Source organism: Falsiroseomonas sp. (assembly GCF_051859025.1).
Classification (GTDB): Bacteria; Pseudomonadota; Alphaproteobacteria; order Acetobacterales; family Acetobacteraceae; genus Falsiroseomonas.
Genome location: NZ_JBHYGL010000005.1, coordinates 1 through 55,130 on the forward strand (window position 1 = coordinate 1; position 55,130 = coordinate 55,130).

At 70.0% G+C, this 55,130-nt stretch carries 54 protein-coding genes, 1 tRNA gene and 2 other RNA genes (1 of these 57 running past the window's edge); 32 read left to right on the top strand and 25 right to left on the bottom strand.

The genetic code is table 11. From position 1 onward, the window contains the following. The 8 genes from ftsL to ACTIE5_RS07665 all read right to left on the bottom strand — a co-directional run. On the bottom strand, positions 1-427 hold a 427-nt coding region (ftsL, locus tag ACTIE5_RS07630), incomplete at its 3' end, for a cell division protein FtsL (RefSeq protein ID WP_439549099.1). Further along, complete coding sequence (rsmH, locus tag ACTIE5_RS07635; RefSeq protein ID WP_439549100.1) at positions 424-1,371, bottom strand: 16S rRNA (cytosine(1402)-N(4))-methyltransferase RsmH; 948 nt, start codon at positions 1,369-1,371, stop codon at positions 424-426. The genes ftsL and rsmH, both read right to left, overlap by 4 nt. Further along, entirely contained in the window at positions 1,368-1,844 is a 477-nt protein-coding gene (locus tag ACTIE5_RS07640) for a division/cell wall cluster transcriptional repressor MraZ (protein WP_439549101.1), read from the bottom strand. Before ACTIE5_RS07640 ends, rsmH begins: the two co-directional genes overlap by 4 nt. A 356-nt stretch (positions 1,845-2,200) precedes the next feature. After that, positions 2,201-2,626, bottom strand: an RNA gene (rnpB, locus tag ACTIE5_RS07645) — RNase P RNA component class A. A 35-nt stretch (positions 2,627-2,661) separates the two neighbouring features. Next, entirely contained in the window at positions 2,662-3,210 is a 549-nt protein-coding gene (locus ACTIE5_RS07650) for a nucleotidyltransferase family protein (RefSeq protein ID WP_439549102.1), read from the bottom strand. Further along, positions 3,207-3,893: an N-acetylmuramoyl-L-alanine amidase gene (locus tag ACTIE5_RS07655; protein ID WP_439549103.1), complete on the bottom strand. Its 687-nt coding sequence runs from the start codon at positions 3,891-3,893 to the stop codon at positions 3,207-3,209. Before ACTIE5_RS07655 ends, ACTIE5_RS07650 begins: the two co-directional genes overlap by 4 nt. A 3-nt stretch (positions 3,894-3,896) precedes the next feature. Continuing rightward, positions 3,897-4,670 (bottom strand): TerB family tellurite resistance protein, encoded by a 774-nt coding sequence (locus ACTIE5_RS07660; protein WP_439549104.1) that lies wholly within the window; start codon positions 4,668-4,670, stop codon positions 3,897-3,899. A gap of 74 nt (positions 4,671-4,744) precedes the next feature. Next, on the bottom strand, positions 4,745-5,269 hold the full coding sequence (locus tag ACTIE5_RS07665; RefSeq protein WP_439549105.1) for a winged helix DNA-binding protein: 525 nt from the start codon (positions 5,267-5,269) through the stop codon (positions 4,745-4,747). Between the two features lie 134 nt (positions 5,270-5,403). Here ACTIE5_RS07665 and ACTIE5_RS07670 point away from each other — a divergent pair, with 134 nt between their 5' ends. Beyond that, complete coding sequence (locus ACTIE5_RS07670) at positions 5,404-9,027, top strand: hydantoinase B/oxoprolinase family protein (protein WP_439549106.1); 3,624 nt, start codon at positions 5,404-5,406, stop codon at positions 9,025-9,027. Next, a complete protein-coding gene (locus ACTIE5_RS07675) occupies positions 9,024-11,867 on the top strand; it encodes an AsmA family protein (RefSeq protein ID WP_439549107.1) in 2,844 nt (947 codons plus the stop codon). Before ACTIE5_RS07670 ends, ACTIE5_RS07675 begins: the two co-directional genes overlap by 4 nt. A gap of 124 nt (positions 11,868-11,991) precedes the next feature. On the opposite strand, the gene ACTIE5_RS07680 is transcribed toward ACTIE5_RS07675, so the two are convergent. Genes ACTIE5_RS07680 through ACTIE5_RS07695 form a run of 4 tightly spaced genes read right to left on the bottom strand, consistent with a single transcriptional unit; the run spans position 11,992 to position 14,592 of the window. Further along, a complete protein-coding gene (locus tag ACTIE5_RS07680; protein ID WP_439549108.1) occupies positions 11,992-12,288 on the bottom strand; it encodes a ribbon-helix-helix domain-containing protein in 297 nt (98 codons plus the stop codon). After that, complete coding sequence (locus ACTIE5_RS07685) at positions 12,285-13,721, bottom strand: class II fumarate hydratase (RefSeq protein ID WP_439549109.1); 1,437 nt, start codon at positions 13,719-13,721, stop codon at positions 12,285-12,287. The genes ACTIE5_RS07680 and ACTIE5_RS07685 overlap by 4 nt, the downstream gene beginning before the upstream one ends. Before the next feature lie 60 nt (positions 13,722-13,781). Next, complete coding sequence (locus tag ACTIE5_RS07690; protein WP_439549110.1) at positions 13,782-14,192, bottom strand: VOC family protein; 411 nt, start codon at positions 14,190-14,192, stop codon at positions 13,782-13,784. Position 14,193: 1 nt separating this feature from the next. Then, entirely contained in the window at positions 14,194-14,592 is a 399-nt protein-coding gene (locus ACTIE5_RS07695) for a RidA family protein (RefSeq protein WP_439549111.1), read from the bottom strand. 335 nt (positions 14,593-14,927) lie between these two features. On the opposite strand from ACTIE5_RS07695, the gene ACTIE5_RS07700 reads away from it, so the two are divergent. Then, entirely contained in the window at positions 14,928-16,475 is a 1,548-nt protein-coding gene (locus tag ACTIE5_RS07700; protein ID WP_439549112.1) for an ABC transporter substrate-binding protein, read from the top strand. A gap of 156 nt (positions 16,476-16,631) precedes the next feature. Here ACTIE5_RS07700 and ACTIE5_RS07705 read toward each other — a convergent pair whose 3' ends face one another. Together ACTIE5_RS07705 and ACTIE5_RS07710 are read right to left on the bottom strand one after the other, a co-directional pair. Then, positions 16,632-16,886, bottom strand: coding sequence for a DUF1272 domain-containing protein (locus ACTIE5_RS07705; protein ID WP_439549113.1), 255 nt, complete (start codon positions 16,884-16,886; stop codon positions 16,632-16,634). Positions 16,887-16,889: 3 nt separating this feature from the next. Continuing rightward, the gene (locus tag ACTIE5_RS07710) at positions 16,890-18,491 is read right to left on the bottom strand and encodes a fumarate hydratase (protein ID WP_439549235.1); all 1,602 of its coding nucleotides are present in this window, start codon (positions 18,489-18,491) and stop codon (positions 16,890-16,892) included. 309 nt (positions 18,492-18,800) lie between these two features. Here ACTIE5_RS07710 and ACTIE5_RS07715 point away from each other — a divergent pair, with 309 nt between their 5' ends. Next, a complete protein-coding gene (locus tag ACTIE5_RS07715; RefSeq protein WP_439549114.1) occupies positions 18,801-19,439 on the top strand; it encodes a hypothetical protein in 639 nt (212 codons plus the stop codon). A gap of 34 nt (positions 19,440-19,473) precedes the next feature. Here ACTIE5_RS07715 and ACTIE5_RS07720 read toward each other — a convergent pair whose 3' ends face one another. Both ACTIE5_RS07720 and ssrA read right to left on the bottom strand, forming a co-directional pair. After that, positions 19,474-19,986, bottom strand: coding sequence for an SspB family protein (locus ACTIE5_RS07720; RefSeq protein WP_439549115.1), 513 nt, complete (start codon positions 19,984-19,986; stop codon positions 19,474-19,476). Positions 19,987-20,060: 74 nt separating this feature from the next. Then, positions 20,061-20,388, bottom strand: a transfer-messenger RNA (tmRNA) gene (ssrA, locus tag ACTIE5_RS07725). Between the two features lie 61 nt (positions 20,389-20,449). Here ssrA and thyX point away from each other — a divergent pair. From thyX to ACTIE5_RS07745, 4 genes are read left to right on the top strand one after another with little or no spacing between them, the layout of a single operon-like run. After that, positions 20,450-21,388: an FAD-dependent thymidylate synthase gene (thyX, locus tag ACTIE5_RS07730; RefSeq protein WP_439549116.1), complete on the top strand. Its 939-nt coding sequence runs from the start codon at positions 20,450-20,452 to the stop codon at positions 21,386-21,388. Continuing rightward, complete coding sequence (locus tag ACTIE5_RS07735) at positions 21,378-21,605, top strand: hypothetical protein (RefSeq protein ID WP_439549117.1); 228 nt, start codon at positions 21,378-21,380, stop codon at positions 21,603-21,605. Before thyX ends, ACTIE5_RS07735 begins: the two co-directional genes overlap by 11 nt. 45 nt (positions 21,606-21,650) lie before the next feature. Next, positions 21,651-22,247: an HD domain-containing protein gene (locus tag ACTIE5_RS07740; RefSeq protein ID WP_439549118.1), complete on the top strand. Its 597-nt coding sequence runs from the start codon at positions 21,651-21,653 to the stop codon at positions 22,245-22,247. Continuing rightward, positions 22,244-23,137 carry a ribokinase gene (locus ACTIE5_RS07745; RefSeq protein WP_439549119.1) on the top strand — a complete coding sequence of 298 codons (894 nt, stop codon included), beginning with the start codon at positions 22,244-22,246 and terminating at the stop codon, positions 23,135-23,137. Before ACTIE5_RS07740 ends, ACTIE5_RS07745 begins: the two co-directional genes overlap by 4 nt. 18 nt (positions 23,138-23,155) lie before the next feature. On the opposite strand, the gene ACTIE5_RS07750 is transcribed toward ACTIE5_RS07745, so the two are convergent. Beyond that, entirely contained in the window at positions 23,156-24,289 is a 1,134-nt protein-coding gene (locus tag ACTIE5_RS07750; RefSeq protein ID WP_439549120.1) for an Mrp/NBP35 family ATP-binding protein, read from the bottom strand. Positions 24,290-24,683: 394 nt separating this feature from the next. On the opposite strand from ACTIE5_RS07750, the gene hflK reads away from it, so the two are divergent. The 3 genes from hflK to ACTIE5_RS07765 all read left to right on the top strand — a co-directional run bounded on the left by hflK (position 24,684) and on the right by ACTIE5_RS07765 (position 28,411). Continuing rightward, positions 24,684-25,778 (top strand): FtsH protease activity modulator HflK, encoded by a 1,095-nt coding sequence (hflK, locus tag ACTIE5_RS07755; protein WP_439549121.1) that lies wholly within the window; start codon positions 24,684-24,686, stop codon positions 25,776-25,778. Then, positions 25,775-26,674 (top strand): protease modulator HflC, encoded by a 900-nt coding sequence (gene hflC, locus ACTIE5_RS07760; RefSeq protein WP_439549122.1) that lies wholly within the window; start codon positions 25,775-25,777, stop codon positions 26,672-26,674. The genes hflK and hflC overlap by 4 nt, the downstream gene beginning before the upstream one ends. Positions 26,675-26,875: 201 nt before the next feature. After that, entirely contained in the window at positions 26,876-28,411 is a 1,536-nt protein-coding gene (locus ACTIE5_RS07765) for a DegQ family serine endoprotease (RefSeq protein ID WP_439549123.1), read from the top strand. A gap of 81 nt (positions 28,412-28,492) precedes the next feature. On the opposite strand, the gene serB is transcribed toward ACTIE5_RS07765, so the two are convergent. Continuing rightward, on the bottom strand, positions 28,493-29,389 hold the full coding sequence (serB, locus tag ACTIE5_RS07770) for a phosphoserine phosphatase SerB (RefSeq protein ID WP_439549124.1): 897 nt from the start codon (positions 29,387-29,389) through the stop codon (positions 28,493-28,495). Positions 29,390-29,437: 48 nt separating this feature from the next. Here serB and miaA point away from each other — a divergent pair, with 48 nt between their 5' ends. The 9 genes from miaA (at position 29,438) to puuE (ending at position 37,657) form a co-directional block, all read left to right on the top strand. Then, a complete protein-coding gene (gene miaA, locus ACTIE5_RS07775; protein WP_439549125.1) occupies positions 29,438-30,427 on the top strand; it encodes a tRNA (adenosine(37)-N6)-dimethylallyltransferase MiaA in 990 nt (329 codons plus the stop codon). Between the two features lie 65 nt (positions 30,428-30,492). After that, positions 30,493-32,295 carry an acetolactate synthase 3 large subunit gene (locus tag ACTIE5_RS07780; protein ID WP_439549126.1) on the top strand — a complete coding sequence of 601 codons (1,803 nt, stop codon included), beginning with the start codon at positions 30,493-30,495 and terminating at the stop codon, positions 32,293-32,295. A gap of 73 nt (positions 32,296-32,368) precedes the next feature. Beyond that, positions 32,369-32,893, top strand: coding sequence for an acetolactate synthase small subunit (gene ilvN, locus ACTIE5_RS07785; RefSeq protein WP_439549127.1), 525 nt, complete (start codon positions 32,369-32,371; stop codon positions 32,891-32,893). A 55-nt stretch (positions 32,894-32,948) separates the two neighbouring features. Then, the gene (locus ACTIE5_RS07790; RefSeq protein ID WP_439549128.1) at positions 32,949-33,983 is read left to right on the top strand and encodes a zinc-binding metallopeptidase family protein; all 1,035 of its coding nucleotides are present in this window, start codon (positions 32,949-32,951) and stop codon (positions 33,981-33,983) included. 15 nt (positions 33,984-33,998) lie between these two features. After that, a complete protein-coding gene (gene ilvC / locus ACTIE5_RS07795; protein ID WP_439549129.1) occupies positions 33,999-35,015 on the top strand; it encodes a ketol-acid reductoisomerase in 1,017 nt (338 codons plus the stop codon). A 75-nt stretch (positions 35,016-35,090) separates the two neighbouring features. Continuing rightward, entirely contained in the window at positions 35,091-35,714 is a 624-nt protein-coding gene (locus tag ACTIE5_RS07800; RefSeq protein ID WP_439549130.1) for an aspartate/glutamate racemase family protein, read from the top strand. A 52-nt stretch (positions 35,715-35,766) separates the two neighbouring features. Continuing rightward, positions 35,767-36,384, top strand: a complete 618-nt coding sequence (locus ACTIE5_RS07805; RefSeq protein ID WP_439549131.1) for an SOUL family heme-binding protein — start codon at positions 35,767-35,769, stop codon at positions 36,382-36,384. Then, on the top strand, positions 36,381-36,686 hold the full coding sequence (locus ACTIE5_RS07810; protein ID WP_439549132.1) for a hypothetical protein: 306 nt from the start codon (positions 36,381-36,383) through the stop codon (positions 36,684-36,686). Before ACTIE5_RS07805 ends, ACTIE5_RS07810 begins: the two co-directional genes overlap by 4 nt. 32 nt (positions 36,687-36,718) lie before the next feature. Then, positions 36,719-37,657 carry an allantoinase PuuE gene (gene puuE / locus ACTIE5_RS07815; RefSeq protein WP_439549133.1) on the top strand — a complete coding sequence of 313 codons (939 nt, stop codon included), beginning with the start codon at positions 36,719-36,721 and terminating at the stop codon, positions 37,655-37,657. A 7-nt stretch (positions 37,658-37,664) separates the two neighbouring features. Here puuE and ACTIE5_RS07820 read toward each other — a convergent pair whose 3' ends face one another. After that, positions 37,665-38,642 (bottom strand): NAD(P)-dependent oxidoreductase, encoded by a 978-nt coding sequence (locus tag ACTIE5_RS07820; protein ID WP_439549134.1) that lies wholly within the window; start codon positions 38,640-38,642, stop codon positions 37,665-37,667. A 298-nt stretch (positions 38,643-38,940) separates the two neighbouring features. On the opposite strand from ACTIE5_RS07820, the gene ACTIE5_RS07825 reads away from it, so the two are divergent. Continuing rightward, positions 38,941-40,539, top strand: coding sequence for a 2-isopropylmalate synthase (locus ACTIE5_RS07825; RefSeq protein WP_439549135.1), 1,599 nt, complete (start codon positions 38,941-38,943; stop codon positions 40,537-40,539). Here the strand turns inward: ACTIE5_RS07825 and ACTIE5_RS07830 are convergent. From ACTIE5_RS07830 to ACTIE5_RS07845, 4 genes are all read right to left on the bottom strand, one after another. After that, positions 40,508-42,130, bottom strand: a complete 1,623-nt coding sequence (locus tag ACTIE5_RS07830; RefSeq protein ID WP_439549136.1) for a sensor histidine kinase — start codon at positions 42,128-42,130, stop codon at positions 40,508-40,510. The two genes, ACTIE5_RS07825 and ACTIE5_RS07830, sit on opposite strands and share 32 nt — an antisense overlap. A gap of 22 nt (positions 42,131-42,152) precedes the next feature. Then, on the bottom strand, positions 42,153-42,386 hold the full coding sequence (locus tag ACTIE5_RS07835) for a NepR family anti-sigma factor (protein ID WP_439549137.1): 234 nt from the start codon (positions 42,384-42,386) through the stop codon (positions 42,153-42,155). A gap of 63 nt (positions 42,387-42,449) precedes the next feature. After that, positions 42,450-43,034 (bottom strand): sigma-70 family RNA polymerase sigma factor, encoded by a 585-nt coding sequence (locus ACTIE5_RS07840; RefSeq protein WP_439549138.1) that lies wholly within the window; start codon positions 43,032-43,034, stop codon positions 42,450-42,452. 65 nt (positions 43,035-43,099) lie between these two features. Further along, positions 43,100-43,639, bottom strand: a complete 540-nt coding sequence (locus tag ACTIE5_RS07845) for a sigma-70 family RNA polymerase sigma factor (protein ID WP_439549139.1) — start codon at positions 43,637-43,639, stop codon at positions 43,100-43,102. 56 nt (positions 43,640-43,695) lie between these two features. Here ACTIE5_RS07845 and ACTIE5_RS07850 point away from each other — a divergent pair, with 56 nt between their 5' ends. The 4 genes from ACTIE5_RS07850 (at position 43,696) to ACTIE5_RS07865 (ending at position 47,279) form a co-directional block, all read left to right on the top strand. Further along, entirely contained in the window at positions 43,696-44,454 is a 759-nt protein-coding gene (locus tag ACTIE5_RS07850) for a PhyR family response regulator anti-anti-sigma factor (protein ID WP_439549140.1), read from the top strand. A gap of 96 nt (positions 44,455-44,550) precedes the next feature. Then, positions 44,551-44,715 carry a DUF1328 domain-containing protein gene (locus ACTIE5_RS07855; RefSeq protein ID WP_203073768.1) on the top strand — a complete coding sequence of 55 codons (165 nt, stop codon included), beginning with the start codon at positions 44,551-44,553 and terminating at the stop codon, positions 44,713-44,715. Between the two features lie 49 nt (positions 44,716-44,764). Next, positions 44,765-45,415 carry a hypothetical protein gene (locus tag ACTIE5_RS07860; RefSeq protein ID WP_439549141.1) on the top strand — a complete coding sequence of 217 codons (651 nt, stop codon included), beginning with the start codon at positions 44,765-44,767 and terminating at the stop codon, positions 45,413-45,415. A 4-nt stretch (positions 45,416-45,419) separates the two neighbouring features. Next, positions 45,420-47,279 (top strand): ABC transporter ATP-binding protein/permease, encoded by a 1,860-nt coding sequence (locus tag ACTIE5_RS07865; protein ID WP_439549142.1) that lies wholly within the window; start codon positions 45,420-45,422, stop codon positions 47,277-47,279. Here the strand turns inward: ACTIE5_RS07865 and ACTIE5_RS07870 are convergent, their stop codons facing one another. Both ACTIE5_RS07870 and ACTIE5_RS07875 read right to left on the bottom strand, forming a co-directional pair. After that, positions 47,280-47,810: a hypothetical protein gene (locus tag ACTIE5_RS07870; protein WP_439549143.1), complete on the bottom strand. Its 531-nt coding sequence runs from the start codon at positions 47,808-47,810 to the stop codon at positions 47,280-47,282. Positions 47,811-47,977: 167 nt separating this feature from the next. Then, the gene (locus ACTIE5_RS07875) at positions 47,978-48,214 is read right to left on the bottom strand and encodes a YMGG-like glycine zipper-containing protein (RefSeq protein ID WP_439549144.1); all 237 of its coding nucleotides are present in this window, start codon (positions 48,212-48,214) and stop codon (positions 47,978-47,980) included. 260 nt (positions 48,215-48,474) lie between these two features. Between ACTIE5_RS07875 and ACTIE5_RS07880 the strand changes: the two genes are divergently transcribed. The 7 genes from ACTIE5_RS07880 to ACTIE5_RS07910 all read left to right on the top strand — a co-directional run. After that, a complete protein-coding gene (locus ACTIE5_RS07880; RefSeq protein ID WP_439549145.1) occupies positions 48,475-49,518 on the top strand; it encodes a rod shape-determining protein in 1,044 nt (347 codons plus the stop codon). A 31-nt stretch (positions 49,519-49,549) separates the two neighbouring features. Beyond that, a complete protein-coding gene (gene mreC, locus ACTIE5_RS07885) occupies positions 49,550-50,413 on the top strand; it encodes a rod shape-determining protein MreC (RefSeq protein WP_439549146.1) in 864 nt (287 codons plus the stop codon). 11 nt (positions 50,414-50,424) lie between these two features. Next, entirely contained in the window at positions 50,425-50,958 is a 534-nt protein-coding gene (locus tag ACTIE5_RS07890) for a rod shape-determining protein MreD (RefSeq protein WP_439549147.1), read from the top strand. Positions 50,959-51,105: 147 nt separating this feature from the next. Next, positions 51,106-52,998 carry a penicillin-binding protein 2 gene (mrdA, locus tag ACTIE5_RS07895; RefSeq protein WP_439549148.1) on the top strand — a complete coding sequence of 631 codons (1,893 nt, stop codon included), beginning with the start codon at positions 51,106-51,108 and terminating at the stop codon, positions 52,996-52,998. 24 nt (positions 52,999-53,022) lie between these two features. Next, positions 53,023-54,174 carry a rod shape-determining protein RodA gene (rodA, locus tag ACTIE5_RS07900; protein WP_439549149.1) on the top strand — a complete coding sequence of 384 codons (1,152 nt, stop codon included), beginning with the start codon at positions 53,023-53,025 and terminating at the stop codon, positions 54,172-54,174. 84 nt (positions 54,175-54,258) lie between these two features. Continuing rightward, a tRNA-Lys gene (locus ACTIE5_RS07905) sits at positions 54,259-54,334 on the top strand. Between the two features lie 480 nt (positions 54,335-54,814). Further along, on the top strand, positions 54,815-55,130 hold the 5' portion of the coding sequence (locus ACTIE5_RS07910) for an H-NS histone family protein (RefSeq protein ID WP_439549150.1). 65 nt of this gene lie beyond the right edge of the window; the window shows 316 of its 381 coding nt (coding positions 1-316); it begins with the start codon at positions 54,815-54,817; its stop codon lies beyond the right edge, outside the window.

Here is a 55,130-nt window from a genome sequence, read left to right on the forward strand (position 1 = left end):
CGGCGCCAGCAGCGGCGGCAGCGGTGGTGGCAGCGGCGGCGGTGGCGGGCGCCGGCACCTGCGCCGCGGCGACCATCACGTTGCCCGCATGGCGCGGTGCCTCCGGCGGCGCGAAAAGGTTGGGCGGGCCGGCGAAGGCCACGGCCTGCGGCAGGCGGCGCTCCATCTCCGGCAGCCGGGCGAATTGCGTCGGCTGCATCGGCTCCAGCGGCAGGTTGCGCGTCGCCACCTGGCGAAGCCGGTCGGGTTCGTTCAGCAGCGCCCATTCGGCGCGGAGGATGGAGATGCGGTCGCGCGCCTGTTCCGTCTGCCGGCGGATGTCGCGCAAGTCGCGGTCATAGGTCGCGACGTGATGCTTCACCTGGTACAGCCAGGCGCCGGCACCCGCGAAGGCCACGAAGCAGACAAAGGTGAAGGGCCGGATCATGACGGCATTCCCTGCGACGCGACGCGACGTTCGATGGCCCGCAGGCGCGCGGAACGCGCCCGGCTGTTGCTGGCAGTCTCGGCATCACCCGGGCGCAGCGCGCGCTGCGTCAGCAGGGTGAAATCCGCTTCCCCGCGCGGCAGCAGCGAGGCGGGGTCGTGGCGGGACGCATGGCCGCCGCGGCCCGCGGCCGCGACCATGGCGCGCTTGACCAGCCGGTCCTCCAGCGAGTGGAAGGCGACGACCACCAGCCGTCCGCCCGGCGCCAGCATGCCCATGGCCTGCGCGAGCCCGCGCTCGATCTCGCCGAGTTCGTCATTCACCGCGATGCGCAGCGCCTGGAAGGACCGCGTCGCGCCATCGATGCCGGACGGATCGCGCGGTACGGAGGAGCGGACGATTTCCGCCAGTCGTGCGGTCGTGGTGATCGGCTCCACCGCGCGTTCGCGCAGGATGGCGCGGGCGACGCGGCGCGCGTGACGCTCCTCGCCGAATTCCTTGATGATGGTGGTAAGCGCGCCTTCGTCCAGCGTGTTGACCAGATCCGCCGCCGAGGGACCGCTGCGGTCCATCCGCATGTCGAGCGGCCCATCCGCGCGGAAGGAGAAGCCGCGCTCCGCCTGGTCGATCTGGAAGGACGACACGCCAAGATCCATGACGACGCCATCGAGCGTGTCGATGCCCCGTTCCGCCAGCGCGTCCAGCATCTCACCGAAGCGCGCATGCACCAGATGCAAGCGGCCGGGATGCGATGCCGCCAGCGCTGCGCCGCGCGCGATCGCATCCGGATCGCGGTCCAGCGCCCACAAGGTGCAGTCGGCAGCGTTAAGGATTGCACGCGCATAGCCGCCGCCGCCGAAGGTGGCGTCGAGGTATCGGGCACCATCGCGGGGCTGCAGCGTCGCCAGCACTTCCTCCAGCATCACAGGAACGTGGCCCGTCATGGCACGCTCTTCGGATTCGTGTTGAGGGGTGTCGCAGCAATCGTGAGGCGACGTTCGCGCACCAGCGCCTTCGCGGCGGCGACATGCGCGCGTGCCGCGTCGGCATCCCAGATCTCGAAGCGATCGCCCTTGCCGAGGAAGGCGATCTCGCCCTTCAACCCGACCTCGCCGACCATGTCCTCGGGCAGCACCAGACGGCCTTCGCCATCGATGCGCAGCATCATGCTGTCGGCAACGATGCCGGCCTCCAGGGCCTCGCGTTCCTCGGAAAAGTGGTCGAGGCGCAGGATGCTGTCGAGCATTTGCTGGAACACGGCGCGGCTACGGGCCTCGATGCAGGAATGTTGATGGGAAACGCGGAAGACGAGTTGGTTCGTGGCGGCAGCCTCCAGCTCGGCGCGGAAGGGCGCGGGCACGGAAATGCGGCCTTTGGCGTCCCGCTTTCCGAAATGCGTGCCCACGAACTGGGTCATCGCGCTATGCTGCTGCCCCCATCGACAGCCTGCCGGCCGCCGTCCCCCGCTCAGCGGCCGGCGAGGCCCCCCGACCCCGCCGGCTCGCCCGACCATCCCCCTTGAGACCCAAAATGCCCCCCCGAGCCGGGTCCCTCACGGGATGGCTTGGGATAGCACGGGATTTGGCGGGACGACAAGAGGAATTACCGTTAGCGAACCCTAAACAGAACAGAGAAAAGTTAGCATTTACAGCACTATAGCCACCAGTTCTCCGCCAGCGCGAGAGAAGAAAAATGCAATACAGTATACGTTGTATGCATTCGCAATTTGTTCCTTGGCCAACCGTGTTCGGCCTGCGGAAAGCGGGGAAAAGTGGTGCCGGATGGCCTGTAAGCCGGGTTCTGTCCCTGCCCGAGGGCAATGGACGACCATTCCTCTGGAGCCTGTGTCACCACAGGCTTCTCGCGGCCAACCCGGGCGGCGGGGCGGGAACGCCCCTGCATCCGCGGATCGAGGCGAACCTCGCGCCGCACTGCCGGCCACCCCTATTCGGCCTTGCTCCCGGTGGGGTTTACCATGCCACCCACGTTGCCGTGGATGCGGTGGGCTCTTACCCCACCCTTTCACCCTTGCCGCGGGGTGTTTCCACGCCGCGGCGGTTTGCTTTCTGTGGCACTTTCCCTGGGGTTTGACCCCCGCCGGTCGTTGACCGGCACCGTATTCCCGTGGAGCCCGGACTTTCCTCCAGCACCGGACCACCCCGAGGGGCATCCAACGCCAGCGGTCGCCCAGCCAACCGGCACCGCCCCCCACATCGCGCCCCTGGAGGCCGCGGTCAATCGCCCGCCAGGCCGAATACGCGCAATGCCGGCCACCGCCGGGGCCAGGCCTTCGCCCGCAGCCGCGCCCGCACCACCGAAGGTTGTGCCGCATGCGCCGGCCCCGGTCGCACCACCAGGTCCATGAGGTCGTCCAGCCGGAGCGGCGCCAGTACCTCCACCCGTCCCGCCACCAGTCGCGCCGCGACGGCGGTTGCCGTCTCCGGCCAATGCGCCAGCGCGTCCGCGACGTCGCGATAGGGCGCATGGCCATTCGCCGCCGCCATGCCGGCCTGGTGCGTGACGGACCACGGCAGCGCCGGCCGCGCATGCCGCAGCGCGGCTTCGAAGGCCGCATCCGGCGTGGCGTCGTCCCAGTGCACCACATCGATATCGGCAAGTGATGCGGTTTCCGGCGTGCGCCCCGTCAGCGCATCCCACACCGCGTTGCGGACGAAGCCGGCGCCGATCCAGGCGCCGCGTGGGCCGGCCAGCGCCAGGGCCTGCAGCGCATCGCGATGCGCTGGGCTGGCGGTAAGGATCGCGGCGACGCGCGCCGTGCTCATTCCGCCGCTTGGGCCACCGCGGCGGCCACCGCGCGCAGCCGTCGCAGCGTCCCCGCATCCAGCAACCCATCGATGCGGCGGGGGTGCCAGTGCCGCTGGAAGGCGCGCAGCAGCACGGGCAGGGGCAGGTCCGTCCGGTACCCGATGGCCGCCAGCAGATCCAAGGGTTCGCCGTTCATCTTCGGCGCGGCGTTGGCGGGCCAGAGTCCGACACCGTTTGCCGCCAGCCCTTCCCAGTCGAACAACTCGCCCGGGTCATCCTTGCGGTCCGGCGCCACATCCGAATGCGCCACAACGTCCCGCGGTGCGATCGGGTGGCGCGACAGGATATCGAGGCAGAGGTCGCACACCGCCGCCATCTGCAGCGCGGGGAAGGGGCGGTAGCCGAATTCATGGCCGGGATTGACGATCTCGATCCCGATGCTGCGGCCGTTCAGCCCGCTGGCGCCCCGCCAGTGGGAGATGCCGGCATGCCAGGCGCGGCGTTCCTCCTCCACCAGGCGGAAGACGCTGCCATCCTCCTCCACCACATAGTGGGAGGAGACGGCGGCGAGGGGATCGCGCAGCCGGTCTATCGCCGCCTGGCCGCTTTCCATGCCGGTGTAGTGCAGGACCAGCATGTCGATCGCCTGGCCTGCCGGGCGGTCATCCTGGTTGGGGCTCGGCAGGTCGCGGATGCGCATGGCTCACAACCCACGCTGACGCTTGATCTTGTCCCAGGCGGCGTTGATCTCCGCCACTTTTCGCGTCGCGCGGTCCACGAATTCCGGCGGCACGCCGCGGGCGGCCAGGCCGTCCGGGTGGTTCTCCCGCATCAGCTTCCGCCAGGCCAGGCGCACTTCCTCATCGGTCGCGGTCGATGGCAGGCCGAGCACGGCGTAGGCGTCCTTGTCCTCCGTCGCGCGCTGCGCCGCGCCGCCGGGCGATCCCCCGCCCTTGGCCCGTTCCCAGGCGCCGGAATCCAGGCCGAAGCGAAGGTGGACGCCTTGCAGGACCGGCAATTCGCCCTTCGTCACCGGCCCATCCGCGCGGGCGATGTAGAACAGCGCCGTCAGCACATCCTCCAGCAGCGCGCGGTTGTCGGCGAAGGCCTCGCCCATCCGTTCAGCGAAGGGTTCCCAGCCGTCGGAATCCTTGCGGGCCTCGTCGAACATCTGCGCGACTTCGCGCAAATTCTCTGGCGGGATGCGGAACATCGCCTTGAAGGCGTCGATCTCCTCCCGCTTCACAGGGCCATCCGCCTTGGCGAGCTTGGCCGAGAGCACGATGACGGAGATGGCGAAGAGCGTTTCCCTGTTGCCGAGGAACGCCGCGAGGTCCGCCGCCCCGGGGCCGATCTGCCGCCCCGGCATGGCGCCGTTGTCCGCCGCATGGCCCAGTGCCGCGCCGACCACGGCGCCGAGCGGCCCGCCGGTGACGAAGCCGGCCACGCCGCCGATGAGTTTGCCCCAGATGCTCAAGCCGGCCTCGATGATCGCGGCCCCGGTCCTAGCACGCCTGCCGCCCCGGCCACAGGGGCTGGCGGAGAGGTCTGTCAGAGAGTTGCAGCCGCCCGCGCCGCCTGGTCGTAGAAGCCGGACAGGGTCCGCAGCAGTTGCGCCACGGCGGAAAGCTGGTCCTCGGAGGGGCCGGATGCGCGAAGTGCCTCCGCCAGCAGCCTTTCCCGCACCGCCGCATAGGCGGCGCAGAGAGCGCTGCCGGCCTCCGTCGCGCTCACCACCTTCTCCTTCCCCGCGCGGCCGGTCGCCACCAGGCCGGCTTCCTCCAGCTTGCGGATGGCGTAGGTCGCGACATGCGTATCCTCGATGTCCAGCACCAGCAGGATGTCGGCCAGGCGCTTCGGCCGGTCCCGGTGGCGGACGGTGTGGAGGACCAGGATTTCCGTGGGCGACATGCCCGGCCGCCCCGCCGCCGCCATGCAGCGGACCATCCAGCGGTTGAAGCCGTGCCCGGCCAGGATGAGGCCGAACTCCACCTCCGACAGGGCAGGGGAGGCACCGGCGGCGAGATGGGCGGAGGACACGACCGGGGGTGCGTCCCCGCGTCTCGAATTCGGCATGGCGGCGGCCCCTCTGGATGACGGAAAGACGTTGACGATTTATCGATGAATTGTCAATGAAGCGCGGCGCGCCCCCGCGGCCTTGCGCGGCCGCTGCCAGGGTGTGATCACCGTTTGGCCAAGGGGGATGCGTGATGGGTGGCTGGCAGTTCTGGATCGATCGCGGCGGCACCTTCACCGATATCGTGGCGCGTGATCCATCGGGCGCGCTGACCACCCGCAAGCTGCTGTCGGAGAATCCGGGCCGCTACCGTGATGCAGCCGTCGCCGGCATCCGCGCTTGCCTCGGCCTGCCGGATGGCGCCGCTGTCCCCCCCGGTGTCGTGGATGCGGTGAAGATGGGAACCACCGTCGCCACCAACGCGCTGCTGGAACGCAAGGGCGAACGCGTGCTGCTGCTGGTCAATCGCGGCTTCGCGGACATGACGCGCATCGGCAACCAGGCCCGCCCGCGGCTGTTCGACCTGCAGGTGCGCCTGCCCGACCTGCTGCAGGAATGCGTGGCAGAGATCGGCGGCCGCATCGCGGTGGATGGCACGGAGATCGAGCAGCTCGACGAAGATGCGGCGCGTGCGGCGCTGGCCGCCGCCCACGCCGATGGCATCCGCGCCGTCGCCATCGCCTTCATGCATGCCTGGGCGCATCCGGACCATGAGCAGCGCGTCGGCGCCCTGGCGCGCGACGCGGGCTTCACCCAGGTCAGCCTGTCCCACGAAGCCTCCCCCCTGCCGCGCATCGTGCCGCGCGCGGATACGACGGTGGTGGACGCCTACCTCTCCCCCATCCTGCGCCGCTATGTCGAGCAGGTGGCGGGCGAGTTGCCGGGCGTGAAGCTCTACTTCATGCAGTCATCGGGTGGCCTGGCGGAGGCGCGGTCCTTCCAGGGCAAGGATGCCATCCTGTCGGGCCCCGCCGGCGGCATCGTCGGCGCGGCGCGCACCGCGGCCATGGCGGGGTTCGAGAAGATCATCGGCTTCGACATGGGCGGCACCTCCACCGATGTCGCGCTCTATGCCGGGGAGTTCGAGCGCGCCTTCGAGACTCAGGTGGCCGGCGTGCGGATGCGCGCGCCGATGATGGCCATCAACACCGTCGCCGCCGGCGGCGGATCGATCCTGAAATTCGATGGCGCTCGATTCCGCGTGGGCCCCGAAAGCGCCGGCGCGGTGCCGGGCCCGGCCTGCTACCGCCGCGGCGGCCCGCTGACCGTGACGGATGCGAACGTCATGGTCGGCAAGATCCAGCCCGCCCAGTTCCCCGCCATCTTCGGCCCCGCCGGCAACGAGCCCCTGGATGCCGGGGTGGTGCGCGAGAAATTCGCGGCGCTGGCCGCGGAGATCGAGGCCGCGACCGGCCAGCCCCAGGACCCGCATGCTGTGGCGGAGGGCTTCCTCCGCGTCGCTGTCGCCAACATGGCGAATGCCATCAAGCAGGTCTCCATCCAGAAGGGCCACGACGTCACCCGCTACGCCCTGCAATGCTTCGGGGGTGCGGGCGGGCAGCATGCCTGCCTGGTGGCGGACGAACTCGGCATGGAGACGGTGTTCATCCACCCCTTCGCCGGCGTGCTCTCGGCGTATGGGATGGGCCTCGCGGACCAGAGCGCGATCCGGGAGGCCGCGGTGGAGGCCCCGCTTTCCGCCGATGCCATGGACGATCTCGCCGCGCGCCTCGATGGGCTGGAGGAAGCGGGCCGCGCCGAACTCGTTCGCCAGGGCGCGGATGCCGGGGCGCTGCGCGCCGCCCGGCGGCTGCACCTCCGCTACGCCGGCACGGACAGCTTCCTGCCCGTGTCCTTCGCCAGCCATGCCGAGGTGCTGGAGGCCTTCACCGACGCCCATCGCCGCCGCTTCGGCTTCGCAACGCCCGAACGCCAGGTGGTGGTGGAGGCCTGCGTCGTTGAAGTGACGTCGCCCGGGGAGGCCGTGGCCGAGGCCCCGCTCGCACCACGCGAGGCAGGGCAGGACCCGCCCCGCCTGGCCGAAGTCACCATCTTCGCCGCCGGCACGCCGCGCCGCGCCCCCGTGCTGGACCGCGACGCGCTCCGCGCCGGGGACCGCATCCCTGGCCCCGCCCTGATCCGGGAGGCCATCGCGACGACGGTGATCGAGCCCTGCTGGACGGCGGAGGTCACGCTGCGGAACCACCTCGTGCTGCGCCGGACGGAGCAGCGGGAGGCCGCGCGCGTGGCTGATGCGACGCGCGTCGACCCGGTGATGCTGGAGTTGTTCAACAACCTCTTCATGTCGATCGCCGAGCAGACCGGCGCGGTGCTGCAGAACACGAGCCTGTCCGTGAACATCAAGGAACGGCTCGACTTCTCCTGCGCCATCTTCGATGAGACGGGGCGCCTGGTGGCCAACGCGCCGCATGTGCCCGTGCATCTGGGCGCGATGGGGGAGAGCGTGCGCACCGTCATCCGGTCCCGCGCCGCGACGCTGCGGCCGGGCGACGTGGTTGCCCTCAACAACCCCTATAATGGCGGCACCCACCTGCCCGATGTGACCGTCATCACCCCCGTCTTCGATGAGGCGGGCACGAAAATCCTGTTCTTCGTCGGCAGCCGCGGCCACCACGCCGATATCGGCGGCCTCACCCCCGGCTCCACGCCGCCCGGTTCGGCGACGCTGGAGGAGGAGGGCGTCGTCATCGACGACTTCCTGCTGGTCTCGCAGGGCCGCCTCCGCGAAGCCGAGTTCCGCGCGCTGCTCGCCGGCGCCCGCTACCCCGCCCGCAGCCCGGACTTGAACGTCGCTGACATCACGGCCCAGGTCGCGGCGAATGAGAAGGGCGTGCAGGAATTGCAGCGCGCCGTGCGCGACTTCGGCCTCGATACCGTCCGTGCCTACATGAAGCATGTGATGGACAATGCGGAGGAAGCGGTGCGCGGCGTGCTCGACCGGCTGCAGGATGGCAGCTTCGAGACGACGATCGACGATGGCACGCCGCTGAAGGTCGCCGTCCGCGTGGACCGCGCCAACCGCCGCGCCACCATCGACTTCACCGGCACCGGCCCGCAGCGCCCCGACAATTTCAACGCGCCCGCCGCGGTCTGCCGCGCCGTGGTGCTCTACTGCTTCCGCTGCCTGGTGGGGGAGGAGATTCCCCTCAATGACGGGTGCCTGGTGCCGCTGGATATCGTGGCGCCGGAAGGGACCTTCCTCTCGCCCCGGCCCGATGGGCCTGGCGGGGGCGCCGCCGTGGTGGCCGGCAATACGGAGGTCAGCCAGATGACCTGCAATGCCCTGCTGGCGGCGCTCGGCGCCTGTGCCTCCGCCCAGGCCACCATGAACAACCTGCTGTTCGGCGACGCGGTTTACCAATATTACGAAACGGTCTGCGGCGGCACCGGCGCCGGCCCCGGCTTCCCGGGCACCTCCGCGGTGCAGACGCATATGACCAACACGCGCATGACGGACCCCGAGGTGCTGGAACTCCGCTACCCCGTGCGGCTCGAGGAATTCTCCATCCGGCGTGGCTCCGGCGGCGCGGGGGCCCATGCTGGCGGCGATGGCAGCCGCCGGCGCATCCGCTTCCTGCGCCCGATGGAGGCCGTGATCGTCGCATCGCGCCGCCGCGTCGCCCCGCATGGGCTCCAGGGCGGCAGCCCTGGCGCGGCGGGACGGCAATGGGTGGAACGCGTGGACGGGTCCATCCACCCCATGCAGGGCTGCGATCGCGCCGCGCTGCAACCCGGTGACGTGCTGGCGCTGGAAACGCCGGGCGGCGGCGGCTGGGGCGCCCCGTCGGCCGGATGAAGCGTCTCGCGGTCGCGCTGACGTCCCTTCTGCTGCTGGCCGTGCTGGGCCTCTGGCTCGGCCCGCGCCTGGTGGATTGGGAGCCCTGGCGCGGCCGCCTGGCCGAATTGGCGAGCGACCGGCTGGGCCGCGCCGTCACGCTGAACGGCCCTGTCGAATTGCTGCTGCTGCCCCAGCCCATGGTGCGCGCCGGTGGCGTTTCCATCGGCGATGCCGGGGAGGAGTTCAGTGTTACCGCGCAGCTTCTGCGCGTCCGCCTCGACCTGCCCGCGCTGATCGCGGGGCGGCTGGCACCGCGGGAGATCGCGCTGGTCGGCGCCGACCTCACGCTGCCCTGGCCGCCCGGCGCGCTGCTGGCGCTGCGGCCCCCGGCCTGGATCACGGAGCTGGATGCGCGGGTCGAGAACAGCCGGGTGCGCATCGGCGATGCGGTGCTGGAAGGCGTCAATGCGCGCCTGACCTCCGCCGGCCTGGCGCAGGCCATCGAATCCTCGGGCAGCTTCACCTGGGCGGGGCGCGCCGCGCGATTTTCCGGCACGCTGGGCCGGCCGGGCTGGGACGGTGTCGCCACCCTCGAACTAGCCCTGACCCTGCCCGAGGCCAGCGGCACCGCGCGCGGCGTGCTGGTGCCCGGCGCGGGGTTCGAGGGCAGCGTGGAGGCGCGCGGGCCGGACCTCGCCGCGCTGCTCGCCGGCCCCGCGGTGCCGTTCCGGCTTGCCGGCCGGTTGAATGCCTCGGCCGAACTCGTCGCCGCCGACCAACTGGTGATGGATGTCGGCGGCGTGCCGGCGCGGGGGTCCATCGCGCTCCGCCTGCTGCCGGCGCCCCGGCTGGACGTGGCGCTGGTGGCCAGCCGGCTTGACCTGGATGGCTGGGTCACGGCCCTGCGGCAGGGCGCGGCACGGCCGGTGCCCCTCGCGCTCGACCTCTCGGCGGAGGCCGGCACCTTCCAGGGCGTGGCGCTGCGGCGCATCCGCGGCGCCGCCTTCCTGGAGGATGGGCGCCTCACGCTCAGCGACGTCTCCGTCCTGCTGCCGGGGGAGGCGGAGCTGGAATTCGCCGGCGCCACCGCGGGCGGGCGGCTTGAGATCCGCGCGCGCTTCGCCGGCCCCGACATGCGCACCAGCCTCGGCGCCATCGGCCTGCCGGTGGAGGATCTGGACCCGTCCCTGCTGCGGCGGGGGGAGGGCCGCTTCCGCCTGGTGCTGGAGGATGCGCAGGCCGCGATCCCGGAGCTTTCCGCGACGATCGGCGACCTCCGCCTGTCCGGCGCCGGCGTGCTGCGGCACGGGGCGCGGCCGGCGCTGGGGATCGGGCTGACGCTGGACAGCCTCGACCTTGCCCGCTGGCTGCCCAATGGCTTCGATCCCGTGCAGGCAGGCCGGGCGCTGGGGCCGGTGGACCTCAACCTTCGCCTGGCGGCGGACCGCGTGACCATGGGCGGCGCGGTGATGGAACGCGCTTCCCTGGATGGCGCGCTGGAGAATGGCCGGATGACGCTGCGCCGGCTGTCCGGCCGGCTTGCCGATACCGATCTCACGGCGTCGGGTGTTCTCACGCTCGGCCCGCAGCTGCGCCTGCAGGATTTGACGATCGAGGCCAGCGGATCGTCCGGCCGCGGCCTGATGGCGCTGCTGCCGGGGGAATGGCCCGATCGCACGGCCATCGCCGGCATGCCGCTGGCGCTGCGCCTGTCGGGCGGCGGCACGCTGGATGCGCTGGCGCTGCGCGGCGGGGCGGAGGCCGGGGAGCTTCGCTTGGAAGCCTCCGGCACCCTGGACCTGCCCCAGCGCCGCGGCACCGCCAGCGTCACGCTGCGTCATCCCGGCGCGCCGCGCCTGCTGGCGGAAGCCTTCCGCAGCGATGCCGGGATCTGGCTGGGGGAGGGGTCCTTCTCCCTCATCGCCAGCCTCGCCGCCGGGCCGCAGGGCATCGCGGCGGAGAGCTTCGAGGTGGTGGCCGGCGGGCTGCGGGCCCGGGGCGCCCTGGCCCTGGCGCTGGCGGGAAGGCCGCGGCTGACCGGGCGGCTGGCCGCCGAACGCCTGCCGCTGCCCTTCGCGGGCTGGCAGAGCGGCAATCCGCTGGGGCTGGAAGCGCTGGCCGCCTTCGACGCCGATCTGGCGCTGGAGGCCGCGCGGCTGGAGATCGGCGGCACGGTGGCCGAACAGGTGGCGGCCACGCTGAAGCTGGCCGAGGGCCGCGCGCGGCTTGAGGGCGTGCGGGCGCGCCTGGCGGGTGGCGCGCTGGAGGCGCTGGTGACGCTCGACCTCGATCCGCAGGTGCCGCCCCGCCTGGCGGCCGAGGGACGGCTGGTGGGGGCCAGCATCGCCGCGCCGCTTTTCGCCGCGCCGGTCGATCTTACCGCCGGGCGCGGCGATGTGACCTTCGCGGTGGCCACCAGCGGCCATGCGCCGGCCGCGCTGCTGGGGACGCTGGAGGGCAGGATCGGCATCGGCTTGCGGGATGGCGTGCTGGCGGGGTTCGATCTGGCGGGGGCCGCGCAGGCGACGGCGCTGCCCGATCCGGTGGCGGCTGAACGCGGCACGCGGCGGGCGCTGCTGGAAGGCGCGACGGCCTTCGACCGCCTGGACGCGACGGCCAGGCTGACGGCGGGGCGGCTGCGGCTGGAGGAAGCACGGCTGGCCGCGGAGGGCGGGGCCACCGCGACCATCCGCGGCGAGATCGACCTCGCCCGCGGAGCGCTCGACCTGCACATCCTGTCGCGGCCGGCGGCGCCGGAGGCACCCGACCTCGGGCTGCGGCTCACCGGCCCATCCGATGGCCCCCGCGCCTTGCCTGAGACCGCGGCCTGGGCGCGCTGGCGTGCGGAGCGCGGGTAGGAGCCAGGCCCAGGACCCAGGCCCAGGCCCAGGCCCAGGCCCAGGACCCAGGCCACTCGGACCATGTCCTCGGCCTGGCGGCGTGGAGATGGCGCGCGCAGCCGCCCGGCCGCTCAGTATCGGTTCATGCCTCGGGGCAGGCCGCCGCAGCCGGTTGATGTCCCCATGCGTCGGCGCGGCCAGCCATGCCGCCTTCGCGGGCGGCTTGCAGCGCCATGACGCGCAGCGCACTCGACAGCGGGATGGCGATGTCGGTGCGGGCGGCATCCACCGCCGCCACCAGCGCGGCCAGGCTGGTGCCGCGCCCTTCGGCCAGGGCTTCGAGCGCGGCCCAGAAGGCCGGTTCCAGCGCCACGGAGGTCCGGTGGCCGGCCAGGCGGAAGGACCGCTTGCGGAGGTGACGCGCGGCCCGCTCGCTCATCCGCCGCCATCCAGCGTGGTGCCCGGGCGCACCATGTCGGCCGGCACCACCCAGCGGTCGAAATCCGCTTCGCTGACATGGCCGAGCCGCGCGGCGGCGGCCTTCAGGGTGATGTCCTCCGTCAGTGCCAGCTTCGCGATGGCGACTGCCTTGTCGTAGCCGATGCGCGGGTTGAGCGCGGTGACGAGCATGAGCGACTTCGCCAGGTTGTCGGCGATGCGCGCGTGGTTGGGTTCCAGCTTGTCCATCATGTTCGCGGCGAAGCTTTCCGCCGCATCGGCCAGCAGTCCCGCCGATTGCAGGACGTTGTGGATGATGACGGGCTTGAAGACGTTGAGCTCCAGGTGACCCTGCGCCGCGCCGATGGTGATGGCGACGTGGTTGCCCATGACCTGGGCGGCGACCATCGTCAGCGCCTCCGACTGCGTCGGATTGGTCTTGCCCGGCATGATGGAGCTGGAAAGCCCGTCGGCCGGGATGACGAGTTCCGAGAAGCCGGCGCGCGGGCCGCTGCCGAGCAGGCGGACATCGTTGCCGATCTTGGTGAGCGACACCGCGATGGTGTTCATCGCGCCGGAGAGTTCGACCAGCGCGTCATGCGCGCCCATGCCCTCGAACGGGTTGGGGTTGGGGCGGAAGGGCAGGCCGGTGCGCGCGGCGATGATCTCCGCGAAGACCCTCGGAAAATCGGGGTGGCGGTTGAGCCCGGTGCCGGCCGCGGTGCCACCCTGGGCGAGTTCCATGAGGCGCGGCAGCGCATCGCCCAGCCGCGCGATGCCGAGTTCCACCTGGCGCGCCCAGGCGGCGGCTTCCTGGCCGAGCGTGACGGGCACCGCATCCATCATATGGGTGCGGCCGATCTTCACGATCGCCTGCCATTCCCGCGCGCGGCGCGACAGGCTGGCCAGCAGCACGCCGAGCGCCGGTATCAGCCGCTGCGCCACCGCCTCCGCCGCCGCCACATGCATCACGGTGGGGAAGCTGTCGTTGGAGGATTGGCCGCGGTTCACATGATCATTCGGATGCACCGGGCGGCGGCTGCCGAGGGGCTGGCCGAGGGCGCGGTTGGCGAGGTTCGCGATGACCTCGTTCGCATTCATGTTGGTCTGGGTGCCGGAACCCGTCTGCCAGACCGGCAGCGGGAATTCGGCATCGTGGCGGCCTTCCGCGACCTCCGCCGCCGCTTGCGCGATGGCGGCGGCGATGTCGGCGGGCAGTTCGCCGAGCCGCGCATTGGCCTCCGCCGCCGCCTGCTTCTGCAGGCCCACGGCGCGGATCAGGACAGCGGGGAAACGTTCCGTCCCGATGCGGAACAGGCGCCGCGCGCGTTCGGTCTGCGGGCCCCAGAGCCGGTCCGCGGGGATGTCGATGGTGCCGAGGCTGTCCGTTTCAGTGCGGGCCGGCTCGGTGCGCGTCATGGGCGTGTCGGTCATGGTTGGGACCCTCCGCCCCGCAACATAGGCAGCCGCGCGCGCGGCCGCCCATCACGGTTGCTATTCCGGGAAGCGGTCGCCGTAGGTCGCGATCTCGATCAGGTTGCCGTCGGGGTCGCGGCAATAGACCGAAGTCATCGGCCCCAGTGCGCCCTGCTTCGGCACCGGGCCCAATTCGACCTGCACGCCGCAGCCGCGCAGGTGGCGGACGATGTCGTCGGCGTCCACGGTGACGATGAAGCAGATGTCCTGCGTGCCAGGTTCCGCCACGACGGAGGAGAACCAGGCCTGCTGCGTCGCCTCCTTCGGGCGGAGGTTCAGCTTCTGGCCCCCGAAGCGCAGCGCGGTGCGGCGCTGTTCGCCGAATTCCTCACGCTCCATCCCCAGCACGCGCTGATACCAGCCGGCGCTGGTCTCCACGTCCCGGCAGGTGATGACCAGGTGGTCCAGGCGGTCGACCGCGAAGCGCATGCTACTTGTCCCCTTCGCGGCGCCGCAGACGGGCCGTGACTTCGATCTCGATCCGCATTTCCGGGGCCTGCAGCCCCGCCACGATCATCGTGGAGGCCGGGCGAACGCGGCCCAGCCACTTCTTCACCACGGGCCAGCAGGGCGGCCAATCCGCGCGGTCCGGCAGGATGAAATTGGCGCGGACGATGTCTTCGATCCGGCCATTGGCCTGTTTCAGCGCGGCCTCGATGTTCCGGAAGGCCTGGTCGCATTGCTCGATCACGCCGGGCTGGATCGTCATGGTCGCGTAGTCGAAGCCGGTGGTGCCGGAGACGAAGATCCAGTCGCCATCGATGACGGCGCGGGAATAGCCGATCTCTTCCTCGAATCGGCTCCCGGAGGAGAAGCGGAGGCGGGCCATGGGGCGGTGGGTTCCCGGGGGGATGCTGATGGCGGAAGCCATATCCCAGCGGGAGGCTGGCCGGAAGGGTGGCGTGGGCCAGGGGGGATCCTGGGGGTGTCCCGGCCCCCGCCGGGCGGCGCCGGGTCCTAAACTTTTTAGCCGATTTAGTGCTTTTAGTCGTTTTAGCACCGATTCCGGGGGGGGGGCTCGGCGGGGCATCGGACGTGGCAGGGGCCTAGCCGGTCCAGAACATACCCGAAACGCCGCCGCCGATACCAGCGGTTTCGCCGGCGCGTGGAGGGTGGCACTCTGGTCACGCCGGCGCGGCCGGTGGGCAAGGGGGATCGGACTGCATGGGTGTCGTTACAAGGCTGGCCTTCGGGCTTTCCCTCGCGCTGGCCCTGCCGGCGGTGCCGCCGGCTGCGGCGCAGACGCTGCGGATCGGCATGCAGGCGCCGCCCAGCACGCTGGACCCGCATTGGCTGCTGAACCTGGCCAATACCGGCGCGCTGCGGAACATCTATGAGACGCTGGTCATGCGCGATGACCAGATGGCGCTGCGACCCGGCCTGGCCGAATCCTGGCGGGTGGTGGACGACACGACCTGGGAGTTCAGGCTGCGCGCCGGCGTGAAGTTCCACGACGGCAGCCCGCTGACCTCGGAGGACATCGCCGCCAGCTTCCAGCGGGTGCCGAACGTGCCGGGCAACCCGAACCCCTATTCCATCTACCTCTCGGGCGTGACGGGGGTGGAGGTGGTGGATGCGCTGACCTTCCGCATCCGGACGAGCGGCCCCCTGCCGATCCTGCCGACCAATCTGACGCAGATCTTCATCGTGCCGAAATCGGTGGCGGGGCTCGGCAATCCTGAGTTCAACAGCGGCCAGGCGGCGATCGGGACCGGGCCCTTCAGGCTCGGCTCCTGGTCCACCAATGCGCCGCTGGTGCTGCGGCGGAACGAGGAATGGTGGGGCGGGCGGGTGCCGTGGGAACAGGCGGTGCTGACGCCCATTCCGAACGACCCGGCCCGCGTGGCGGCGCTGCTGGCGGGGGATGTGGACTTCATCAACAACGTGCCGCTGCAGGATGCGGGGCGGATCGGCGCCGACCGGCGCCTGGCGCTGTTCACCGCGCCCTCCATCTACGCCGTCAACATCTACCCGGATGTGGAACGCGCCAGCCCACCCGGCGTGGACGCCAATGGCCAGAACCCGATGCGGGACGTTCGCGTCCGCCGCGCCATGTCGCTCGCCCTGAATCGGGAGGGGATCGCGCGCCAGATCATGGAAGGCTACGCCGAGCCGACCGACCAGCCCGTGCCGCCCTTCGTCTTCGGCGCCATCCCGGACCGCGCCCTGCCGGCCGCCGACATCAACGCCGCCCGCGCCTTGCTGGCGGAGGCGGGCTGGGGGCAGGGCTTCGGGCTGAACCTGTTCTGCTCCCCCAACCGCACGCCGCGCATCTGCCAGGCGATCGCTTCCGCCTGGACGCGGATCGGCATCCGCACGACGGTGGAGGTGGTGCCGCAGGCGACCTTCCTGACGCGCCGCAACCGGCGGGAATACGGGGTCTTCGTGACCGTCTTCGGGTCCCTGACCGGGGAGACGTCCTACCTGCTGAGCTCCCAGATCCACACCAGCGGCACGGTGCCGGGGCTGGGGACGCTGAACTTCACGGGCTACGGCGTGGCCGCCGTGGATGCGGAGATCGCCCGCGCGCGCGCCACGCTGGACGATGCGGAGCGCAACCGCCTGCTGCGGGCGCTGGTGCAGCGAACGGTGGATGAGGCACTGATCATCGGCGTGGGGCTGGTGCATTCGGCGCATGCCGGGAGCGCCAATCTGGTGACGAAGGCGCGGGCGGATGAGGAGGTGCTGGCGGTGGAGATCAGGCCGCGGTGAGGCGCGGATTGCCGCAGGGGGAGCGCTGCTCCCCCCGCACCCCCCACGCCAGGGGCCTCGGGCCCCTGGACCGCGAGGTTTTCAACTGATGACGGTCCAGGGGCGGCTCGCCCCTGGCGGATGGGGTATGGGGAAGGCAGCGCCTTCCCCAATTCACTATAGCCCGCCCGTGCACGCCGGCAGCGTGCTGCGCTTGCGTACCGTGCCCGCTGGAAAGCGCTCCAGCTTCCCCGCCGGCCGGATCGGGCGGGGGACGAGGTTGCCCCCGCAATTCGGACAGAGGCCGCCGGGCAGGCGCGTGGCGGCGCAGTCCCGGCACCAGGTGCATTCGAAGGAGCAGATCAGCGCCCGGTCGGAATCCGGCGGCAGATCCGTGCCGCAGCATTCGCAGTTCGGGCGCAGCTCCAGCACGGGCTATTCCAGCCCTTCGTAGAAGTCGTTGCCCTTGTCATCGACGACGATGAACGCGGGGAAGTCCTCGACCTCGATCCGCCAGACCGCTTCCATGCCGAGCTCGGGGTATTCTAGCACTTCGACCTTGCGGATGCAGTCCTGGGCCAGCCGCGCCGCGGGGCCGCCGACGCTGCCGAGGTAGAAGCCGCCATAGCTCTTGCAGGCGTTGAGCACGGCCTTGGACCGGTTGCCCTTGGCCAGCATCACCAGCGAACCGCCGGCCTTCTGGAAGGCCTCGACATAGCTGTCCATGCGCCCGGCGGTGGTGGGGCCGAAGCTGCCGGTTGCCATGCCCGTCGGCGTCTTGGCGGGGCCGGCGTAATAGACGGGGTGGTTCTTGAGGTAGTCGGGCAGGCCCTCGCCGCGGTCGAGGCGTTCCTGCAGTTTCGCGTGCGCGATGTCGCGGGCGACCACCACCGTGCCGGTCAGCGACACGCGGGTCTTCACCGGGTGCTTCGAGAGTTCGGCACGGATCGCGCTCATCGGCTGGTTCAGGTCGATCTTGACCACGTCGCCGCCGAGGATGCTGTCCGTCGCCTCCGGCAGGTACTTCGCGGGGTCATGTTCCAGCTGTTCCAGGAACACCCCCTCCGGCGTGATCTTCGCCTTGATCTGTCGGTCGGCGGAGCAGGAGACGCCGATGCCGATGGGCAGCGACGCGCCGTGGCGGGGCAGGCGCACCACGCGGACATCGTGGCAGAAATACTTGCCGCCGAACTGCGCGCCGATGCCCAGGTTCTGGGTCAGCTTGTGGACCTCGGCCTCGAACGCCGTGTCGCGGAAGGCGTGGCCGGCCTTGGACCCCTCGGTCGGCAGCGCGTCCAGCCATTTGGTGGAGCCGAGCTTGACGGTCTTGAGGTTCATCTCGGCGCTGGTGCCGCCGATGACGATCGACAGGTGGTAGGGCGGGCAGGCGCTGGTGCCGAGCGTCTTGATCTTGTCTTCCAGGAACTTCAGCAGCTTCTCCCGCGACAGCACCGCGCGCGTCTGCTGGAACAGGAAGGTCTTGTTGGCCGATCCGCCGCCCTTGAGGATGAACATCAGGTGCATCTCATCGGCGTGGTGGTCGCCGGGCTGCGCCATGATGGAGAACTCGACCGGCAGATTGTTGCCGGTGTTGACCTCATCCCACATGGTCAGGGGTGCCATCTGGGAATAGCGGAGGTTGGTCTCGGTGTAGGTGCGGTGGACGCCGTAGCTCAGCGCCTCCTCCTCATCGCCCTCGACCCAGACGCGCTGGCCCTTCTTGCCGAATACGATGGCGGTGCCCGTGTCCTGGCACATGGGCAGCACGCCGCCGGCGGCGATGTTGGCGTTCTTCAGCAGGTCGAGCGCCACGAAGCGATCATTCGGGCTCGCCTCCGGGTCCTGCAGGATCTTCGCGAGCTGGGCCAGGTGGCCGGGGCGCAGCAGGTGGGAGACGTCCTTGCAGGCCTGGAAGGCGAGCTGTTCCAGCGCCTCCGGCTTCACCTTCAGGACGGTCTGGCCATCGCAGGTGGCGGTGGAGACGCCTTGTATGTCCAGCTTGCGCCAGGGCGTGGTGTCCTCGCCCAGGGGGAACATGGGGGAATAGCGGAAGCCCTCGGGCCGCGTCGGCGCGATCACGGGGCTGTCGATATCGAGCGGTGCGGTCACGGGCGGTCTCCGTGGGCGGCGCCCTAGGGATGGGCGCGCGACGTGATCCGCGGGTGGTAGCGCAGCGGGCGCCTGCCGCCAACGGTGGTGGTCGAGAGGGCGAATGCCTGGCGAGGTGCGGGTTTCTGTGGACATGCGGCAGAACCCGGACAGTCGCCCTGAGGACGACCGGGATGCTTCTCCCTGTTTCGTTTCCGATGTTTAATTATTGCGGTGTGGTGTGGGGAGGCTCAGGCGATGCCGAGGGCACTTTTGGCGGTGCTGGTCTGCGTGATGCTTGCGGGCTGCGCCAAGTCGTTCTCTGACAGTTGGGCTCAAACGACGAAAGATCAGACAGCATCGTCGTGGTGGAGTGCCAATGTCGGGACGAGCATGGGGGTCGGATTATTAGCAAATGCGGTTCCGGCGGCTCATCTTGTTGGGCTTCTGGCCGATACCTTGTACGTGTATTCGACCATTGATGAAATGATTTATGGAAATGGTGCCATCGTCGCGCGCGAACGTGCCTGCCCACGGCTCCTCGAGGAAGAGGACTACCTCCTGTTCTTTGCCTGGCGGGGCGAGCACCGTGCCCAGGTCGAGCTTACGTTGCGTGAAGTCTATGGCAGGAAAGACGACTTGGCCTCGTCGGTGCGGGGCGTGACTGCGCGACTGGGCCCAGCCGCGGTGATGGCTCTTGAGAAGAAGATCGAGCAGAAGGTCACCGCGAAGCTCGGCGCGAAATTCGCGGCCAAGATGATTGCGAAGGCGCTGGTAGGCTTTGTTCCCTTATTGGGGCCGCTTTCCGCCGTGGCAATCAACTACTGGATCCTGGATGGCATTCACGTCGACTCCATCGCGTATTTCGGTGCGAAGGCTCGTGTGGTCTGCGTGTGACGTTGCCATCGAGGTCAGGCTGAAAGCGTGGCGATCAATCCCGCGCCGGCCGGCGACGAAACGCGTCGAGGCTGACGACCTGGGCGGGCGCTTCCGGCGTCGCTGGGGCAGCCGGGGCGGCGGCGGGCGCCGGCACGGCTTCCGCGACCGGGGCCGCCGCGGCGTCCATTTGCGGCTGGAAGCGCAGGCCGTAGCGGACGGAGGGGTCGGCGAAGCCGGTCAGCGCGGCGAAGGGCACCACCAGCGTGGAGGCCACGCCGCCGAAATACAGGCGGACGGAGAAGAAGCCCGCGGCGCGATCGACGATCAGCGCCTCGAACTGATGCTGCAGCACCACCGTCATTTCCTGCGGGTACTTGGCCTTCAGGTGGCCAGGCACCCGGGTGCCCGGATGATCCGTGCGGAAGGTGATGTAGAAATGATGTTCCCCCGGCAGGCCCTGCGCGCCGGCGAGGTCGAGTGACCGCGCAACGACTTCGCGGAGCGCGTCGTCCGTCCAGCGTTCGTAGGGAATCTGGCCCTGGGCAGGGCGGGCGTCGTCGCTCATGGGTGCACCCCTTCGCATACAACCATAAGATGACGCCGCTGGTCGGGAAAGAGGCGCCGGCGATGATAGAGGAAAGTGGGGGGCTTCTGTTGCCCGGTGCCCCCCGAACCGCGCTTACCTGTTAGGCAGCGAGTGCGACAGCCTCACGGCTGTTATCGTTCGCACTTGAGGATTTAGCCCGATAACGGCGGTACAATGCCGGGCAAAAGCGATCCCTTTACTACGCGCGTCGAAGCTGTTTCGCCCCCATGGTTTCCACCCCGACCGAAGCCGGAGGAGAGGATGGTGGAGGCGCCGGGCACTGCCCCCGGGTCCGCAACGCTTATTCCGAACCGTGTTTATCGCCATAGTCGGCAAGCCGACGCGGCACATATAGGGCATCGCTGCGCCGGATGCGAGGGGTGCCTTTCGCCCCGCGTTCAGGCTATCTGGCGAGCCTTTTGACGGATGGGACTCGGGCCGCATGGCGCTGACAGCGGAACAGCAGCAGGAAATCGATGCCGCGCGCGCCGCGGAGGGCCGGACGCTGCGGCCGACGGTGCCGGCGCTGGAGGCGATGCTGTTCCACGCCGTGCCGGTGCTGGACCACGGCTTCGTCCGCGTCATCGACTACATGGGCGACGATGCCGCGATCGTGCAGGCGGCGCGCGTGTCCTATGGCCGCGGCACAAGGGCGGCGAATGAGGACAAGGGCCTGATCCGCTACCTCATGCGGCACAGGCACTCGACCCCTTTCGAGATGTGCGAGATCAAGTTCCATGTGAAGCTGCCGATCTTCGTGGCGCGGCAATGGATCCGTCATCGCACCGCGAATGTGAACGAATACAGCGCCCGCTACTCGATCCTGGACCGGGAATTCTACATCCCGGCGCCGGAACATTTGGCCGCGCAATCCGCGATGAACCGCCAGGGGCGGGGCGACGTGCTGCAGGGCGAGGAAGCCGCGCGGGTGCTGGAGCTGCTGCGGGAAGATGCGACCCGCAACTATGACCACTACATCGAGATGCTGAACGAGGATGAGGGCGGGCAGCCCGCCGATCCCGGGCGGCAGGGCCTGGCGCGCGAACTCGCGCGGATGAACCTGACGCTGAACGCCTACACGCAATGGTACTGGAAGACGGACCTCCATAACCTCTTCCACTTCCTGTCGCTGCGCGCCGATGCCCATGCGCAGTACGAGATCCGCGTCTATGCGGAGGCGATGATGACGATGGCGGAGGCCTGGGTGCCGATCGCGGCCGGCGCCTTCCGGGATTACCGCCTGGGCGCCGTCACGCTTTCCGCCCAGATGCTCGGCATCCTCCGCCGGATGCTGGCGGGGGAGGCGGTGGAGCAGGCGGGGTCGGGCCTGTCCAAGCGCGAATGGCGCGAGTTGATGGAGACATTGGGGCGTGGCGAGTAGCGCTGCCGCGAAGCGGGGCGCGAAGCCAGGGAGGAAGGCTGCCGGGCGTACCCCGCGCTTCGCCTGGCTGCATCGCTGGTGGAAGGTGGCGCTGCTGGTGGCGCTGGTGACCATCGGCCTGCCGGTGGCCCATGCGCTGTTCGGGGAGATCGTCGCGCTGCTGGGCGGGGCGGTGCTGTTCGGCTTCCTGCTCGGCCGCTGGACGGCGCCCCGGTAACGTAGGGCCCCGTTAACCTAGGGCCCCGGTGACAAGGAACGACCGATGACCCCCGACCGCACCGCGGCGCTGCTCGACTTCATGGCGCTGGCCGATCGCCTCAAGCATGTCGAACGCCGGGGGCGCACCCGGGGCCCCGATGGCACCGACCGGAACGAGAACAGCGCCGAGCATTGCTGGAATGTCGCCCTCGTTGCCGTGCTGCTGCATGGGGAGGTGGAGGACAAGCCGGACCTCGGCCATGTGCTGGCGATGATCGCGGCGCATGACCTGGTGGAGATCGAGGCCGGCGACACCTTCGCCTATGACGAGGCCCACCTGCTGACCCAGGCCGCGCGGGAGAAGGCGGCGGCGGATGTGGTCTTCGGCGTGCTGCCGCCCGACCTCGGCCAACGTCTGCGCGCGCTGTGGGAGGAGTTCGAGGAGGGCGAGACGAAGGAGGCCCGCTTCGCCATGGCCTGCGACCGCGCCCAGGGGATGATGCAGGGCGTGATCGGCACCGGGCATTGGCGCCATGCCGGCATCCGGGAGGAACAGACACTCGGCCGGATGAACCCGGCGCGGGAGGTCGCGCCGGCCTTCGAGGCGCTGATCGCGTTGCTCTATGACCGCGCACGCACGGGGGGAATGTTCGCGGCATGACCGTCATCGTCTTCGGCTCCGTCACCGCGGATCTGGTCTTCGCCCTGCCGGAACTGCCTCGCCCCGGGCACACGGTGCTGGGGCCGGGCTACCGGGCGCTGCCGGGCGGCAAGGGGGCCAACCAGGCGGTGGCGGCGGCGCGGGACGGGGCTCGGACGATTTTCGTCGGCGCCGTGGGCGCGGATGCGATGGCCGATATCGCGCTGGGGGGGCTGCGGGGCGCGGGGGTGGATCTCTCGCGCCTGGCGACCGTGCGCGCGCCGACGGCCTGCGCGGCGGTCTGTGTCGGCCCCGATGGCGGCAACCAGATCGCGGTGGGCAGCGGCGCCAATTTGCTGGCCAGCGCGCAGCAGATCGAGGACACGATGCTGCGCCCCGGCGCGGTCCTGCTGCTGCAGATGGAAGTGCCCCCGGCCGAGGTGGCGGTGGCCGTCATGCGGGCGCGGGCGCGCGGCGCGCGGGTGATCCTGAACCTGGCGCCGGCGGCGGCCGACCTGCCGCGGGACATCCTGGCGGCGCTCGACCTGCTGGTGGTGAATGAGCATGAGGCGATGATGGTCGCCCGCCGGCTGGGCACCGCGCCAGATGCTGCGGCGATCCGCGCGGCGCTCGGCACCGATGTGGCGCTGACCATGGGGGAATCGGGCGTGACGGCCGCGACCGCCGCGGGGCTGTTCCGCTACCCCGCCTTCCCGGTGAAGCCGGTGGATACCACGGGGGCGGGGGATTGCTGGTGCGGGGTGCTGGCCTCGGCACTCGATCGCGGCCTGCCGCTGGATGCGGCGATGCGGCGCGCCTCCGCCGCCGCCGCCATCGCCTGCACCCGCCCCGGCGCGGCGAGTGCCATGCCGACCGGGGCGGAGACGGACGCGCTGCTGGCGCGCCGCTGACCGTTCAGTCGATGACGATCAGTCGATGACGATCTTGGGCCCGGCGCCCGCGCGTTCGGCCAGCTTCTCCCGCAGCCTGGTCGCGATGCGCTGGTAGGCGGCGGCTTCCTCCGAATCGGGCCGGGCGGCGACGATCGGGGTGCCGGCATCGGCCAGTTCGCGGATGGCGAGCTTCAGCGGCAATTCACCGAGGAACTCCACGCCGAGTCGCGTCGCCTCCGCCTTCGCGCCGCCATGGCCGAAGATGTCGGTGCGGTGGCCGCAAGACGGGCAGCAGAAGAAGCTCATATTCTCGATCAGGCCGAGGACGGGGACGTTCACCTTCTCGAACATCCGGACGCCGCGGCGGGCATCGATCAGCGCCACGTCCTGGGGGGTGGAGACGATGACGGCGCCGGCGAGGGGGACGCGCTGGCTCATCGTCAGCTGCGCGTCGCCGGTGCCGGGGGGCATGTCCACCACCATGACGTCGAGCGCACCCCATTCGACCTGGCCCATCAGCTGTTCCAGCGCGCCCATCACCATGGGTCCGCGCCAGATCATCGGCGTCTCCTGCTCCACCAGGAAGCCGATGGACATGGCCTTCAGCCCCCAGCGACTGAGCGGGATGATGCGGCTGCCCTCCGCCCGGGGGCGTTCATGGGTGCCGAGCATCTGGGGCAGGGAGGGGCCGTAGATGTCGGCGTCCAGCAGCCCGACCTTGAGGCCCTGCATGGCCAGCGCGACGGCCAGATTGACCGCGGTGGTGGATTTGCCGACGCCGCCCTTGCCGGAGGCCACCGCGATGATGGCGCCGACATCGGGCAGCAGCATGGGGCCCTGGCCGGCGGGTGCCTTGGCGGCGGGACCATGGGCGTGGGTCCCGTGGGCGTGAGGTTGCGCGGCCGGCTTCGCCGGTTCCGCCCGATGGGCCGTCAGCACCACGGTGGCGGACAGCACGCCGGGCACGGCGGCGGCGGCGCGTTCGGCGGCGGCGCGCAGCGGCTCACTCTCCCGTGCCCGGTCGCGGGGCACCTGGATGGCGAATTGGACCATGCCCGATTTGACCGCGAGACCATCCACCATGCCGGCGCTGACCACGTCCTGGCCGGTCACGGGGTCGCGCACCGATCGCAGTGCGGTGCGCACCGCCTGTTCCAGCATCTCGCCCATCGCTTGAAAAACCCCCTGTTCCATCCGATATCGCGCCGGCCAAGTCGGCCCCGTTGTGCGGTTTACCGCGTAACGGATGCCCGTGCAGGTTGGCCCGGCGTCTATAAGACCGGGTCGACCTGAACCGGCGCGGCCCCCATATGGCCCCCATATGGACCGACGACGCGACCGCTGCACCCCTCCCTTGCCGGGAAGGGACGTGGCACATGTCTTGCCCGTACTGGAGGAGGCCTAAACCCCGATGGCGTGGAACAACAGCGGCGGACCCAGCCCCTGGGGAAATCCCAGGCCGGGCGGGCCATGGGGGGCGCCGCAGCCGCCTTCGGGCGGGGGCCAGGGCGGCGGCGGTGGCGGCGGTGGCCGCGGCGGCGGCGGCGGGCCTGACCTGGATGACGTGATTCGCCAGGCGCAGGATGCCGTGCGCCGCTACCTGCCGCGCGGCGGCGGGGGCATGGGGCTCGCGCTGATCGGCGTGGTGCTGGTGGGCATCTGGGGGGCCTCCGGCTTCTACCGGGTGCAGCCGGACGAGCAGGGCGTGGTGATGCGCTTCGGCGCCTTCAACCGCACCACCCCGCCGGGCTGGGGCTATGCGATTCCATGGCCGGTGGAGACCGTGACCAAGCCCCGCGTCACGCGCATCAACCGCGTCGATGTCGGCTTCCGCGCCCCCGCCGATGCGGGCCAGGCGGCGCGCGTGGTCCCCTCGCGCGACGTGCTCGAAGAAAGCCTGATGCTGACGGGCGACGAGAACATCATCGACATCGATTTCGCCGTCTTCTGGCAGATCCGCGATGTCGCCGAGTTCCTGTTCAACACCCGCAACACGGAAGCCACGGTGAAGTCCGCGGCCGAGAGCGTGATGCGTGAGGTGATCGGCCGCACGCCGATCCAGCCCGCCCTGACCGAGGCGCGCGCCCAGATCGAGCAGGAGGTCCGCCGCGGCACCCAGGCCATCATGGACCAGTACCGCGCGGGCATCGAAGTGACGCAGGTGCAGTTGCAGAAGGTTGACCCGCCGGCGACGGTGGTCGATGCCTTCCGCGACGTGCAGCGCGCCAATGCGGACCGCGAACGCGCCCGCAACGAGGCCGAGAGCTACCGCAACGACATCATCCCCCGCGCCCGAGGCGAGGCCGAGCGCCTGGTGCAGGAGGCCGAGGGCTTCCGCGAAAGCCAGATCGCCCGCGCACGAGGCGAGGCAGGTCGCTTCATCTCGGTCCTGACCGCCTACCAGGCGGCGCAGGACGTGACGGTTCGCCGCATGTACCTGGAGACGATGGAGGAAATCCTCCGCCGCAATCCGAAGGTCATCGTGGATGACCGGCTGCAGGGCGTCGTGCCGCTACTGAACCTGGGCGACCAGGGCCGTGGCGTGGCGGGTGCCGTGCCGCAGGTGATGCGCCAGCAGGCCGCGCCCCAGCAGCCCCAGCCCCAGCCGGCGCCCGGCCAGGGCTTCGGCAACAACCGTCCGGCCGGAGTGCCCCGATGAACCGCGCCCTTATCCTGGCGGTCATCGCCGCCATCGGCCTGGTGGTGGCTTCCTCCACCCTGTTCACGGTGCATCAGACGCAGCAGGTGCTGATCACCCGGCTCGGCGAGCCGGTGCGCGTGATCCGCGAACCCGGGCTGCAGATGAAGCTGCCCATCGTGGACAACGTCATCACCTTCGACCGCCGCCTGCTGGACTACGACGCGCAGGGCGAAGAAGTCATCCTTGGCGACCAGCGCCGCCTGATCGTGGACAGCTTCACCCGCTACCGCGTGGTCGATCCGCTGCTGTTCTTCCAGACCGCAGGCGCGGCGGAAGCCGGCATCCGGGCACGGCTGAACTCCATCGTCACCTCCGCGCTGCGCCGCGTGCTGGGCAACGAGCCCCTGCTGAGCGTGCTGTCCACGGACCGCACCCGCATCATGGGTGAGATCCGGCGCCAGGTGAACGAGGAAGCCCGCCGCTTCGGGATCGAGGTGACGGATGTGCGCATCCGCCGCGCCGACCTGCCGGAGGAGAACACGCAGGCCATCCTCAACCGGATGCAGTCCGAGCGTGAGCGCGTGGCCCGCGAGGCCCGCGCCGAGGGTGCGGAGGTGGCGGTGCGCGTGCGCGCCGGCGCCGACCGCGAACGCACGGTGCTGCTGGCCGAGGGCCAGGCGAGCGCCGACATCCTGCGCGGCCAGGGCGAGCAGGAGGCGATCCGCATCTTCGCCGATGCCTTCCAGCGCGATCCCCAGTTCTTCCAGTTCTGGCGGACCATGCAGGCCTACCGGGAGGCGTTCAGCGAGGGCGAGACGAGGCTGCTGCTTTCCCCGGACAGCGAGTTCTTCCGCTTCTTCCGGGAGAGCATGCCTTCGGTCGGCGCGCCGCTGACGCCGCAGACCCCGCGGTGACGGGGCGGGGGGCCATGGCGGCCCCCCATCCCACCCCCGCCACGGCGGGGGTGGCCGATGCCGAGACACTTCGTGTTGATGGCCGGCCTTCCGATCCCGGCATGGCATGCCAATGTTGCGGTGCAGGGCGCCCGCGCCCAATCTGCCGTATCGGGCGTCCGCGCCCACCCTGTCGGTCCGATCTGAGAAAAGGTGCCGCCCGTGCGCTTTGCCCCCCTTCTGATGGCCGCGGCCATCGCCGCACCCTTCGCGGCGCTGTCACCCGCCCCGGCCCATGCCCAGATTCCACCGCCAGGGGCGCCTTCATCCTTCGCCCCCCTGGCGCAGCGGCTGCTGCCGGCGGTGGTCAACATCCAGACCACCCAGGCCGCGGGTTCCCCCGGCCGCGCGCAGCGGCCGGATGCACCGGATACGCCCCAGGCGCCCCCCGGCAGCCCCTTCGAGGAATTCTTCCGCGACTTCCTGGAGCGGAACCGCCCGCCCGGCCAGCAGGGCCGGCCCAACCAGCCGCAGCAGCAGCAGCCCCAGCGGCGCGCCCAGTCGCTGGGATCCGGCTTCATCATCGATCCCTCGGGCATCGTGGTGACGAACAATCACGTCATCGACGGCGCCGATGAGATCAACGTCGTTCTGCAGGACAACACGACGCTGCGCGCCGAGCTGGTCGGCACCGACCCGCGGACCGATGTCGCCGTGCTGCGCGTGCGCCCGGAACGGCCGCTGCCTTCGGTGTCCTTCGGGGACAGCGACACGGCGCTGGTCGGCGACTGGGTGCTGGCGATCGGCAATCCCTTCGGCCTCGGCGGGTCCGTGACGGCGGGCATCGTCTCCGCCCGCGGCCGTGACATCCGCCAGGGGCTCTATGACGACTTCATCCAGACGGATGCCGCCATCAACCGCGGCAATTCCGGCGGCCCGCTTTTCAACCTGGCGGGGGAGGTGATCGGCATCAACACGGCGATCTATTCGCCCTCCGGCGGGTCGATCGGCATCGGCTTCTCCATCCCGTCCAACCTGGCGCGGAACATCGCGAACCAGCTGCGGGAACAGGGGCGGGTGCGGCGCGGCTGGCTGGGCGTGAACATCCAGCAGGTGACGGATGAGATCGCGGAAAGCCTCGGCATCCGCGGCGGCGCGCGGGGCGCGCTGGTGGCCCGTGCCCAGGAAGGCGGCCCGGCCGCGGCCGGCGGCATCCAGGCCGGCGACGTGATCCTGCGCTTCAATGGGACCGAGGTGCGGGAGATGCGCAACCTGCCGCGCATCGTGGCCGATACCAATGTCGGCAATTCCGTGCCGGTGGTGGTGTGGCGCGACGGGGCGGAGCGCACTGTGACCGTCACGGTGGCCGAATTGCCGTCCGAGGCGCAGCAGGCGGCGGCGACCCCGGCGCCGGCGGCGCGGCCGCAGACGCTGGAGCTTTCGGGCCTCGGCCTGCGGGTCGGCCCGATCACGCCGGAGGCGCGGGAGCGTTTCAGCCTGCGGGCGGAGAGCCGGGGCGTGGTGATCACCGAGGTCTCGCCCGGCAGCACGGCGGCGGAGCGTGAACTGCGGCCTGGCGATGTGATCGTCGAGGTGCAGCAGGAGCGGGTGAACACGCCGCAGGAGGTGCAGGAGCGGCTGGAGCGCCTGCGCCGCCAGAACCGGGCGACGGCGCTGCTGCTGATCGAGGGCCCCCAGGGCCAGCGCTGGGTTCCCTTGCGCCTGACGCCGGCGCGCCCCCCCGGCGCCCCGGGCTGACCTTCTACTGATGACGGTCCAGGGGCGGTTCGCCCCTGGCGGATGGGGTAAGGGGAGGGCAGCGCCCTCCCCTTATTCGTTTCAGGCGCCGCCGACGAATTCCGCGCGCCGATACCCCTGCATGTAGAGCAGCGCCAGCAGGTCGGTATGGTCCACCCGCGCCCGCGCCGACGCCGCCACGACGGGCTTTGCGCGATAGGCGACGCCCAGCCCCGCGGCCTGGATCATATCGAGGTCATTCGCCCCATCCCCCACGGCGAGCGTCGCCGCCAGGGCCAGGCCGTTGTCGGTGGCGAGCTGCTTGAGGGTGGAGAGCTTCGCGTTGCGGTCGAAGACGGGCTCCACGACCTTCCCCGTCAGCTTGCCGTCCTCGATCAGCAGCACGTTCGAGACGTGGTGGTGGAAGCCGAGCTTTGCCGCCACGCGGCCGGTAAAGAAGGTGAAGCCGCCGGAGGCCAGGCAGCAAATGGCCCCGTTGGCGCGCATGGTGGCGACGAGTTCGGCGGCGCCGGGCATCATCGCCGTCTCGGCCCAGGTGGCTTCCAGCGCCGAGACATCGAGGCCGGCGAGCATGCCGACGCGTTCCACCAGCGCCTGGTGGAAATCGAGTTCGCCGTTCATGGAGCGGCGGGTGATCTCCGCGATCTTCTCCTTCAGCCCGGCATAGGCGGCGATCTCGTCCAGCGTTTCGCTGGTGACGATGGTGCTGTCCATGTCGGCGACGAGGAGCCGCTTGCGGCGGCCCTCCGCGGGGGTGGCGATGGCGTCGACGGGTGCGCCGGCCAGCACCGCGCGCGCGGCGGCGGCGGCCTGTTCGGCGGCGGCATCCGCGAAGGGGATGTCCACGGCCTCGCGCTCCGCCAGCCAATCTGGCGTGCCGGGGGCGGCGCCGAGCGCATCGAGCGCGCCGCGGACCTTGGAAACCAGGGCGGGATCGAGAGCGCCGGGGGCGGCGATCAGGGTCAGGATATGGGGCATGCGGGGCGCCCCATGCCATTGGCGCCCGGGCTGTGCAACATCAGCGGTATGACAACGCAATCCCTGCCTGCTGCCCTCATCGTCGCCGGCCCCACCGCGAGCGGCAAGACCGCGCTGGCGCTGGGCCTGGCGCAGCGCCTCCGCGGCACCGTCATCAACGCCGATTCGATGCAGGTCTACCGTGAGCTTCGCGTGCTGACGGCGCGCCCGACGGCGGAGGAGGAAGCGGTGGTGCCGCATGCCCTTTACGGTGTGCGGCCAGCGGCGGAGGCCGGGACCGTCGCCTGGTGGCGCGGGCAAGCGCTGGCGGCGATGGAGGAAGCGCGGGCGGCAGGGCGGGTGCCGATCCTCTGCGGGGGGACGGGCCTGTACTTCCTGTCGCTGACCGAAGGGCTGGCGGAGGTCCCGGCGGTGCCGGCGGAGGCGCGGGCGGAGGCGCGACGACTTCTGGAGGCGGAGGGCCCGGCGGCACTGCATGCCAGGCTGGCGGCGCTGGACCCGGAGACGGCGGCGGCGCTGCGGCCTTCCGACAGCCAGCGCCTGTCCCGGGCCTATGAGGTGGTGACGGGGACGGGGCGCGGGCTGCGCTCCTGGCAGCGGGAGGGGGGGGCGACCCCGGCGCCCTGGCGGTTCGCGTCGATCATGCTGGACCCGCCGCGGCCAGCGCTGCGGGATGCGATCCGGCGGCGCTGGCAGGCGATGCTGCGCGCGGGCGCGGTGGAGGAGGTGCGGGCGCTGGGCGCGCAGGGCCTCGACCCCGCGCTGCCGGCGATGCGGGCGCATGGGGTGCCGGAACTGCTGGCGCATCTGGCGGGGCGGATGTCGCTGGACGCGGCGTCCACGCGGGCGATCCTCAATACGGGGCAATACACCAAGCGGCAGGCGACCTGGTTCCGGCACCATGCGCTGGCGCCCCCGGCGCATGCGCATAGCATCCATGCGCGATGCGAGGGTCTTGAGCAACTTTCGGAATGTGAACTGGCAAAAATTATCGCTTTTGTTGATCGGCGCGTTGACGGAGGTGAATCGGGGGGGTAGATGACCGCGACCGGCGGGGCGCAGCCATGCCGGTGCCCCGAAGACACAGGAAAGCCGAGCACCCCATGTCCGCCACCATCCAGCACGCCGACGCAACGCCCCTGACGATGTCGGGTGCGGAGGTCGTCCTCCGCGCGCTGAAGGATCAGGGCGTCGAGGTCATCTTCGGCTATCCCGGCGGCGCCGTCCTGCCGATCTACGACGCGATCTTCCAGCAGAACGCCATCCGCCACATCCTGGTGCGGCACGAACAGGCCGCGGTGCATGCGGCGGAAGGCTATGCGCGGTCCACGGGGAAGGTGGGCTGCGTGCTCGTCACCTCCGGCCCCGGCGCCACCAATGCGGTGACGGGCCTGCTGGACGCGCTGATGGACAGCATCCCGCTGGTCTGCCTGACGGGCCAGGTGCCGACGCACCTGATCGGCAACGACGCCTTCCAGGAAGCCGACACCACCGGCATCACGCGGCCGGCCACCAAGCACAATTACCTGGTGAAGCGGTCCGAAGACCTGGCGCGGGTGGTGCATGAGGCCTTCCACGTGGCGCGCAGCGGCCGCCCGGGGCCGGTCGTCATCGACCTGCCGAAGGACATCCTCATCAACAAGGCGCCCTATGCCGAGGCGCCGCCCGCCAGCCAGCCGCACCGGTCCTACCGCCCGCAGGCGGAGCCCGATATGGGCCAGATCCGCAAGGCGGTGGCGCTGCTGAAGGCGTCGAAGAAGCCGGTGGTCTATGCCGGCGGCGGCGTGATCAATGCGGGGCCGGAAGCGTCCCGCCTGCTGACCGAATTCGTGCATATGACGGGCTTCCCCTGCACGAACACGCTGATGGGCCTTGGCGCCTTCCCGTCGCAGGACAAGCAGTTCATCGGCATGCTGGGCATGCACGGGACCTACGAGGCGAACCTCGTGATGCATGGCTGCGACGTCATGCTGAACATGGGTGCGCGCTTCGATGACCGGGTGACGGGGAAGCTGTCCCACTTCTCCCCGGGTTCGAAGAAGATCCACGCGGATATCGATCCTTCCTCCATCAACAAGAACGTCAAGGTGGACGTGCCGATCGTCGGCGATGCGGGGCGCATCCTGGCGGCGATGATCCAGGCCTGGAAGGAAGACACGACCGTCCAGGACCGGGAGGCGCTGGCAACCTGGTGGCGCCAGATCGAGGAATGGCGCGCGAAGGACTGCCTGCGCTACGTGCAGCAGGGCAAGATCATCAAGCCGCAGCATGCGGTGAAGCGGCTGTACGAGATCACGCAGGAATCGGGGCGTGAGACCTACATCACGACCGAGGTTGGACAGCACCAGATGTGGGCCGCGCAGTATTTCGGCTTCGAGAAGCCGAACCGCTGGATGACCTCCGGCGGGCTCGGCACCATGGGCTACGGCCTGCCGGCGGCAATGGGCGTGCAGATCGCGCATCCCGACGCGCTGGTCATCGACATCGCCGGCGAGGCCTCGATCCTGATGAACATCCAGGAGATGGCGACGCTGGCGCAGTACCGGCTGCCGGTGAAGGTGTTCATCCTCAACAACGAATACATGGGGATGGTGCGCCAGTGGCAGGAACTGCTGCATGGCGGCCGGTATTCGGAGAGCTATTCGGCTGCGCTGCCGGACTTCGTGAAGCTGGCCGAGAGCTTCCATGGTGTGGGCCTGCGCGCGACGAATGCGGACCAGCTGGATGACGTGATCCGGGAGATGCTGGCGACGGATCGGCCCGTGATCGCGGACATCGCGGTGGCGAAGGACGAGAACTGCTTCCCGATGATCCCCTCGGGCGCCGCGCATAACGAGATGATCCTCGGCCCGGGGCAGGAAGGTGGCGTCGCCGGCGTGACGGATGAGGGCAAGGTCCTCGTCTGAGCCTTCGTCGCGCCGCCGCCGCGGGGCGCCTGGTGCGCCCCGCCTTTCCATCTCCTGACCAAGATCGAATCCCATGCCCGACATCAACGGAACCGCCATGCGCGCCGCCACCATTGCGGTGCTGGTCGAGAACGAGGCCGGCGTGCTGGCCCGCGTCATCGGCCTGTTCTCCGGCCGCGGCTACAACATCGACAGCCTGACGGTCGCGCCCGTGGACGCCGAGGGCCGGCTGTCCCGCATCACCGTCGTGACCTCCGGCACCGAGATGGTGATCGAGCAGATCAAGGCGCAGCTCGACCGCCTGGTGCCGGTGCACAAGGTGAGCGACCTGACGATGGAGGGTCCGCACCTCGTTCGCGAACTCGCCCTCATCAAGGTGGTGGGGACGGGGGATCACCGGGTGGAGGCGCTGCGGCTGGCGGATGCCTTCCGGGCGCGCGTCGTGGACGCGACGACGGAGAGCTTCGTCTTCGAGATGACGGGCAACGCCGACAAGATCGACGCCTTCTGCGCGTTGATGCGGCCGATCGGGCTGAAGGAGATCTCCCGCACCGGCGCCGTCGCGATCGCGCGCGGCACGTCGGCACTGATGGGCTGAAACCTTGCTGGGCCTCTCGCCGTTCGCTGTGCGAACCGACCGCGGAGCCCGAGCCATGCGCCTTTTCAGCTGCCAGAAGTGCGGAAACCTGCTGCATTTCGAGAACACCTCCTGCGAGCAGTGCGGATCGGCGCTGGGGTTCCTGCCCCGGCACGGCCTTCTGTCCGCCTTCGAGGCCGATGGCGTCACCGCCCTGCTGGACCGTCTGGAATGGAAGCCCTGCGCCAATGCGGCGCAGGAGGCGTGCAATTGGCGCCTCGCGGCGGATGACACGGAGAGCTACTGCCCGTCCTGCCGCCACAATGATGTGGTGCCGGATCTGACGGTGGCGGAGAATTTGCCGCTGTGGCGCAAGCTGGAGGCGGCAAAGCGCCGGCTGCTCTACACGCTGGATCGGCTGGGTCTGCCCTACCAGACCTCCGAGCTGCGGTTCTCCTTCCTCGCGGATGTCGATGGGCAGCCGGCGATGACGGGGCATGACGAGGGGCACATCACCATCGCGCTGCGGGAAGCCGATGATGCGGAACGGGAGAAGCGCCGCGGGCTGATGAACGAGCCGTACCGCACGCTGCTCGGCCATATGCGCCACGAGGTCGGGCACTGGTACTTCATCGTGCTGGTGGAACGCGCCGGGCGCACCGCGGAATTCCGCGAGTTGTTCGGCGATGAGAGCCTGGACTACGGGGCGGCGCTGCAGGCGCATTACGCGCGCGGTGCCAATGATGATTGGCGGGGTGACTACATCTCCGCCTATGCGGCCGCGCATGCGCATGAGGATTGGGCCGAATGCTTCGCCCATTACCTGCACATGGTGGACAGCCTGGAGACGGCGTCGAGCGTGGGCCTTCGAATCCGCCCTCTGCTTGACCGGGAAGGCGTGCTGGAGGCGGAGATGGATTTCAATCCCTACCGCGTTGGCATGGACGACATCCTCGCGGCATGGACGCCGCTGACGGTGGCGATGAACGAGATCAACCGCAGCATGGGGACGCCGGACCTATACCCGTTCGTCCTGTCTGCCCCCGTGGCGCGGAAGCTTGGGTTCATCCATGAATTGGTGCATCACAGACCCGAGACCCGGGTTAGCTAGAAGGACAGCCTGATAATGCGCGTTTATTATGACCGCGATGCGGACGTGAACCTGATCAAGGCCAAGAAGGTCGCGGTCATCGGCTTCGGCAGCCAGGGCCATGCCCATGCCCAGAACATGCGCGACAGCGGCGTGGCCGATGTCGTCATCGGGCTGCGCCCGGGCGGGTCCTGGACCAAGGCGGAAGCCGCCGGCTTCAAGGTGATGACGCCCGCCGATGCGGCCAAGTGGGCCGATGTGGTCATGGTGCTGACGCCGGACGAGCTGCAGGGCGACCTGTACCGGGACCACCTGCACGCCAACATGAAGCCCGGCGCCGCGCTGGCCTTCGCGCATGGCCTGAACGTGCATTTCAACCTGCTCGACCCCCGCGCCGACATCGACGTGTTCATGATCGCGCCGAAGGGCCCCGGCCACACGGTGCGCGGCGAATACCAGAAGGGCGGCGGCGTGCCCTGCCTCGTGGCCGTTCACCAGAACCCCTCGGGCAATGCACTCGAGATCGCGCTCTCCTATGCCTCCGCCATTGGTGGCGGGCGTTCGGGCGTGATCGAGACGACCTTCAAGGAGGAATGCGAGACCGACCTGTTCGGCGAGCAGGTTGTCCTCTGCGGTGGCCTGGTCGAGCTCATCAAGGCGGGCTTCGAGACGCTGGTGGAAGCCGGCTACGCCCCCGAGATGGCCTATTTCGAGTGCCTGCACGAGGTGAAGCTGATCGTCGACCTCATCTACGAGGGCGGCATCGCCAACATGAACTACTCGATCTCCAACACCGCCGAGTACGGCGAGTATGTGACCGGGCCGCGCATCATCACGTCCGAGACCAAGGCCGAGATGAAGCGCGTTCTCAACGACATCCAGTCCGGCAAGTTCGCGCGCGACTGGATGCTGGAGAACAAGGTGAACCAGGCGTCCTTCAAGGCGACGCGTCGCCGCCTGGCCGAACACCCGATCGAGGAAGTGGGCGAGAAGCTCCGCGGCATGATGCCCTGGATCAAGAAGAACCAACTGGTGGACAAGGCGAAGAACTGAGGCTGGCGGAAACGCCGTCTCGGGGGGGCGGCGGGGCAACCCGCCGCCCCTTTTGCGTTCATGGGGGAAACTGGAATGCGCACCATCGCCTGCCTGCACACCGCGGCCAGCAACGTCGCCGTCTTCGACGCGGCCTGCCCGCCGGGCGTCGTGCTGCGCCATACGGTGAATGAGTCGCTGCTGAAGGACGCGGAAGCAGCGGGTGGTCTGACGGACGCGATCGCGGCGCGCACGGCGCGGGCGCTGGAGGCGCTCGCCGGGCCGGGCGTGGATGCGGTGCTGCTGACCTGTTCCACGGTCGGGCCGGGGGTGGCGCTGGCCCGCGCCACGGTGCCGGTGCTGCGGGTGGATGCGGCGCTGGCGGAAGCGGCGACCAAGGGCGGCGGGCGCGTGGTGGTGCTCTGCGCCGTGGAGACGACCATGGAGCCGAGCCGCAAGGTGTTCGAAGGGCCGGCGGCGCGGCATGGCGCGACGCTGGAGGTGCGGCTGGTGCCCGGCGCCTGGACTGCCTTCCGCGGTGGCGATGTGAAGGGATATCACCGCCTGGTGGCGGAGGCTGCGGAGGCTGCCTTCGCCGAAGGGGCGGCCGAGGTCGCGCTGGCGCAGGCCTCCATGGCGGGCGCGGTCGCGATGGCGCGCGGCCGCCAGCCGCTGGCGAGCCCGCCGGTGGGGCTGGCCGCCGCCCTCGCAAGCGCGTGACCCCGGCCGGATTGGCTCGCGATGGCCAGGCCGGGGTGATAGCCATGCTTCCATGCTCAAGCACGTCGCAGCCCTGGCCTCTACGCTCGCCCTTTCCGCCTGCTCGGTCTTCGGCGTGAGGTCGGGGACGGAGGAGCCGCGCTTCGAGGCGCTGGGCACCGAGGCGGGGCTGGAGTTCCGCCGCTACGCGCCGCGCCTGGCAGCGGAGACGGTGGTGCCGGGGCCTGAGGAGGCGGCGCGGAGCGAGGGCTTCTCCCGCCTCGCCCGCTACATCTTCGGGGGCAATCGCGGTTCCGCGCGGATCGCGATGACGGCGCCGGTGGCGCAGGATTCGATGCGGATCGCGATGACCGCGCCGGTGGCGCAGGCTGCGACGCCGGGGGGCTATCGAATCCGCTTCTTCCTGCCCGCCTCGCTCCGCGACCCGCCGGCGCCGCTGGATGCGCGCGTGACGGTGGTGGAGGTGCCGGCGGAGACGGTGGCGGTACAGCGCTTCTCCGGCCTGCCGAGCCCGGAAGCGGTGGCGGAGGCGCGCCGCCGGCTGGAAGCGGCGCTGCCGGCGACGCGCTGGGTGGCCGCCGGCGATGCAGTGGCCTGGTTCTACGATCCGCCCTGGACCATCCCGGCGCTGCGGCGGAACGAGGTCGCGGTGCCGGTGGTGCCGCGGTGATCCGGCTGGCGATGCTGCTGGTGCTGCTGGCGGCGCCGGCCGCCGCGCAATCCGGCGACTGGACCGCCGAGAAATGCAGCCGCTACAGCCAGGTGTGGCCGGAGGCGCTGGCGCGCTTCGGGCGCGTCGGCCTGTCCGAGGAATTCCTGGCGCGGCATGAGGCCTTCCTCACTTCCGGCTGCCGGACGCGGGATGTGTGCCCGCGGTCTCCCCAGGAGATCGCCCTGGCGGATGTCATGACCATCGCGGCGATGAATGCAGGTACCGCGAGCAGCTTCGTGCCCTTTGTCTGCCGCGATTGACCGACTGGGGCGGTGCTTGTCACTGTTCCGGCATGACAGACATCCGCTTCCCCGATGACGGCTCCGGCTATCCCCGCGACCTCCGCGGCTATGGCGCCAACCCGCCTGACCCGAAATGGCCGGGGGGTGCGAAGCTCGCGCTGTCCTTCGTGCTCAACTACGAGGAGGGCGGCGAGAACACCGTGCTGAACGGCGACTCAGGTAGCGAATTGTACCTGCATGAGGTGCCGGGCGGGTCGCCCACGGTCGGCGAACGCAACCGCAGCACGGAGACGCAGTTCGACTACGGCGCGCGGGCCGGCGTGTGGCGGGTGATGCGGCTGTTCGCGCAGCAGGGGCTGAACTTCACGGTCTACGGCGTGGGCCGCGCGCTGGAACTGAACCCTGATGTTGCGCGCGCCTTCGCGGAGGCGGGGCATGAAGTCGCCTCCCACGCCTGGCGCTGGTTCGACTACCACGCCATGAGCGAGGCCGAGGAGGTCGAGCACATCAATCGCTGCGTGGAGACCATCGCGCGGCTGACGGGGACGCCGCCGGTGGGCTGGTACACGGGGCGGTTCAGTCCGATGACGCGCCGGTTGGTCGCGCGGCATGGCGGGTTCCTCTACGACAGCGACAGCTACGATGACGACCTGCCGCATTACGTCGATGTGGAGGGGAAGAAGGTGCTGGTGATCCCCTACACCCTCGACAACAACGACATGAAGTTCGCGGTGCCGCCGGGCTTCGGCGATCCGGATGGGTTCGAGCGCCATCTGCGCGACGCCTTCGACCTGCTGCTGGAAGAAGGGCGGGCGGGGAGTCCCAAGATGATGTCGGTCGGGCTGCATTGCCGTCTGGTGGGGCGCCCCGGGCGCGCGCGGGCGCTGCAGCGCTTCCTCGCGCATGTGGCGAAGCATCGGGACGAGGTGTGGGTCGCGCGGCGGGCAGATATCGCGCGGCATTGGTGGGCGGCGCATCCGCCCACCTGATCCGGGTTCAGCCCTTCTGCAAAATCCAGGGGTTCACCATCATCGCCGGGTCCGGCTTGCCGTCCAGCGCATCCAGCATGTTCTGGGCGGCGAAGACCGCCATGCGGTCCTGGCCTTCCTTCGTGCTGGCGGCGGAATGCGGGCTGATGACGACGTTGGGCAGGGTGAGAAGGGGGTTGCCGGCGATGGCGGGCTCAACTTCCAGCACATCGAGGCCGGCGCCCATCAGGTGGCCGGACCGCAGCGCCTCCACCAGCGCATCCTGCTTCACCACGGGGCCGCGGGCGGTGTTCACCAGGATGGCGCCGGGCTTCATGGCGGCGAAGGCGGCCTCATCCATCAGGTGATGGGTGGCGGGCATCAGGGGGCAGTGCAGCGTCACCACATCGGCCTCCGCCAGGCCGGCATGCAGGTCTCGCACACAGCGGAAGCCATCGGCGGCGATGCGGTGGGGGGCGAAGTTCGGGTCCAGCACCGCGACATCCAGCTTGAAGGCCTTGAGATACTGCGCGACGCGGGTGCCGATGCGGCCATAGCCGACGACGAGCGCCTTGCGGCCGGCGAGGTCCACCATCCGCAACCCGTCCTGCGGCCACCAGCCGCCATCGCGGGCGACATGGTTGTGGATGTCGACAGCCCGCCGCGCCACGGCCAGCAGCAGCATCATCGCGTGTTCGGCAACGGAAAGGTCGTTCGATCCGTTCGCGACCATCACGGCGATGCCGCGTTCCGAACAGGCGGTGATGTCCACCGTGTCGTAGCCGACGCCGATGCGGGAGACGGCGCGCAGGCGGGGGGCGGCGGCAAGGGCGGCGCGGTCCACACGGTTGGTCCAGGCGATGCAGGCCTCGGCATCGGCCAGGGCGGCGTGCCATTCGGCCTCCGTGGGGTCGTGCAGCACCTGCATGTCGAGGTCGCGCCGCGCCTCCAGCACCGCCATCCCGGCATCCGTGAGCCTGCGGCCCACCACCACCTTGAACGTCATCGCCTGTGTTTCCCCACCCTTAACGCCGCCATGGTGAAGCGGGCGGGGCCGGCACGCCAGTGCTTGCAGGGGCGCGCGCAGGCGGTTAGGGTGCGGGCAGCCATGACGCCCCGCGCGCGCCTTTCCGAGCCGACCACTGCCCCTCGGGCGGGTCTGTGCCTGCGCGCCCTTCTCCTTCTTCGACTTAGCCACCCCTGGGCGTAACGTCCGGTCGATCAAGGCCGGCACCGCTCAGGGGACCCTGAGGGCAGGTTTGCCCTCGCGCATGGCTCAATGACGAATCGAAGGAACGCACCCCATGGCCATCACGCATCCGTCCTTCGGGACGATGGACCCCGACCGCATCATCGTGTTCGACACCACGCTGCGCGACGGTGAACAATCCCCCGGCTTCTCCATGAACCTGGAGGAGAAGATCCGTATGGCGGAGGCGCTGCACGAACTCGGCGCCGATGTGCTGGAAGCGGGCTTCCCCATTGCCAGCATCGGGGATTTCGAAAGCGTCCACGCTATCGCCCAGAAGTTCAGCAAGGACGGGCCGGTGGTCTGCGGCCTGGCGCGGACGGCGCCGGGTGACATCGCGCGGGCGGCGGAAGCCATCAAGCCGGCGGCTCGCAGCCGCATCCACACCTTCGTCTCCACCAGCCCGCTGCATATGCGCGTGAAGCTGCGTATGGAGCCGGAGGATGTGCTGGCGCTGGTGACGAGTTCCGTCACGCTCGCGCGCAACGCGACGGCCGATGTGGAATGGAGCGCCGAGGACGGCACGCGGACGGAGATCGACTTCCTCTGCCGCTGCGTGGAGGCCGCCATCAAGGCCGGCGCCACCACCATCAACATCCCCGATACCGTCGGCTATGCGGTGCCGGAGGACATGGCGAACATCTTCTCCACCGTGCGCAACCGCGTGCCGGGGGCGGAGAAGGTCATCTTCTCCACCCACAACCACAATGACCTCGGCCTGGCGGTTGCGAACACCATCGCGGCGATCCGCGCCGGCGCGCGCCAGGTGGAATGCACGATCAACGGGATCGGCGAACGGGCGGGCAATGCAAGCCTGGAAGAGATCGCGATGGTGCTGCGCACGCGGCATGATGCGCTGCCCTTCGCGAACAGCGTCGCCACGCCCAACATCCTGCGCACGTCGCGCCTGCTGGCGACGATCACGGGCTTCGACGTGCAGCCGAACAAGGCGATCGTCGGCCGCAACGCCTTCGCGCATGAGTCCGGCATCCACCAGGACGGCATGCTGAAGGACAGCTCGACCTACGAAATCATGACTCCCGAAAGTGTCGGGTGGACGAAGTCGTCGTTGGTTCTGGGGAAGCATTCCGGCCGCGCTGCCTTCAAGGACAAGCTGAAGGCGCTGGGCTACGATGTCGGCGACAACGCCATGAACGACGCCTTCAAGCGGTTCAAGGACCTCGCTGACCGCAAGAAGGTCGTCTACGACGAGGACATCGTGGCGCTGGTGGATGACGAGGTCGTCCGCGCGAATGACCGCATCAAGCTGGTGGGCCTGAGTGTCTCCACGGGGATGCACACGCGGCCCATCGCCTCCATCGCGCTGGAAGTGGATGGGGAGGCGCGTGAGGGCGTGGCCGGTGGCGATGGTGGCGTGGACGCGACCTTCGCGGCGCTGCGCCAAGCCTTCCCGCATGAGGTGAACCTGAAGCTCTACGCCGTGCAATCCGTCACCGGCGGCACGGATGCGCAGGCGCGCGTGACCGTGCGGCTGGAGGAGGAAGGCAAGCATGTGGACGGGCAGGGCGCGGATACCGACACCATCGTCGCTTCCGCCCGTGCCTATGTGCACGCGCTGAACAAGCTGCTGGTGAAGCGCCAGCGCACCGCGCCGGCGGCCCTCACGCCCTCTCAGGTGCAGGGGGCGGCCTGACGGAAGGCGGCGGGCGGGGCAGGGGCGCGCGCAGGGGAAAGTCCAGCGTCAGCCCCGCCTCCTGCCGCTTCAACTCGCCGCCGAGTTGCCGCGCCAGGCCGCGCAGCAGCATGGCGCGCAGTTGGTCGTCGCTGCGCGGCGTCACGCCATCATCGCTGATGGCGAGGTTGGCGCGGCGTTCATCGGCTTCGACCCGAATGGTGATGCGGCCGCTGTGGCTGGGCGGGAAGCCCTGCTTCAGCGCGGCGGAAACGGCTTCCGTGATGATGAGGGCGAGTGGCACCGCCTGGTCCGAGGAGATGCGCAGCGCGGGCGCGGAGACATCCAGCACGATGCGCCGGCCGGGACGATCGCCGACGGCCGCGAAAAGCTGGGCGCCCAGTTCCTCGATGAAGGCGCCGAGGTCGATCGCCTCCGGGTCGTGATGCGCATACATGTGGCGGTGCAGCGTCGCGATGGCGCCGATGCGGTCGCGCGCGGCCTCGAACTCCGCGCGCGCCGCGGCATCGGTGACGCGCTGGGCCTGCAGCGCCAGCAGGCTGCTGACGATCTGGAGGTTGTTCTTGACGCGGTGATGGACCTCGGAGGCGAGGATCTCCGCGCGTTCGCGGGCGCCTTTCAGATCGGCTTCCCGCGCGGCCAGGGCTTCGGCGCCGGCGACGAAGCTTTCGGCGAGGTCACGGATCTCATCGGGCATGCCGGCGCGGTCGGGCGCCTCGACGCTGCCGCCCCGCTGGCGCCATTGCGTCACGATGCGACGCAGCTGCATCAGGGGGCGTGTGACGGCGTAGCCGGAGCCGAGCATGACGGCGCCGATGCTCAGCGCCAGCAAAGCGAGGATTTCGCCCAGGCGCTGGAGCGCGACCATGATCGCGGCCTCGCGCGCTGCGGTCCCGGATTGCGCGACGAGGAGCGAAAGGTTCTCCGCGATCGGGGCATGCGACAGCAGCAGGGGCCCGCCGGTTGAATCGAGCATCGTGTCGGCATCCGCGTGCCAGCCGGTGGGCGCCGCGGGGCCATCGGCGCTGATCGGCCAGGCATTTCCCTCCGCATCCACGATCCAGGCGTTCAGGCCCGGTGGCGGCAGCGGGAGCGAGACGTCGGCCGAGAGGCGCCGTCCATCGACGTCCCGCGTCAGCGTCGCCAGGCCGCGCTGGACCAGCACCTGGCGTTCGGCGGAGGTGTGGGGGGCGTCCACCAGGACCTGCCCCGCCGCGCAGGCGCCGCGGCCATCTTCCTGAATCAGGCGCAGCGTCAGGCCGGGGGGCAGGGTTGTTGCCGCCAGGGTGCGGCAGGCCGTGCCGATGTCGCCGATGGCGCCCAGGACATGCAGCGCGGTGTCCGCCACGTCCAGCCTTGCGGCGACGCGCCGCAGCAGCAGGTCGCGCTGGGTGGTCAACCCGGCGCGTGCCTCGCGCAGCGATGCGTTGAAGTCAGTGATCGTGCCGGCGAGCGCGATGACCACCACCGGCGTCGCCGCCAGCAGCAGAAGGCCGATGAGGCGACCGCGAATGGTCGCGTGTGGGCGCGGCAGGCGCCAACCAAGTCGGCTGGCGGCTGGCTCCGCGGGCAAGTGGTCGGGGCCGGGCATCTTCATCCCGCACCCCGCCGCCTCAGCCGCAGTCCCTGGATTTGTCGGCGGATTTGTCGGCCGTTCTGTCGGCCTCGATCAGGCGAAGGAGTTCCGCCGGGATCGGTTCGTTCGCCACGCTGTCGTAGAGTTGATGAAGCCCGCGCTGCAGCCAGAGCCCGAACGGGTCCTCCAACGCGCCACGACCCCCCGTCGCCGGTTGGCAGGGGGCTGGAGACGGGCTCGGGGGAGGGGTCCTGCTGTCGCTTGTGTCCATGTCCATCGCCGCCAACGGCGCCGCACCAGAGACTGGGCCGTTGCGGCGCCGTGTCAGCGGGACTTAGGCGAACAACTGCTGATCGCCAACCCCTGCGCGACGATCCTTGGCGCTGCGCGCTTCCTGCGCACGGTCCTCGGCCTGCGTCGCCTCGTTGCGGGTCGCGCTTTCCTCGCCCATCAACCAGGTCTGCAACTGGCGGCGGGCACGGAACACGCGGGACTTCGCCGTACCGACGGCGCAGCCCGTGGCTTCCGCCACATCCTCGTAGGACATGCCCTGCAGCACCACCATGAACAGTGCCTCGCGCTGGTCGGCGGGCAGACGGTTCACGGCGTGGCCGAGTTCCTTGAGGATCAGACGATCCTCGTGCGTGGCGCTGACAGCGAAGGCGCCGGCGGGAAGATCCTCGATATCCGTCGTCTCGCGCTGCTTGCGCAGCGTGCTGATGAAGCGGTTGCGCAAGATACGGTGCATCCACGCGGCGAAGTTCGTGCCGGGCGTGAAGCTGTTCTGCGCCGCCAGCGCGTTCGCCACCGCGTCCTGCACCAGGTCTTCCGCCGCGGCCCGGTTGCGCGTCAGCGCAAGGGCCTGCACCCGCAGGCGGGGCAGCAGCGTGATCAACTGGCTGTGGAACTCGTTCGGCATGGTCAACTCCGTCCTGGATACAGGGGGAATGACCGGGCGACGTATCCGGTTGCATCTCGCTTCCGTTACCCGATCACGGGAGCGAGATCATCGGCCAGTGCCTTTCGCGCGCGGGACACGCGCGCCTTCATCGTCCCGACGGGCACGTTGCAGATGGCGGCCGCTTCCTCATGGCTCAGGCCGCGCGCCGCAACGAGCACCAGCGCCTCTCTCAGCGTGGGCGACAGGCGGGCGAGCGAACGGGCGAGGTCGCGCAATTCATGCGCCGTCTCCTGCTCCGCAGGTTGGGGCGGGATGTCGGGTGGCGGGGCGTCGAGGTGCAGTTGTTCGCGCTTCGCGCGGCGCCAGCCCTCGCGGAAGGCGTTGCGCAGCACCGTCAGGGCCCAGGGACGCACCGCCAGGCGCAGATCATGCGCGAGCTCCGTCTGTGGTTCGAAGGCATCGAGGTTGCGCAACATGCGCAGCACCGCGTCCTGCACCAGATCGTCGGCCTCCGCTCTCGAACGCGTGAGCATCCGGGCGGCGGCACGGAGTTCCGGCAACAACTGCGCGATAGCGCCGCGCATCGCCGTGTCTTTGGCTTGTTCAATCACGGAACGCTGCATATCAACGACCGGACGGGCGCGGCACCGCACTCTGTCGGATCGGAGATGACAAGGTGATGAGCGACATCGGACGGACGGCGCTGATCGGTGCCCTGCCTTACGCGCGGCGCTATGCGCGCGCGCTGACGGGTTCGCAGGCGCGCGGCGATGCGATGGTGGCGGATGCGCTGCGTGGCGGTCTGGCGTCGCCCGATGCGGTGCAGGAACCGGTGCTGGCGGCGCGTGTCGCGTTCTACACGGCCATCGGGCGAAAGGCGGCCGACCACGCCCCGGGCGATGAGGAAGACGGCGCGCTGACGCCGACGCAGCGCATGCTGCTGCTGCTCACCTCGCTTGAGGAACTGGACACGCACCATGCGGCCATCGCGGTCGGCTTGCCGGTGGTGGTGGCGACAGAGGCGGTGGAGGCGGCGCGCGCGCATCTGCGGGCCGGCGCTGTGGCGCGCGTCCTCATCATCGAGGATGAGCCCATCATCGCGATGGATCTCCAGCAACTCGTGGAGAATGCGGGGCATGAGGTGGTCGGCATCGCATCCAGCGAGGATGAGGCCGTGGCGATCGCCGCCGCCGAATTGCCGACGCTGGTGCTGGCGGATGTCAACCTCGGTGCGGGCGGCGATGGGGCGAACGCCGTCTCGCGCATCATGGCACGGCATCGCGCGCCGGTCATCTTCGTCACCGCCTATCCGGAACGGCTGCTGACGGGGCAGGACCTGGAACCGGCCTTCGTCATCACCAAGCCGTTCGAACCGACAACGCTTGCCGTCGCGACCTACCAGGCGGTGACGCGCGGCGTGCATCTCGACCCCGTCTGAGCCACGCAAGCCCGGCGGCCATATTCCCGTTCCGGTGGGGAAACCGGTCAGGGCTTCTCGCGTTCGTGGGGCGGTTCCCACAAGCGGGAGGCGCTCATGCTCTACTGGACCCTCATCTTTCTTGTCGTCGCGCTGATCGCGGGGCTTTTCGGCTTTGGCGGCATCGCGTCCGCATCGGCCGGCATCGCGAAGATCCTCTTCGGCATCTTCATCGTGCTGTTCCTGGTCAGCCTCGTCTTCGGCGCGATTCGCGGCGCCTGACGGGATGCACCGCAGGGGGAAGGGCGCGCCGCGCCGGTTGATGCTGGGCATGGCCGCGTGCCTTCCGTTCCTGGGCCCCGCCGTGGCGCAGGACAGGCCGCCACCGCGGCCGCAATCTGATCTCTGGTTCGATCCGACCCAGCTTCCATCCTTCACCGGGACGGTGGAGCGCTACCTGATCAACCCGCGGGGTGAGACGGATGCGCTGCTGTTCCGGGAGGGACCGCAGATCGTCTTCCCGCCGGATGTCGCGCAGGCCGTGCGGGATGCCGCACCGGCAGGGCGGCCGATCATCGTCTGGGGCATCCGCGCGCGCCACGCGCCGGTCATCACCATGCTGGCCTTCGCGCCCAATGCCGACAGCGTGCCTGGCGTGGTGGACCGCTTCTACTGGCGGCTCGGCGGGCGCAGCGCGGCGGAGCGGGCGGAGCGCGTCAGCGCCGCCGGCACGGTCAAGGCGCCCTATTTCGCGCCACAGGGGGAAATCGCCGGCGCGATCCTCGACGATGGCACGGTCATCACCCTGCCACCCGGCGCCTCCGACGGCTTTCGCGACCTGCTGCGGCCGGGGGCGCGGCTGGCTGCCGAAGGCCCGGGCGTCGCGGGCGACCATGGAAGGGCGCTCGCCGCCGATCGGCTGGGCGAGAATGCCGATAATCTGAGGCCCGTCCCGGTCCCCGACCCCCAACGCAGGCGCTGATCCCATGGCGGACTCCACCGAGGCGCAAGCCGATGCCGCGCCGCGGCAGGGCTTCTTCCGGCGCTTCTGGCGATTGGCACGCGGCTACTACGCATCGCCCCAGGACCGGAAGCGCGCCTGGCTGCTGACGATCGGCGTCATCGTGCTGACGCTGGCGCAGATCCTGGTGCAGGTGCGCTTCAACCTGTGGAACCGCGATTTCTTCAACGCGCTGGAGAACCGCGACCGCGCGGCCTTCTTTGGCCAGATGTGGATGTTCGGCGCGCTGATCGTCGCCGCGATGGTCACCGCCGTGGCGCAGCTCTGGGTGCGGCAGGCGCTGATGCTGGATTGGCGGCGCTGGCTGGTGCACCGGCTGCAGGGGCGCTGGCTGGAAGGCGGGCGCCACTACCAGCTGAACTTCATGCCCGATGCCGCCGACAATCCCGACCAGCGCATCAGCGAGAATACGCGCTGGGCGACCGCGATGGCGGTCGACCTGCTGGTGGGGCTGCTGGGGTCGATCCTGACCCTGGCATCCTTCCTCGGCATCCTCTGGACGCTGTCGGGGCCGCTGCATGTCGCCTTCGGCGCCAATGAGTTCGAGATCCCCGGCTACATGGTCTGGGCCGCGCTGATCTATGCCGTGATCGGGTCGGTGCTCACCTGGTTCATCGGCGGGCCGATGGTGGACATCAACATCCGGCGCAACGAGGCCGAGAGCAACCACCGCTTCGCCCTGATCCGGATGCGGGAGAGCAGCGAGGGCATCGCGCTGATTCGCGGCGAGGCCGATGAGGAACGCGGCCTGAAGCGCGCCTTCGGCCAGGTCGTCAACGTGATGAAGGACCTCTATGGCAGCGAGCGGCGACTGATGTGGCTGACCTCCGCCTATGGCATGGCGGCGGGGGTGGTGCCGATCCTGGTGGCGAGCCCGCGCTACTTCGCCGGCGCCATTACGCTCGGCGTGCTGATGCAGATCACGCAGGCCTTCCTGGAGGTGACCCGCAGCCTGAACTGGTTCGTGGACAAGTTCCCCATCCTGGCGGATTGGCGCAGCCATGTGGAACGCGTCGCCGCGCTGGAGGACACCTTCGACGAGGCCGAGGCGATGGAGGCCGAGCAGCGCATCGTGGTGAAGGAAGGGCCGGATGAGCAGGGGCGGGAGATCCTGGCCTTCCGCGACCTCCAGATCGGCCATGCCGACGGCAATGTCGTCATCCAGGAAGCCAATGCGGAGATCAAGGCGGGGGAGAAGGTGCTCATTGTGGGGGAGAGCGGGACGGGCAAGTCCACGCTGTTCCGCGCCATCGCGGGTCTATGGCCCTGGGGGGCGGGGGAGATCCGCATCCCGCCGCGCGACCGCATGATGTTCATGCCGCAGCGCCCCTACATCCCGCTGGGGTCGCTGCGCGCGGCGCTGGCCTATCCCGCGGCGCCCAAGAAGTTCGCCGATGCCGCGCTGGCCGCGGCGCTGGAACGCTGCGGGCTGCCGCATCTGGTGCCGAGGCTGGAGGAGGAGGATCGCTGGGATCGCGTGCTGTCGCTTGGCGAACAGCAGCGCCTGGCCTTCGCCCGCCTGCTGCTGCATCGCCCCCGCTGGGTCTTCCTGGACGAGGCGACTGCCGCGCTGGACGAGGAGAACCAGGACGTGATGATGAACCTGTTCCGGGAGGAACTGGCGGAAAGCGCGCTCGTCTCGATCGGGCACCGCCCGGGGCTCGATGCCTATCACGACCGGACGCTGCATCTTTCCCGCGCTCCGGATGGCGCGAGGCTTGAGGTGAGGCGCCGCGTCGGGCCGGCACCCCGGCCGAAGGGCCGGGCGGCGCCGCTGGTGGCGGCCGGGCGCGGGGCGCTGCGGCGGATGCTGCGGCGGAATTGATCAGGCGCGCTGAAGCCGCGCGGCTTCCCGCAGGCCGGCGCGGGCTTCGGCGGCGAAGCGGCAGGCCAGGCGGATTGCCTCCTGCTCCGCCTGGCGGGGATGGGTCAGCGTCAGGCCCACCGTCATCACCCGCCCGGCAACGCCGGTGACGCAGACGATTTCCGTGACCATGCCACGCGCCGCCGGCAGGGTCGTGCGGTTGCAGAGCAGGTCGGTGGCGCTGCCGTCATGAACGATGAAGCTGCGCCAGCGAAGCTCCGAGGGTCGTCGGCCAGCGCCGCCGCGGCGACCCGCATCCTCCAGCATCCGCAGCGAGGCATCGCCGGTCGCCTCGGCCAGCGCGCCGCGGGCGGTGGCGGAGGTAGCGCCATCCGGCACAGGCAGGGCGGTGGGGGCGGATAGCATGATGGCGGCGGTGGCGTTGGGGCGGGCGTAGGCCATCACGGCCCCGCTTCGGGTGGTTTGCGCGGGCGCCTGGCGACGCAGGGTCGCCAGGCGGTCGGGCAGGGCGGCGAGCAGGGCCACGTCCATGCCCGGCGCGGGTCCGGAAGCCCTGGCCGGGGCCAGGGTGGCGCATCCCCCGGCCACCAGCGCGGCGGCAAGCAGGGCGCGGCGCATCCGGCCGGGGTGGCATCGGTTTCCCATCCCGGCAGGGTAGAAGGGTGGGGAGCCGGAACGCTATGGCTGTGATGCGCGGGTCAGCGCCAGGCGGGGCGGCCGAGGTTGACGCTGCCGGGGCTGGTCAGCGCGCCGCCGGCCGCGCCGGCCGCGCCGCCGATCAGCGCGCCGGTGCCGACCCCGCCGCCCGAGACGGCACCGATGGCGGCACCCGCGCCAGCGCCGAGCAGGCCGCCGGAGACGGCACGGTCGCCGGTGGTCTGGCCGCACCCGGCCATGCCGCCAGCGACCAGGAGAAGCAGGGGAAGACGGCGCATTGTGACCTCCTTCGGGGTTCGTATGCCGTCCGTAACGCTGCCGAAGGCGTCCGGTTTGCCGGGGCGGGTGCCGGGGCGGGGTGCCGGATGCTCATCAGGGCTTGAGCCAGGGGCGGGGGAGGGCTATCGGAAGCCCCTCTCGCCACCCCGCGGCGCCGTGAGGACCGGGCGGCGCCATGCATCAGGGGCCCCCTGGCGTGGCGCGCCGGGCCGATGGCGGGCGGGTCCGCTGGCATCGACGCCTGGAAGGTCCCCGCCGCATGTTCTCCCGCCTGTTCGGCTTCCTGTCGGCCGACATGGCCATCGACCTCGGCACCGCGAATACGCTGGTCTATGTGAAGGGCCGCGGGATCGTGCTGAATGAGCCTTCGGTCGTGGCCATTTCCGACCATCGCGGCAAGAAGCAGGTGCTGGCGGTGGGTGAGGAGGCCAAGCTGATGCTGGGCCGCACCCCCGGCAACATCGCCGCCATCCGGCCGTTGCGGGACGGCGTGATCGCGGACTTCGAGGTGGCGGAGGAAATGATCAAGCATTTCATCCGCAAGGTGCATAACCGCCGCTCCTTCGCCTCCCCCCTCATCATCGTCTGCGTCCCCTCCGGCTCCACCGCCGTCGAACGGCGGGCAATCCAGGAATCGGCGGAATCGGCTGGCGCCCGTAAGGTGCTGCTGATCGAGGAGCCGATGGCGGCCGCGATCGGCGCGGGGCTGCCGGTGACGGAGCCGTCTGGGTCCATGGTGGTGGATATCGGCGGCGGCACGACGGAAGTGGCGGTGATCTCGCTCGGCGGCATCGTCTATGCGCGGTCCGTCCGCGTCGGCGGCGACAAGATGGATGAGGCGATCATCAGCTACATCCGCCGCCAGCATAACCTGCTGATCGGCGAAAGCACGGCCGAGCGCATCAAGATGGAGATCGGCGCCGCGGCCCCGCCCCCGGATGGGGAGGAAGGGCCGATGACGGAGGTCAAGGGCCGCGACCTGATGAACGGGGTGCCGCGGGAGGTGATCGTCAGCCAGCGGCAGATCGCCGAAAGCCTCTATGAACCGGTGATCGCGATCGTCGAGGCGGTGCGGGTGGCGCTGGAGAATACGCCCCCCGAACTGGCTGCGGACATCGTGGACAAGGGAATCGTCCTGACCGGCGGCGGCGCGCTGCTGCACCGGCTGGACGGCGTGCTGCGGGATGCCACCGGACTGCCCGTTGTGGTGGCGGAGGATGCCCTGTCCTGCGTCGCTCTCGGCACCGGGCGGGCGCTTGAGGAGATGAAGCGGCTTCGCCACGTGCTCACCTCCATGTATTGATAGGGGATAGGTTCTTGCGGGGGGGCGTCGGTTGATCCGTCTCAGCATTCCGCTCCGGCAGGCGCTGTCGCGCCTGTCACTGCCCGTGCTGATCGCGGTCGCGTTCGGCACGATGCTGCTCGGCAAGGCCGATGCGCTGCTGGCGGAGCGTGCGCGGACGGCGCTGGCGGACGCACTGATGCCCTTCTACGCCGCCTTCGCGGAGCCCGCCCATGCGGTGCGGGACGCGGTGGAGGAGCTGGAGCAGCTCTTCGTCATGCGGGAGGAGAATGCCCGCCTGCGGGAGGAGAATGAGCGGCTGCGCCGTTGGCAGGCGGCCGCACTCTCCCTGGAAGCCGAGAATGCGATGCTCCGGCGGCAGCTGGCCTTCGTGCCGGAACGCGCGCCCGCCTACCACACCGCCCGCGTCGTGGCGGATGGCGGCGGTGTCTATGCGCGGGCGGTGCTGCTTTCCATCCCGCCGGAGATGCAGGTCCGACGCGGGCAGATCGCGCTGGATGAGCGTGGCTTCGTTGGCCGGGTGACGGAGGTGGGCAACCGGTCCGCCCGCGTGCTGCTGGCGACCGACATGAACAGCCGCATTCCCGTGACCCTGGAAGGCAGCCGGGCGCGGGCGATGATGGTGGGCACCAATGGCGCGCGGCCGCGGCTGCAGCATTGGGCGGAAGGCAGCCGGCCGGCGGAGGGCGAGCGCATCGTCACGAGTGCGGAGGGCGTGGCCTTTCCCGCAGGGCTGCCGATCGGCGTGGTGCGCTGGACCGAATCGGGGACGGCGGAGGTGGAATTGTTCGCGCGGCTGGACCGGCTGGACGTGGTGCGGCTGTTCGATTTCGGCCTGGGCGGCATCCTGCCGCCGGAAGCCGTGGCGCGGCCCGAACCGCGTGGCCGGCGCTGAGGTCATCCCCCATGGTCGGGCGGCCCGAACCATCGCCCGGATTGCTGCGCCGGCTGGACGACCTGGCGCGCGCGGCCTTCCCCGCGGTGTGCGCCGCTGTGCTCATGATCATGGCATCGGGCCCGACCGGCCTGGCCACCCTGGTGCCGGCGGTGGCGCTGCCCTGCATCATCTTCTGGTCCATCTTCCGGCCGGGTGCGATGCCGCCGCCGGCAGTCGCGGTGCTGGCGCTGCTGCAGGACCTGCTGACGCTCGCGCCGCTGGGCACGGGGGTGGTGACGCTGCTGGTGGCGCATGGGCTGGCGGTGGCCTGGCGGCGCTTCCTGGTGCGGCAGAGCTTCGTCTTCGTCTGGCTCGCCTTCTGCGGCTTCGCCATGGGGACGGCCGGGCTGGGCTGGATGCTGACGGCGCTGCTGGCCTGGGACCTGCCGGCGCCGGCGCCTTCCCTGCACCAGGCCGCGCTTTCCGCCGGGCTGTACCCCGCCTTCGCCTTCGTGCTCGGCCGCATCCACACGGCGATGCGGCGGGCGGAGGAGACGGTGTGAGCTGGCCCATCATCCTGCGCCCCACCCCCCTTCGGGCCGCGAATGCGGCCCCGCGAGCAGCGCACCCGCATGGCCCCGCACAACAGCGCGTCGTCGCGCAAGGCAAGGCGGCGGATGCCGCCGCCCGCCGCTTGAGGGCATGAAAACATGAGCCGCAAGCAGCGGGAGGAGGAGCGGGTCCGCAGCATCTTCGGCCGGCGGGCGCTGCTGCTCGGCGCGGGCCAGATGGGGTTGCTGGGGTTCCTGGCCCATCGCCTGCACACGCTGCAGGTGGATGAGGGGGAGCGCTACGCGACGCTGGCGGAGGAGAACCGCCTTTCCGCCCGCCTTCTGGCGCCGCCGCGCGGGCGGGTGCTGGACCGGGAAGGGCGCGTCATCGCGGGCAACCAGCTGAACTGGCGCGCCCTGCTGGTGGCGGAGCAGACCTCCGATGTCGGCGCGACGCTGGAGACGCTGACCAAGATCATCCCGCTGACGGATGCGGAACGTGCGCGAATCGAGCGCGAGGTGCGCCGCCGCCGCCGCTTCGTCCCCGTGGTGGTGCGCGAATTCCTGAGCTGGGAGGAGATGGCGCGGATCGAGCTGAACGCGCCCGACCTGCCCGGTATCAGCGTCGATGTCGGTACCACGCGGATCTACGCCGAGGGCGAGCACCTGGCCCACATCGTGGGCTATGTCGCGCCGCCGGCGGAGCGCGACATGGATGGCGACCCGCTGCTGGAACTGCCCGGCATCCGCGTCGGCCGGGCGGGGATCGAGCGGCACCACGACCTGGCGCTGCGCGGCCGCGCCGGCGCGGTGCAGCTGGAGGTGAACGCCGTCGGCCGCGTGATCCGGGAGCTGGACCGGCGGGAGGGCGTGCAGGGCCAGGACGTGCAGCTTTCCGTCGATGCGGAACTGCAGAAGTCGATCCGCGGCAAGATCGAGGAAGGCACCTCCGTCGTCCTGATGGATGCGCGGAACGGCGAATTGCTGGCGATGGCGACGCAGCCGAGCTTCGACCCGAATGTGTTCAATTCCGGCGTCTCCGCCGCGCAATGGCGGGAATGGACGGCCAACCGGGCGACGCCGCTGATCAACAAGGCGACCAACGGGCTCTACGCGCCCGGTTCCACCTTCAAGATGGTGGTGGCGCTGGCGGGGCTGGAGGCGAGGGTGGTGACGCCGGCGGAACGCGTGACCTGCCCCGGCTACATGGACCTGGGCGACAGCCGCTTCCATTGCTGGCACCGGCCTGGCCATGGCGGCGTGGACATGCGGACGGCCCTGAAGGTGTCCTGCGACGTCTATTTCTATGAGGTCGCGAAGCGCGTCGGCATGGACCGCATCGCCGCCATGGCACGACGCTTCGGACTCGGTGTGCCGCTGGAGATCGAGTTGCCGGGCACGCGGGCGGGGCTGGTGCCGACGCGCGAATGGCGGCTGGCGCAGGGCAAGCCCTGGGCGCTGGGCGATACCGTGGTGCATGGCATCGGGCAGGGCTTCTACCAGCTGACTCCGCTGGCACTCGCGACCATGACGGCGCGGCTGGCGACGGGACGCGCGGTGCAGCCGCACCTCACGCGGTCCATCGGCGGGCGGCCGGTGCGGGGCGTGCGGGCGGAGGATTGGCCGAGCCTCGGCATTCCGGAACGTGACCTGCGCCTGGTGCGCGAAGCGATGTGGGCGGTGGTGAACGAACAGGGCGGCACGGCGCGGATCGCCAGGCTTCCCCCGGAACTCGGCGCCATGGCGGGCAAGACCGGCACGACGCAGGTGCGGCGGGTGAGCCGGGAGCAGCGCGAACGCGGCTTCCGGGTGGACCAGATGCCGCGGGAATGGCGGCCACACGCCCTGTTCGTGGCCTTCGCGCCGCTGGAGAACCCGATCTTCGCCGTCTCCGTCGTGGTGGAGCATGGCACGAGCGGGTCCGCCGCCGCGGCGCCGCTGGCGAAGGATGTGCTGGTGGAGGCGTTCCAGCGCCTGAGGCCCGGGCCCGGGGGCCTTCCCGCGAGGGTGGCAGAGGCGCCCCGATCCGCCGTGCCGCCGGCACGCCCATGAAGTTCGCCCCATGAAATTCGCCCCATGAAATTCGAACGGCGGCTGCTGCTGCGGGAACGCGGCAGCGGGGTATTCGAGAAGCTCTGGCAGATCCCCTGGGTCTTCGTGCTGCTGCTCTGCGCCGTCGCGGGCGTGGGGTATGTGGCGCTGTATTCCGCGGGTGGCGGCTCCCCTGATCCCTATGCGGGGCGGCACGCCATCCGCTTCGGCTTCGGCCTGGTGATGATGCTGTCGATCGCGCTGGTGGATATCCGGCTGATCGCGCGCTTCGCCTGGGTCGGCTACGCGATGGGCGTCGGCCTGCTGGTGTTGGTGGCGCTGCACGGCCAGGTAGGGAAGGGCGCGCAGCGCTGGATCGATGTCGGCCCGGTGCAGCTGCAGCCATCCGAACTCATGAAGATCATGCTGGTGGTCGCGCTGGCATCCTGGTTCCACAAGGCGTCGTGGGAGCGGATAGGCAATCCGCTGTTCCTGATCCCGCCAATCATCGCGGTGCTGGTCCCGGCGGCGATGATCTTCAAGCAGCCTAATCTCGGCACGGCACTGATCACGCTGATGATCGGCGGCGCGGTGTTTTTCGCGGCCGGCGTCCGGCTTTGGAAATTCGCGCTGGTGGTCGGCGCCGTCGCGATTGTCGCGCCGATCGTCTACGAGCATCTGCACGACTATCAGCGCGCCCGGATCACCACCTTCCTGGATCCGGAAAGCGATCCGCTGGGGGCGGGCTACAATATCATCCAGTCCAAGATCGCCCTGGGTTCCGGCGGCTTCTGGGGGAAGGGGTTCCTGCAGGGAACGCAGGGACACCTGAACTTCCTGCCGGAGAAGCAGACGGATTTCATCTTCACCATGCTGGCCGAGGAATTCGGCCTGGTCGGAGGCCTGTCCGTGCTCGGCCTGCTGGCCTGCGTGATCGCCTTCGGCTTCCTGGTGGCGCTGCGCAGCCGGCACCAGTTCGGGCGGCTGCTCGCGGTGGGGCTGGCGACGAACTACTTCCTCTATGTGTTCGTCAACATCGCCATGGTGACGGGCTCCATCCCCGTGGGCGGTGTCCCGCTGCCGCTGATCAGCCATGGCGGATCAGCGATGATCACGGTGATGATCGGCTTCGGCCTGCTGATGTCGGCCCATGTGCACCGTGATGCGGAGATGGGGACGGAACGCGGCGAGACCTGACGCAAATGCAGGTCTCCCATGACCGCATGGGCTTGCCAAACCGCGTCCCACCCCTTAAACGCCCCCCACCGGCGGTTACCGCCCGGGCGCTTAGCTCAGTTGGTAGAGCAGCTGACTCTTAATCAGCGGGTCGTAGGTTCGAGCCCTACAGCGCCCACCATCCCCCCCTTGTGAGCATCGAAGTCTCCATCGCACTCGCCGTCACCGGCTGGGTGATCCGCGTCTGATCGCGCGCTGCCAGGTGGAATGACGGGTTCGGAAAGCGGTGGTTTCCGGGCATCCCGCATCCGGGATAGGTCGCGCTATAACAGGCTGCGGAAAAACGGGACGGGTCGGCTGGGCGGTGCCTTTCCGCGCAGGGTGCGTCTGCCGCTCGCCACGATGTCCCTGCATCGTGTCTTCGCGTCATCCTTCCCTGCACGAAAACTCGCTTGCCCATCCTCAGCCGCCCGTTCTTCCGCAGCCTGTTAAGGCCGGTATCGCAATGGAAGGCGGCGGCCACGAGGGCGTTAATCCCTTTCGCCGGACAATCAGTGCGTCGCCTCGCGATTAATTCGTTTCCAGCGCCGGTTTTACGCGTTATGCCTCTGCCATTCGCCCGGATCGAAACGCCCCGGGCGGGCTGGATAAAGGCAACATCATGACGGCACCGGAAAAAAATACCCTCGCCACGGCGCTGGGTGCGCTGGAATCCCTGGACGTCGCGGAATTGCGGGAAGTCGCCGCGACCGCCGAACGCCTGGCGCAGGAGCGGGGCGATAGCGAACGCCGCAGCTTCATCGAGGAAACCCGCAAGAAGGCCGCGGCCCTCGGCATCAGCATCAACGACGTATTGGGCGACGTGGCGTCGTCCGCATCGGGCCGCCGCCGCAATGCGAAGCCCGAGAAGAAGACGCGCGCGAGTGCGGCGGTGAAGTATCGCGGGCCGAATGGGGAGAACTGGTCGGGCCGTGGGC

Bases quoted from the DNA above. Each gene is read 5' to 3' on its own strand.
- ACTIE5_RS07865 (WP_439549142.1), top strand. From the start codon at position 45,420: ATGGCGGACTCCACCGAGGCGCAAGCCGATGCCGCGCCGCGGCAGGGC.
- ACTIE5_RS07790 (WP_439549128.1), top strand. From the start codon at position 32,949: ATGCGCCTTTTCAGCTGCCAGAAGTGCGGAAACCTGCTGCATTTCGAG.
- mrdA (WP_439549148.1), top strand. From the start codon at position 51,106: ATGAGCCGCAAGCAGCGGGAGGAGGAGCGGGTCCGCAGCATCTTCGGC.
- ACTIE5_RS07800 (WP_439549130.1), top strand. From the start codon at position 35,091: ATGCGCACCATCGCCTGCCTGCACACCGCGGCCAGCAACGTCGCCGTC.
- ACTIE5_RS07650 (WP_439549102.1), bottom strand. From the start codon at position 3,210: ATGAGCACGGCGCGCGTCGCCGCGATCCTTACCGCCAGCCCAGCGCAT.
- ACTIE5_RS07640 (WP_439549101.1), bottom strand. From the start codon at position 1,844: ATGACCCAGTTCGTGGGCACGCATTTCGGAAAGCGGGACGCCAAAGGC.
- miaA (WP_439549125.1), top strand. From the start codon at position 29,438: ATGACAACGCAATCCCTGCCTGCTGCCCTCATCGTCGCCGGCCCCACC.
- rsmH (WP_439549100.1), bottom strand. From the start codon at position 1,371: ATGACGGGCCACGTTCCTGTGATGCTGGAGGAAGTGCTGGCGACGCTG.
- ACTIE5_RS07845 (WP_439549139.1), bottom strand. From the start codon at position 43,639: ATGCAGCGTTCCGTGATTGAACAAGCCAAAGACACGGCGATGCGCGGC.
- ACTIE5_RS07670 (WP_439549106.1), top strand. From the start codon at position 5,404: ATGGGTGGCTGGCAGTTCTGGATCGATCGCGGCGGCACCTTCACCGAT.
- ACTIE5_RS07870 (WP_439549143.1), bottom strand. From the start codon at position 47,810: ATGGACGTGGCCCTGCTCGCCGCCCTGCCCGACCGCCTGGCGACCCTG.
- thyX (WP_439549116.1), top strand. From the start codon at position 20,450: ATGGCGCTGACAGCGGAACAGCAGCAGGAAATCGATGCCGCGCGCGCC.
- serB (WP_439549124.1), bottom strand. From the start codon at position 29,389: ATGCCCCATATCCTGACCCTGATCGCCGCCCCCGGCGCTCTCGATCCC.
- ACTIE5_RS07780 (WP_439549126.1), top strand. From the start codon at position 30,493: ATGTCCGCCACCATCCAGCACGCCGACGCAACGCCCCTGACGATGTCG.
- hflC (WP_439549122.1), top strand. From the start codon at position 25,775: ATGAACCGCGCCCTTATCCTGGCGGTCATCGCCGCCATCGGCCTGGTG.
- ACTIE5_RS07855 (WP_203073768.1), top strand. From the start codon at position 44,551: ATGCTCTACTGGACCCTCATCTTTCTTGTCGTCGCGCTGATCGCGGGG.
- rodA (WP_439549149.1), top strand. From the start codon at position 53,023: ATGAAATTCGAACGGCGGCTGCTGCTGCGGGAACGCGGCAGCGGGGTA.
- ACTIE5_RS07710 (WP_439549235.1), bottom strand. From the start codon at position 18,491: ATGTTCCCCCTGGGCGAGGACACCACGCCCTGGCGCAAGCTGGACATA.
- ACTIE5_RS07685 (WP_439549109.1), bottom strand. From the start codon at position 13,721: ATGACCGACACGCCCATGACGCGCACCGAGCCGGCCCGCACTGAAACG.
- ACTIE5_RS07690 (WP_439549110.1), bottom strand. From the start codon at position 14,192: ATGCGCTTCGCGGTCGACCGCCTGGACCACCTGGTCATCACCTGCCGG.
- ACTIE5_RS07875 (WP_439549144.1), bottom strand. From the start codon at position 48,214: ATGCGCCGTCTTCCCCTGCTTCTCCTGGTCGCTGGCGGCATGGCCGGG.
- ACTIE5_RS07700 (WP_439549112.1), top strand. From the start codon at position 14,928: ATGGGTGTCGTTACAAGGCTGGCCTTCGGGCTTTCCCTCGCGCTGGCC.
- ACTIE5_RS07825 (WP_439549135.1), top strand. From the start codon at position 38,941: ATGGCCATCACGCATCCGTCCTTCGGGACGATGGACCCCGACCGCATC.
- ilvN (WP_439549127.1), top strand. From the start codon at position 32,369: ATGCCCGACATCAACGGAACCGCCATGCGCGCCGCCACCATTGCGGTG.
- ACTIE5_RS07880 (WP_439549145.1), top strand. From the start codon at position 48,475: ATGTTCTCCCGCCTGTTCGGCTTCCTGTCGGCCGACATGGCCATCGAC.
- ACTIE5_RS07745 (WP_439549119.1), top strand. From the start codon at position 22,244: ATGACCGTCATCGTCTTCGGCTCCGTCACCGCGGATCTGGTCTTCGCC.
- ACTIE5_RS07860 (WP_439549141.1), top strand. From the start codon at position 44,765: ATGGCCGCGTGCCTTCCGTTCCTGGGCCCCGCCGTGGCGCAGGACAGG.
- ACTIE5_RS07715 (WP_439549114.1), top strand. From the start codon at position 18,801: ATGCCGAGGGCACTTTTGGCGGTGCTGGTCTGCGTGATGCTTGCGGGC.
- puuE (WP_439549133.1), top strand. From the start codon at position 36,719: ATGACAGACATCCGCTTCCCCGATGACGGCTCCGGCTATCCCCGCGAC.
- ACTIE5_RS07675 (WP_439549107.1), top strand. From the start codon at position 9,024: ATGAAGCGTCTCGCGGTCGCGCTGACGTCCCTTCTGCTGCTGGCCGTG.
- ACTIE5_RS07850 (WP_439549140.1), top strand. From the start codon at position 43,696: ATGAGCGACATCGGACGGACGGCGCTGATCGGTGCCCTGCCTTACGCG.
- ACTIE5_RS07720 (WP_439549115.1), bottom strand. From the start codon at position 19,986: ATGAGCGACGACGCCCGCCCTGCCCAGGGCCAGATTCCCTACGAACGC.
- ACTIE5_RS07890 (WP_439549147.1), top strand. From the start codon at position 50,425: ATGGTCGGGCGGCCCGAACCATCGCCCGGATTGCTGCGCCGGCTGGAC.
- ACTIE5_RS07750 (WP_439549120.1), bottom strand. From the start codon at position 24,289: ATGGGCGAGATGCTGGAACAGGCGGTGCGCACCGCACTGCGATCGGTG.
- ACTIE5_RS07840 (WP_439549138.1), bottom strand. From the start codon at position 43,034: ATGCCGAACGAGTTCCACAGCCAGTTGATCACGCTGCTGCCCCGCCTG.
- ACTIE5_RS07835 (WP_439549137.1), bottom strand. From the start codon at position 42,386: ATGGACACAAGCGACAGCAGGACCCCTCCCCCGAGCCCGTCTCCAGCC.
- ilvC (WP_439549129.1), top strand. From the start codon at position 33,999: ATGCGCGTTTATTATGACCGCGATGCGGACGTGAACCTGATCAAGGCC.
- ACTIE5_RS07820 (WP_439549134.1), bottom strand. From the start codon at position 38,642: ATGACGTTCAAGGTGGTGGTGGGCCGCAGGCTCACGGATGCCGGGATG.
- ACTIE5_RS07830 (WP_439549136.1), bottom strand. From the start codon at position 42,130: ATGCCCGGCCCCGACCACTTGCCCGCGGAGCCAGCCGCCAGCCGACTT.
- ACTIE5_RS07665 (WP_439549105.1), bottom strand. From the start codon at position 5,269: ATGCCGAATTCGAGACGCGGGGACGCACCCCCGGTCGTGTCCTCCGCC.
- ACTIE5_RS07805 (WP_439549131.1), top strand. From the start codon at position 35,767: ATGCTCAAGCACGTCGCAGCCCTGGCCTCTACGCTCGCCCTTTCCGCC.
- ACTIE5_RS07655 (WP_439549103.1), bottom strand. From the start codon at position 3,893: ATGCGCATCCGCGACCTGCCGAGCCCCAACCAGGATGACCGCCCGGCA.
- ACTIE5_RS07695 (WP_439549111.1), bottom strand. From the start codon at position 14,592: ATGGCCCGCCTCCGCTTCTCCTCCGGGAGCCGATTCGAGGAAGAGATC.
- ACTIE5_RS07740 (WP_439549118.1), top strand. From the start codon at position 21,651: ATGACCCCCGACCGCACCGCGGCGCTGCTCGACTTCATGGCGCTGGCC.
- ACTIE5_RS07680 (WP_439549108.1), bottom strand. From the start codon at position 12,288: ATGAGCGAGCGGGCCGCGCGTCACCTCCGCAAGCGGTCCTTCCGCCTG.